We start from the raw sequence: 57,671 nt of genomic DNA on the forward strand, positions 1-57,671 counted from the left end.
GGACCGTGAAACGACTCCACGCCGATGATAGTGCGGATCACCCGTGTGAAAGTAGGTAATCGTCAGGCTCCTCATGCTGAAAACAAAAACCCCACCCCGAAAAGGTGGGGTTTTTGCGTTGGGGCATGCAGTCTCGAAGCGAGAGTGCATACATAGACACTGCTCCTTCTCCGAATGTGCGAATTCTGTCGACCACTCAACCGTACATCGGCGGGCGATCCCTTCGGATATGCGCATACGCAATCTGCGCTTTCCGACGCGTAGTGTCGACTATACTTTTCAGGCGGTCAGCCCGACTGTGCTCACCGCTCGCAGATCAATCGATCGGGCGGGCAGCGTGAAACCGGGCGATATCAATCTGCGGCCTGCCTTCTCGTAAGCGCTGATCCCTCTGCGCAAATGCCGCCTTGTCTTCTTTTCTCTTTGCCTCTTTATGCACGCATAGAAAACGGTGCGCGTCGTGTCGCACGCACGTCTCGTAGTGGACGCCGTCGCGGTGCGCGCGTCGTCCCTCAATTTTGCTTGAGGAGGACAACATGGCCACTTACATCATGCTGCTCAACTGGACGGATCAGGGCGTGCGAACCGCGAAGGATACGATCAACCGGGCGCGCGCATTCCGCGAAACCGGCAAGGCGATGGGCGTGACGGTCGGCGCGATGTATTGGACGCTCGGCGGATACGACCTGGTCGTCTCGATCGATTCGCCCGACGACGAAACCGCAACCCGCCTCGGCCTTGCGGCCGCCGCGCTCGGTAATGTCCGCACGACGACGATGCGCGCGTTCGGTGAAGAAGAGATGGAGCGTATCGTCGGCGGATTGAAGTAGGCGCGCGTTGCGAACGCTGGCCAGAAGCGGCCCGAGCGGGCAAGGCTCGCGCTACTGCCTACGTGCCTTGCAGCGCCGTCGCTCGTCCGCTCGAAGGGCATACGGGCGCCTCGAGGGCGCCCGCCGGACTAACCCGGCCTCGAGTCGCCGGTGAGAAAGAGCGAACGCCGCGGTTCGCACCGCGGCGTCCAATCTCTCACTTCGGCTCGTACCACGAATAGGTCGGAAGCGTCGTAAGCGGCGTACCGATCTGGAACGTGACGTCCCGCAGCGAAGTCAGCGGGATGTTGCGCGGGTCGCCCGTGTACCGCCGGACATCGCCGTTATCGTTGATATAGACCACCACGTTGCCCGTGATACCCGCGACATTCGTGCTCGAGAGCGGCTGACCCCAGACATCGAAGACCTGACCGAGCGTGAACGGTTTCACATTCGGCGTTTCGATATGGATGATGCCGGTGTTGTCGTGCGTATGCATCTCGTAGTTGCATTGAGGCAAGATGCCGACGTTCGACGGGAACGCGAGCCATTGACCGTCCTTGAAGATCGCGACATGCGCGTGCACATGGAACGTCTCAGCCATGCCCGCTGCGCAAACCAGACCGTCCACCGGCGATCCGGTACCGCCGCTCGGCGTGTTGCCGTTCGCAAAGAACGGTGTACCGACGACGCCGCCGAAGCTAAGCGTAGTAACCGTCGATGTAAAGGGCGGCGGGTCGGTCCACGCGTATGTCGCGATCTGGGCCGGCGGCGTTCCGACCACGAGCGTCACTTCGCCATGCTGCGGCAGCACGAGGCTCGCGAGATCGCCGGTGTACTTGGTGAGCGTGCCGCCGGTATTCACCCACGCGGTCACGGTTCCCGTGAGGCCCGCCACGTTGGTCGGGCTGAGTGGCTGCCCCCACACGGCGAAGAACTGGCCGAGCGTGTACGACGCGTTCGACGTCACGTCCATGCGGATCTTGCCCGACGCATCGACAGTGTGGACCGGATAGACGCAGCCCGTCTGCAGTGCCATGGTCGGTGCCACGCTGCCGATGTTCGTTGGCAACGCAAGCTGCTTGCCATTCTGATACACCGACAAATGTGCATAGCTGTACTTGCTGCCAGCGACCGTGCATTTGAGGTTGCCGACCGCCTGGCCAGTGCCGCCGGTGGACGTCGAGCCATCGCTCCATTGCGCCGTGCCGAGCGTCGTGCCGTCCACGACGGCTGTCGCTGCTGCGAGCGTTGGCGTGGTGTTGGTGGTCGCGGCGGGTGTGCTTGCGCCCGATGCGGGTGTGGCGCCCGATGCGGGCGTGGCGCTCGCTGCAGGCGAACTCGAATCGCTGCCCGATCCGCCGCCGCACGCGGCAACCAATAGGACTGCTGCCGCCGAGACTGCGGCGGTCATCCAGCGAGTGTGTCTCTGTGTCTCTTTGAGCATGTATGGACTCCGCCTGTTCGTCTGAAAAAATCTGAACGCGTCGCGCGCCACGTGCGATAGCACGATATGTGCCCGGGTCACATCCGGCATCCGAAGCGTCGCGAAAGCGACGGTCGATGCGAGGAAGCGCTAGCGCAAAGGCGATCCCGGCACGATTGAAGCAAGTGCTGTCGCTTATGAGCGCGACATTGATTGAATGACCGAATGCCTTCCGGTCAGGCGCGTGCCGATGAGTTTTCGTGAGTCATCGAAAGAGAGATCCGGCTGGGCCTCTTCGCCGGTCTGGGGAAATGTAGCGTCGATGATTATCTACCGCAAGTAGAACTATCGTATGAGTCGTGTTTCGCAGAGGAAATCTTGGCAGTGTGCGATTGCGCACATACGTCACACTGAATATTCGATCGACAATTCAATGTGTGATCGATGTGCGAATCAGCACGACCATGGAGAATGCGGAGTCCTCTCTGTAAAAGGTGCTCGCAGTGACGCCCGATGCTTTATTGAACAACTGAATACAGCGGAACCGTTATGATGTAACGATATCAAAATCGTACAGCATGCATCACGTCCTGATCTGCCGATAGTGGAGCAAACGAATGACTCTTTCAACGACGCTGATCCAAAGCGTAAGGGATTGGTTGCCCGACAACCTGTTTTTCAGTTTCCGTCATCGACGCACCATCGGACGATTTCCGAAGCTGCGCCATCCGACGACATTCAATGAAAAGATCATTCGACGCTGCCTCGACCCCGATCCCCGCTATGGCGATCTCAGCGACAAGTTGAAGGTGCGTGATTACATCGCCGGGAAGATCGGCAGCGAGTATCTCGTGCCGCTCGTCGCCGAGCCGTCGGACTTCACAGAGCGCGTTTTCGAAGCCCTTCCGCCGGCCTTCGTCATGAAGGCGAACCACGGCAGCGGCTTCGTTCATGTCGTCAAAGACAAAAGGGATACCTCGTTCGAAGAGCTCGATGCGCTAGCTCGACGCTGGTTATCGACCGACTTCTATACGATCGGGCGCGAGCGGCATTACCGCACGATCGAACGACGTATCTTCTTCGAGAAGCTTCTTGTCGCGCAAGACGGAAAGATCCCGCCCGATCTGAAGATCCATGTTTTCAACAAGCGATCGGGCGATCCCTCGATCTTCATCCTCGTCATCACAGACCGGTTCGGAGAACATACGCGCGGCGACATCTATGACGCGAACTGGAACATGCTCGACGTTTCGATGGGGCGCTACGCACGCAGCACGACTCCCGATCCGCGCCCGGACAACCTCGACGCGCTGCTGTCGGTTGCGCGAGCGCTGGCGAGCGATTTCGAGTTTGTACGCGTCGACCTATACGACATGGATGGAACCATATACTTCGGCGAACTGACGTTCACGCCCGGGGCTGGAATGTTTCCTCTGAAGCCGGATCGTGTGGACTATGAGTGGGGAAGTCTCATGTAAGCGCGGCAAGAGGGTGTCGAAAAGCCTGCAAGCGCTCGTGACCAAGGTGTCCGCGATGCGTTCGCGGGCAACCGCGCCCTCGATCGAATGAACAGCGCGACCCTCCGAAAACTTCAATTTCCGCGACTCCGATCGTCTTATCATTTGTGACGCGCCTCTGCGCGACCACCACGGTCGACCGGTTTTCAATCGCTTTTCCGCTGGTCGCCATCCAATGGTCGGAGTCCCGCGTAAGTGGGGATCGCCGTCCTGCCAAGCGCGGGTTCCAAGGCACGCGCCGATCGTCCAAAGTACGGGTCAGGCAGTGCTCCGATCCTTCGCGTATCGGGCGACATCAACTACAAGCTGTACTGCCTGCCGCCTCACTATTCTCGATTTCCTTTTTGCGAGCATGAGAGGTGCGTTCCCTTCGTCGGAGATGAATGCCAGTGCGCGCATCGGCACGATTGGAATGGCGGAATCTGAAGTAGATAACCGGTGATCACGGAGGCAGCAGCGATCATGGGGCAAGTGCAGCAGCAGAAACATGTGTTGGACCAATGCGCTTTTGTCTGGATAGACCTCACTAAAGAGCCATCCTTGTCCGTTGCGCATTCGATATCCGGCGTATTCGAATTCAGGACGGTGCGCGAGCCGCAGCATATTACGAGGACTATCGGCCTTCACACGCCGCCTTTTATCTGCGTGGAACTCGAGGAAGGCAGCGACGCCGATCCGAAGAGCATCGAAATGCTCACGCGCGTGCGGGAAGTCTATCCCGATCTGCCCACGCTCATCGTCGCGGGGCAATGCTCGTTTGTCGTTGCACTGTGGGCGGTGCGCCTGCATGTGTGGGATGTGATGATCAAGCCGGTGAGCGCATCGGATTTGTGCAGAACGATCGACGCGTTGACGTCGAGGCTTCAGCGACGCGCATTGCTGCAGGCCCCGCCCGCGCGAGTGGAAAGAACCGGGTCGCGTCAGGACGCGATGCGTACATCGTCCGCACTCTCGTACGTGGCGAGCCATTATGCGGACAGGATACTGATCAGCGAGGTCGCCGCGCAATGCCGGCTAAGCCCGTCGCAGTTTTGCAGAACCTTCAGAAATGAGCATCACGTGAGCTTCGGACGATACCTGCTTCGCTTTCGCATGGAGCGTGCGCGTGAGCGGCTTTGCTTGCCCGATATGCTCGTCAAGGAAGTGGCGTATGAAGTCGGCTTCAACGATCTCTCATACTTCACGCGCTCGTTCAGGCGCGAGTTCGGAATGTGTCCGAGCGAATTTCAAGCCGGTGCAATGACGCAACAGACATCGCCCATGGCTGCGTGACGACGCATCGCCGCGCCGTGAGGCGATGTCGCGGACAAGGCCGGCCCTGCCGGCCAGGTGTTGCACTTGCGCGCGCATACATGCGCTCACGCCCGAGGCGAGACACTGACATCGAGCTGGAACGTCGCGCAGGCCGAGACCTCTTTTTCCCATGCCCGAACGCACTTCAGCACGAGCCGCGCACTGCCTCGACCGCTCGCAACGAAGCGCCATATTGCGATGCCGCCCGCACCCGGCTGGGCTTTGGATGCGGTGAAGGTGGACCCGCGCGACGTCAGCACGCTGGCGGCATCCTGCGCGAGGCTCCAGCGAAAACCGGTGGCCGGCGTTTCGCCGAGCTCGACGATGAGTTCGTCGTCGAGCTCGAGCGCGACCGCGCCGCCCGAATCCGCTTGCCTGACGGTCATGCTTCGCATGGGCGCTCCCGCTTTGGCTCGCGAACCTTGTTATACGCGGTCGTGGGGCTCAGGCCGCGATGAGGCGCATCGTCCAGAAATCGGACGACAGGTCCGTATCCGTGAGATAAGCATAAGGCATCGTGCAGTAGCCCTTCATGCCCCATGCATCGCCCCACGAATTGCGGATGAGAAAGCGCTGCCGGGCATCGTCATAACCCACCGCGACCACGCAATGACCTCCGAGCAGTTGTTCCCGGGAACCCGGCATCGGAACGGTGCCGGTCTGCGCGACTTCGGCGCTCTCGAAGCTCTCGTAGACGCTGAACCCGAAGACGAACGGAAAGCCGTCGGCGAGACATCCCTTCATCTGGTTGAGGTTCTGCACCAGCCGCGAGTACTGGACGACCTTGTATTTCAGCGCTTCCGTGTAGCACTTCTTCGGCGGCTTATCCCTGAACTGACTGATGTCGTAGGGCCAGCTGGTTTCAGGGCAATCGCCTTGCTTCGCGACGGACTTGAATCCGTCGCGGATCATTGCGCCGCTGTCCGATTCGACCGTGTGCTCGATGACGCGCTCGTTGTAGTAGATGAAGAGCCGAGATGGATTGAACGCCGGCTGCAGATTCTGCTTCATCCGATCGAACTGCAACGCCGCGGCGATACCGTTGGCCGTGCAGCTGCCGAGGCTGCCCTGGTCATAGATCGGCGGACATTGCGAGGACAGATCCGCGCTGGCGGGCAACGCCGCGAGCCGCATGACGGGTGCGGCATAAAGGTGGTCCCGGTGATCGGGCAGATCGCGTACCCATCCGTAACGCTTGGTCGTGTATGGCATGTCAATCTCCATGGTTCGAGGTCTCGCTCGCGCGCGCGTCGACGTTTCCGAATGCGACGTTCATCGCGATCGTCGGACGGCTGCACGGCCAAGCATAGGGCGACCGCGGTATGCGGCGTTAGGACGATATTGCTGGCGCGCTAGGAGGATCGTGCTGTAAGCGTTTTGATGGCGTGATCGTCGATATGCCGGGATCGAGTCAAGCGGCGGATCTGGTGCACTCGCTTATCTCGAAAGCAAAATCGTCCTGACAAGCAGCACGATCGTTATAACGGGCGTCCAAGAGTCTCATCTACACTGCGCTTGAACGGGGCTGAGATGCGTGCGTCGCTGAAGCAAGTGGTGCTGCACCTTGAATTCGCCCGACAGGAGAAGCTGGTCACGAACATCGGAGCAAGGGAGAAGGGAAATGAAGCCTTTCGCATTGTTGAGTGCTGCGGTGCTCTTCGTTACGCTTTCCACCAGCACATTCGCCGACGACGCGGCTGACTGCAAAGCCGCGGGCGGCTCGATGCTGACCGGTCAGGTCGTGTCACCGCCCAAGTTCAAGAGCGGCATGTTTCGAAAGGGCGTCGAGCTTTCGCACACGCATCTGAACCTGAAAGGCAGTGACAACAAGACATACGATGTCGCGATCGACAACGTCTTCGCGTCGGGCTATCAGAAGAACAAGAAGGGCGTTCCCGCACCGCTGAACACGATCAAGGTGGGCGACACGCTGGAACTGTGCGGCGCACCGTTTCCGGGCGGCATTCACTGGGTACACAACAATTGCGGCGATACGCCGACGAAGTCGGACCCTGATGGCTGGATCAAGAAAGTGAGCGCGGACGGCCGCGTCGGAGAGAATCTGGAACTGAGCCAGAAGTATTGCTATCTCTGGCCGCATCACTGACGCGCGCGCGTTCGATCCCGCGTCCACGCAAGTACAATGGTTCGTCGCACTCCCCGCAGGGGAACGGAGACGCCATGGCCGGTCCGGCGAACAACCTCTACGAGCGCTGGCAGGAGCAGATCCAGCAGGATTTGAAGGCGCGCATCAAGGCGCACCAGCATGCCGTGCTGCAGGCGAAGGCGCTGCAAGCCCGGCAGGCCGGCGGGCCCAGGCCGCTCATCCTGCTCGGCGACGGCGACTCCTGGTTCGACTATCCGCTGCCGAACCCGGTTCACGCCTCGGATGTGCTGGAGGCGCTGAGGACCACCGGCACACCCGCTCCGCTGATCCTCAAGCTCGCGCATTACGGCGACGCGACCACGACGCTCCTCGGCGTGACCCAGCGCAACCGCCTCATCGCGCAGTTGCAGGATCCGGCCAACGGACCCGTCGACGCAATCCTCTTTTCCGGCGGCGGCAACGACGTGGTCGGCGACCAGTTCCGCTTCTGGCTCAACGATGCGAGCGCCGCCCGCAGCGATCCCGCGCGGGGCATCAACGTCCAGCGCCTCGGCTATATCTTCGGCGTGGTCGAGAGCGCCTATCTCGATCTGATCCGCATTCGCGACGAGTTCGCGCCTCATGCGCCGATCTTCGTGCACGGCTACGACTTTGCGCTTCCCACCGGCATCTCGGCCTGCCGTCTCGCCGGGCCGTGGCTGCGTCCTTCGCTCGTCGATCGTGGCTGGCCGGACTTCGCGCCCGGCAGCCTGATCGTGAAGACGATTCTCGTCCGCTTCCACGCGATGCTGCTGCGGCTCGCCAGCGACCCCGTCCACGACATGGTGCTGGTCGAAACGCAGGGCACGCTCGCGCCGGGGGATTGGGCCAACGAGCTGCATCCCACCGGCGCGGGCTTCGCGAAGATCGGCGCGCGTTTCAGGAGTGCGCTCGCCGCGCGGTTTCCGGATCGCATATGAGCGCCGCGTGCGCAATGTGCGAATCGCTTGCGATTCAGTAGCGCGCATCGCTTTCGCTTTTTGCTCTTCCGCTCAGGGGAGGGTCCCCGATCGGTATTGCCCCGATCGTTCCCAGTCGAGCCGATATGCGATCGATGTCATTCGAGTCCTCGATACTCGCCGGCGCTGAATGCGCTCCTTGCAGAATGCCTGAGCAACGCTGCAAGGCGTGACGCCGATTCCAACGACACGACGTCTTCGGAGCGACGCATGCACCTCGTCCGAGGCGAATGCCCCATGCCTGCGCTCGGCTTCGCCGTGTTCACGGTCACGTCGCGGATGTGCGCGCGGCAATAAAAACCGCTTTTCCTGCGCTCCCATTCGCCGATCCGGTAAGTCTTTACGGGCTGCGTCGCCGCCATCGCCTGAGCCGTACACGTCCCGATTGACTTTTACTTAAGCGCCCACAACGATGCGTTACGCCCACGCTCGCGTCGACGACGCCACGTGCGGCGTGAAGGTCGATCAGACAACGTTCCACATTGCCAGGAGAAGAGAAATGCCCGAAGCATTCCGCGGCCCTCGGTTCGTCAGGTTCGTCAACGGGGCGGCAGTCGCCGCAGCGCCGTTCGCAGCACTCGCACTCGTCGCGTGTAACGGGGGAGGAGACGACGACAATAACGGCCCGCCCGCACGCGCGGCGCTCAGTTGCGCGCAACTCGCGGGAATGAGCGTGCCCGCGAATGCGATCGGCTTGCCGACGACAGGCGCGACCGTCACGGCCGCCACGACGGTTCCGGCCTCGGGCACGGGTGTGAGCGCGAAGCCCGAATACTGTCTCGTGAGCGGCTCGATCGCGCCGGTCGATCAAAGCGCGCCGAAGATCAACTTCCAGATCGCCATGCCGACGCAGTGGAACAACAAGGTCATGATGCTCGGCGGCGGCGGCTACGACGGCACCGTGCCTGTCGTCACGGGCAACGTGCCAGCCGGCCCGACGACGCAGCCCGCGCCGCTCGCGCGCGGCTACGCGGTATTCGGGAGCGACTCCGGTCACCAGGCCGGCGCTCTCGGCAGCCGCGACGGCTCCTTTGGTCCCAACGACGAAGCCGTCGCGAACTTCTCCGGCGATGCGCTCAAGAAGACGCGCGACGCCGCGGTGTATCTGATCGACAAACGCTACGCGGTGGACAAGCCGACGCGTGCGTACTTCGCGGGCGGCTCGTCCGGCGGACGCGAGGCGCTTGCTGTCGTGCAGCGCTGGCCCGAGGACTGGGACGGCTCCATCGTGCTGTACCCGGCCTGGAACGCGGCAAGTCTGGATCTGCAGTTCGGCCGCATCACGCGCGCGCTCGCGCAGCCGGGCGCGTATCCGAATCAGGCGAAGCGCAAGCTGCTGCTCGATGCTTCGCTCGCCGCATGCGACACACTGGACGGTGTCGCCGATGGCCTCATCAGCGACGTCGCGGCGTGCAATGCGCGCTTCGATCCGGCGACCGCCGGGCTCAACGGCACGCCGTTGCGTTGCGCGAACGGCGCCGATACGGGCGATACGTGTCTGTCCGATGCGCAGATCGCAGCGCTCAAGGTCTATGCGACGCCGATCACGTTCAGCTATGCGCTCGCCAGCGGCGAGACGCAGTATCCGGGCTTCAACGTATGGGGCGCGGATCTGGGCATCGTGAACGCGTCGCTCGTGCAACCGACGGTGATCGCGCTTTCGCTGAATCTGCTGCAGCCTGCCAGTCCGATGCCGTCCACCGCGCCGTACTTCAGCGTGTTCTGGGATCAGTGGATACGCTACTTCGTCGCGCGCGATCCGAACGTCAACTCGCTCGCGGTCGATCCGCAGAATCCCGGTCCGTATCAGGCGCGCATCAGCGCGCTGACGGCCGAGCAGGACGTGAACAAGACGGACCTGTCCGCGTTCAATGCGAAGGGCGGCAAGATTCTGATGGCGCACGGCACCGCCGATGCACTGGTGAGCACGCAGTCCACCGAGCAGTACTACATGCGTCTGCGGCAGACGATGGGCGCGTCGACCGTCGGGAATTTCGTGCGTTACTACGAGATTCCCGGTTACGGGCACTCGACCAGCAGCATCTTCAATGCATCGTGGGACTCGCTGACGGCGCTGGAGAACTGGGTCGAGAAGGGCGTTGCGCCGCCGCCGCAGACCGTCGCGGATACGACAGGCGTGCCGGGACGCACGCGTCCGCTGTGCGAGTATCCCGCGTTCCCGCGCTATAACGGCTCGGGCGACGTGAATTCGGCGTCGAGCTTTACGTGTACCGCGCAATGAGTTGAGCGCGCGTTGTCCGTGCCGTGGCCTTCAGAGGTCACGGCACGGACGGGACGTCAGGACGAGTCGCCGGAGCGGACTGGCCGGCGCCGGTATCTGCACGGCATCGACGGGCCTAGCTTTCGTCGGCAGTCGTCTCGTTCGCGGTCGTGACCCGCTGCTCTCCGGGCAACTCGCAATAGCGTTGCCAGAAGCCGCGTCCTTTCGACTTCGCGGCATACATCGCGGCATCCGCATGCAGAAGCAGGTCGCGGGCGGAGGTGCCGTCCTGCGGAAACTCGCTGATGCCGACGCTTGCGCCCACGGTCACCTGTTTCCCGTCGACGGGAAGATCGTCATCGAGCGCGCGCACGATCCTTGCCGCGAGATCGGTCGCCGAGTCGGAGACATACGCGCCTTCCACCAGCACGACGAACTCGTCGCCGCCCAGTCGCGCCACCGTATGTCCTTTCGAAAGCACGTGTTGCAGACGGTGCGCCACGGCGACGAGAACGGTGTCGCCGAATGAATGACCGAACTGATCGTTGATCTGCTTGAAGCGGTCCAGATCGACGAACAGCACGGCGAGACGCTCGCCGTTTGCGGTCGCGTCGTGCAATGCCGCGTCGAGCCTTTGCATGAACAACATGCGGTTCGGCAGGCTCGTGAGCACGTCGTGATTGGCCAGATGCGCGAGCTGATGCTGCTTGTCGTGAAGCGCGTCCACCTGAGACCTGATTTCGCGCCGCATGCGATCGAAGCAGCGCGCAAGCATGCCGATCTCATCGTTGCGTTTGAGCGGCAATGCTTCGGACGCGCTTTCGGCAAAGAAATGCGTGGCCGCATGGGTGAGTATCTGCAGCGGCCTCGTCAGCGCGCGCGCAAACAGGATGGCGAGCAGGAGCGCGGCCACGCTCGAAAACAGCACCATGCGCACGATCTGATCGCCGAGAAGATTCGCCCCGGCCAGTACGTCGGAGAGCGGCTTGCCGAGTCCGAGCACGATGAAGCGATTGCCCGCGGACGCGCCGAACGGCCGTCTCACGAAGGCGAGCACCTCGTCGGGCGCCTGCTCCGGGTTCGTGAGCCCGTTGATCAGCACGCGGTTTTTCGCGCGATCGAAGAGCGGCTTCGTCGCGGCGAAGCTGTCCTGCATGAACACGCGGCGCCCTTTGTCGAAGCCGAACGCCTGCGAGGGATCGGGATGAACGAGGAAGTCGCCCCATTCGTTGGCGAGATACACGTCATAGTCGGGAGGCAGGTCGGTCCGCAGGAGTTTGAGCAGGACCGCGAGATCCACGTCGAGCACCACCACGCCTACGACGCCGCCCGCCGGCGTGGCGATGGGCGCGGCGAGGCGCAGGATCGGCTTGCCTTCGGCGTAGTGCGCGCCGCGTTCGCGATTGATGGTGATCGGCCCGATGTACACGTGGCCGGGCGCCAGTGCCAGCGTGTCGAACACGTAGGCGAACTGGCCTTTTTCCTGCAGGTCGCCACCCTGGACCTCGACGATGCCGTGTCCGTCGCGATCGAAGCGGATCCTTTCCAGCCCGAATCGATCGCGCGCAATGAGCCGTGCCTGCAGATAGCCGGGATGATGGAGCATGAAGCTCGAGAAGACCTGGGCGAGCCGTGCCCGGTCCGCGTTCGTTTTCAGGTCCTTCGATTGCGCAATGAGCGCCGACGACGGCATGGTGGCGAGCACGAGCGCGTCGGCGGCCATGTCGTCGATGGCAGCCGAGAAGCGCTGGCCGAGCAGCTCCGTCGCAGTGAGCAGATTGCGCCCCGCCTCGCCGACCAGCATCGCGCGGTTGGCGCGATACGCGTAGTAGCCGGTCGAGCCCGACGCCAGCACGCCGATCAAGGCAAGCAGCAACGACAACTTCACCGTCAGCCCGGGCCGCATCACGGAAAGCGCTCCGGCCGGTCGCCGGACACGATCCGGCTCCAGAGCGACTCGCGCTCCCCGATGTTTTCCACGGGCTGAATCCAGACGAGATGAGCGCTATCGCCACTCGATTCGGGTGGCGGGATCAATGTGTTCGCGAGACCCTGTCGCTGCGTGAGCAGTGCGCTCACGTCGGGTTCGAGCATGTAGTTGATCCAGGCGAGCGCGAGCGGCCGGTTCGTGGCCGCTCGCGTCATGGCCCAGCAATCGAGCCACGCGAGCGCACCCTCTTCGGGAATGACATAACCCACATCCGCACCGGCCTTGCGCAGCAAGGCCAGTTGCTGGGTGCCGTAATTGCCGAACATGAGCGCGGCTTTGTGCTGAATGAAGTACGCCGTGGCTTCCTCGGGCACGGTGTAATAGGTGAGCAGGTTACGGCGCAATTCGACCAGCTTTCGCGCGATCTTGCGCATCTGCGCGTTGGTGAGCTGGAACGGATGCGGGTAGCCGAGCGCCAGCGCCGCGAACGAGAAGTTATGCTGCGCGCTGTTGAAGTCGAGCACCTTGCCCTGATAGCGCGGGTTCCACAGCTCCCTCATCGAGCGGGGCGCAATGGGAATCTGCTTGCGATCGTAGATCAGTCCCATCGACGAATACGTGAACGGGATCGCGTAGACCCTGCCGTTCGCGGTGAGTCCGTTGATCGACGAGACCTCGCGAAAGCGCGGCAATTGCCGTTGCGTGTTGGGCAGCACACCCGGATCGAGCGGCGTGAGCAGATTCCCCTGCGCATAGCGGTGGATTTCCGCCGTGTTGGCCGCCAGTACGTCGAACTGCGGGCTTTCGCCTGCGTGCATCTTGTCCCATAACGCTTCGTCGGAGTCCACGAAGGTCACTTCGACGCGCGCGTTGAAGCGAGACTCGAACGTCTTCACGACGTCGCTGTCGGCATAGCCGGGCCACGCGAGCACGCGCAGCACGTTTTCATGGGCGAACGCCGGCAAGCCGCACGACGCGAGTGTGAAGAAAGCGAGCGCGGCGGCGGGCGCGCGAGACGAAAAACGGACGCATCGAAATACGCGCTTCGCAATCGCGCTTGTCCAGAGGGGCAGGTCGCTTATCCGATTGGGCGGTGAGGGACCGAGGCCCATTTGTCCGTCCTTTTTCCGTCGCATGTAAGAACAACAAAGACGCTTTCCAGGATGGAACGAGCTGACGTGGCTGTTCCTCTCCGATCCGCTCGTCGCGCGCTCGACGCGTGATTGCGCTGCCGTGGTGCCGGTCGGCGATGTCCAGGCGGCTGCACCGTCGAACGACGACCGGAGGCGTCGTTCATGGCACCCGGTCTGGCTCGATCCGACTGGGCGAATAGGGGCGCTGCCCGAAATCCTGAAGCGACTCCATTTCGTTTACGGCTTCTCGCCGACGAACTTTAGCGTCGTAGGATCATGTTCGCGCGGCGCTGCCCGATGCGCGTGCGGTCCTGCGGTATGTGTTCGGAGATTGACCGTTGAGTCAGCGGCGTCACACCTGCAACGGTTTCGAGGTGCCGCGTGACCGGGATCGTCGTGCGGGTCTGCAAAGAAGACTGGATAAAGCCCGCAGTGGACGGCAATTTACGGCGCGCCGCGCGAGATGTTGACGCTGGCGCCAGCGCACGAAGGTGACCTCCGCGTTCGGTGCGAGTTGTGCCGCGCATAAGTCCATGAACAGGCCGTGCGAGCCGTGCGTCGCGCACGGCTCGCGGCACCGCAATTACACTGCGCCGAAACCGCCACCGCCCGGCGTTTCCACCACGAACACGTCGCCCGCGGCCATCTCGACGCTGGCGATATGCCCCAGTGCGACGATCTCGCCGTCCGCGCGCTCGACGCGATTGCTGCCGCGTCTTCCCGCGCGTCCGCCCGCCGCGCCGAAAGGCGCGTGAATGCGGTTGTTCGAGAGAATCGATGTGGTCATCGGCGCGAGGAAGCGGATGCGCCGGATCGCGCCGTTGCCGCCGCGCCAGCGTCCCGCGCCGCCCGACTCCGCGCGGATCAGGTGCGACTCGAGCCGCACGGGATAGCGCCATTCGAGCACTTCGGGATCGGTCAGGCGCGAGTTGGTCATGTGCGTCTGCACCGCATCGACGCCGCTGAAGCCTTCGCCCGCGCCGCTGCCGCCCGCGATCGTCTCGTAGTACTGGTAGCGCGCGTCGCCGAACGTGAAGTTGTTCATCGTGCCCTGACTCGACGCCACGATGCCGAGCGCGCCATACAGCGCATTGGTGATCGCCGACGATGTCTCCACGTTGCCCGAGACCACCGCTGCCGGATAGACCGGATTGAGCATCGAACGGTCGGGGACGATCACCGAAAGCGGTTTGAGGCATCCCGCGTTGAGCGGTATGTCGTCGCCGACGAGCGTGCGGAACACATAGAGCACGGCCGCCATGCAGACCGCCTTCGGCGCGTTGAAGTTGTTCGGCAGTTGCGCGGACGTGCCGCTGAAATCGACCGTCGCGCTGCGCGTCGCGGCATCGACGCGAATGGCGACGTCGATCACCGCGCCGTTATCCAGTTCGTAGCGATAGCGGCCGTCCTTCAGCGCGCCGATCACGCGGCGCACCGCCTCTTCGGCGTTGTCCTGCACGTGCTGCATGAAGGCGAGCACCACCTCGCGACCGAACTGCGCGACCATGCGGCGCAGCTCGTCCACGCCCTTCTGGTTCGCGGCGATCTGCGCGCGCAGGTCGGCCATGTTCTGCGCGATGTTGCGCGCCGGATAGCGGCCCGAGGCAAGCAGCGCGCGCGTTTCGGCATCGCGCAGCACGCCCGCCGAGACGAGCTGCCAGTTGTCGATCAGCACGCCTTCTTCTTCGATGTGCGACGAGGCCGCCGGCATCGATCCGGGCGTGATGCCGCCGATATCCGCGTGGTGGCCGCGCGAGCCGACGTAGAAGAGCGGCTCGGCCGAGCCGTCGGCGAACACGGGCGTAATCACGGTCACATCGGGCAAATGCGTGCCGCCGTGATACGGGTCGTTGAGCATGAACACATCGCCGTCGCGCATCGCGCCGCGATTGCGCTCGATGACGGTCTTGATGCTTTCGCCCATCGAGCCGAGATGCACCGGCATGTGCGGCGCGTTGGCAATCAGATTGCCGGCGGCATCGAAGATCGCGCACGAGAAGTCGAGGCGCTCCTTGATGTTCACCGAATACGCCGTGTTTTGCAGACGCAATCCCATCTGCTCGGCGATCGACATGAACAGGTTGTTGAAGATTTCGAGGCGCACGGGGTCGGCCTCGGTGCCGATCGAGCGGCGCGTCGGCAGCGGCTGCACGCGCGTCATCACCACGTTGCCCTGAACGGTCAGCACCGCCTGCCATCCCGGTTCGACCACGGTCGTGCCGTTCTTTTCGGCGATGATCGCCGGGCCGTCGAGCGTGTCGCCTGCGCACAGCGTTTCGCGTTGATACAGCGATGCGTCGTGCCAGCGGCCGCCCGAATACATGCGCACGACCGTCTGTGCGCGCAGCGCGTCGCCTGCCGTGCGCTGCGGCAGGTTGTCGGCCTCGACCGGCGCATCGGAATGTCCGATCGCTTCGACGGAAGCGAGTTCGGCGATGAGCGGTGTATCCGCCATCAAGAACGCATAGCGTTGACGATATGCGGCTTCGAACGCGGCGCGCATCGCATCGACGCTGCCCGCCGGCACCGCAATCGCCGAATCGGTGCCTTGATAGCGCAGATGGATGCGCCGCTCGGCCGTGATACGCGCGGCGTCGACGCCCTGTTCCAGCAGTGCACGGGTCGCATCGTCCGCGAGCGCATCGAGGGCGTCGTTCAGCGTCGCGAGCGAAGACGCGTCGAGCGTGATTTCAAGCGCTCGCTCGCGCATCGCCGTCTGATCGGCGAGGCCCATGCCATATGCCGAGAGCACGCCCGCAAGCGGATGCGCGAACACGCGCGTCATGCCGAGCGCATCGGCCACGCCGCACGCATGCTGGCCGCCCGCGCCGCCGAACGTCGTCAGCACGTACTGCGAGACGTCGTGGCCGCGCTGAACGGAAATCTTCTTGATCGCGTTCGCCATGCTGCCGATGGCGATCTCCAGGTAACCCTCCGCGAGTTCCTCGGACGTGCGACGCTGAGCGGTAGCCGCGAAGATTTCATCGGCGAGTGCCTGAAAGCGTGCGGCGACGATCTCGCGATCGAGCGGCTCGTTCGCGTGAGGACCGAAGACGCGCGGGAAATAGTCGGGCTGAATCTTGCCGAGCATCACGTTGCAGTCGGTGACCGCGAGCGGGCCGCCGCGCCGGTACGCCGCCGGGCCCGGATTCGCGCCCGCCGAATCGGGGCCGACACGCAGCCGCGCGCCGTCGAAGCCGAGCACCGATCCGCCGCCTGCGGCCACGGTATGGATGCTCATCATCGGCGCGCGCATGCGCACGCCTGCCACCTGCGTTTCGAATACGCGCTCGAACTCGCCGTTGAAGTGCGAGACGTCCGTCGACGTGCCGCCCATGTCGAAGCCGATCACGCGTTCGAAGCCCGCTGCCTGCGCCGCGCGCACCATGCCGACGATACCGCCGGCCGGGCCGGAGAGAATCGCGTCCTTGCCCTGAAAGACGTCGGCGCGCGTCAGTCCGCCGCTGCTCTGCATGAACTGCAGGTTCACGCCCGGCATCTCGCTCGCGACCTGATCCACATAACGGCGCAGTATCGGCGACAGGTATGCATCCACCACGGTCGTATCGCCGCGCGAGACCATCTTCATCAGCGGCGAGACTTCGTGAGATACCGACACCTGCGTGAAGCCGATGCGGCGTGCCAGATCCGCAAGCTCGCGTTCATGCGCCGTATGCCGATACCCGTGGATCAGCACGATGGCGAGCGCGCGGATGCCCTTGTCGTAGACCTCGTGCAGTGCGCGTTCCGCGGCTGCGTGATCGAGCGTCGCGACCACTTCGCCGTGTGCGCTCATGCGTTCGTCGATTTCCACCACGCTCTCATAGAGCGCTTCCGGTAACGCGATGTCGAGATCGAACAGGCGCGGACGGTTCTGATACGCGATGCGCAGCACATCGCGAAAGCCGCGCGTGGTGACGAGCGCGACACGCTCGCCCTTGCGTTCGAGCAATGCGTTGGTTGCGACCGTCGTGCCCATCTTGACCATGTCGACATCGCGCGGCGTGATGGCTTCGCCGGCTTGCAAGCCGAGCAGGTAGCGAATCCCGGCGACGGCCGCATCGCGATATTGCTCCGGGTTTTCGGAAAGCAGCTTGTGCGTGGTGAGCGTGCCGTCCGGGCGGCGCGCGACGATATCGGTGAACGTGCCGCCGCGGTCGATCCAGAACTGCCAGCGGGACGGCGTGCAAACATCGGAGGCGTGATCGTGCTTCATCGTGTCGTGTTCTCGATGCGAAGAGGTGAGGGAATTCGAAGGTTGCGATTCAGGCGGATTCGAGCTCGCGGCCGCGCGTCTCGGGCAGCGTGAGCGCGGCGATGATGAGCACGCCATACGCCGCCACCGCGAACATGCCGATGCTCGTGCCCAGTCCGAAGTGGCTGGACAGCGCCCCGATCAGCACCGGAAACAGTGCGCCGATCGCGCGGCCGACGTTGTAGCAAAACCCCTGGCCCGAGCCGCGTACACGCGTCGGAAAGAGTTCGGTGAGGAATGCGCCCATGCCGGAGAAGATGCCCGACGCGAAAAAGCCGAGCGGAAAGCCGAGCCACAGCATCGATGCATTCGTGAGCGGCAGCGAGGTGTATGCGAAGGCGATCGCCATCGAGCCGAGCGCGAAGAGAATGAAGTTCGGCTTGCGCCCGATGCGGTCGGTGAGCCATGCGCTGCACAGATAGCCCGCATACGAGCCCGCGATGATCATCGCCAGATAGCCGCCCGTGCCCATCACCGTGAGGTGACGTTCGGTCTTGAGGAAAGTCGGCAGCCAGGTCGTGATCGCATAGTAGCCGCCCTGTGCGCCCGTCGTGAGAAGTGCGGCGCGCAGTGTCGTCGAAAGCAGTCTCGGCGCGAAGATTTCGGTGAAGCGCGGCGTGTCTTGCGTGTCCTGCTGCCGGACCTTCGCTTGTTCGAATACTTCCGGTTCCTTGACGTATCGACGGATGAAGAGCACGAGCACGGCGGGTACGAGCCCGATCAGGAACAAGGCGCGCCACGCGAGTTCAGGCGCCATCACGGAGAACAGCACCGCGTAGAGCAGCGCGGCCAGGCCCCAGCCGAGCGCCCAGCCCGACTGCACGAGGCCGACCGCCTTGCCGCGATCGCGCGCGCGGATCACTTCGCCGATCAGCACCGCGCCCGCCGTCCATTCGCCGCCGAAACCGAAGCCCATCAGCGCGCGGGCCGCGAGCAGCTGGCCGTAGTTCTGCGCGAGACCGCACAGGCCCGTGAATAACGCGAACCACAGCACGGTGATCTGCAACGTGCGCACGCGGCCGATGCGATCGGACAGTATCCCCGCAACCCAGCCGCCGAGTGCTGAGGACAAGAGCGTTATCGTGCCGATGAAGCCGGCGTCCGCGAGCGTGATGCCCCATGTGGCGACGATCGTCGGGATGACGAAGGAAAGCATCTGCGTGTCCATGCCGTCGAGCATGTAGCCGACCTTGCAGCTCCAGAACGCGCGCTGCGCCCGCGGACCGGCTTCGGCATACCAGGAAAGCTGCGGGCTTGCGGGCAGTGCCTTCATGTCGGCGGCATCGTCGGCGCTCGCGGTGAGTGTCTTGCTGTCCATCTGTTGCTCCCATGAATAGACGCATGCGTAACGAAGCCACGCGCGAGCGTAGGGATGCGTCATTCCCTCCGGGCCGCGTGGCCGGATGGCTTCGATGTGCTGTGAATCGCTCGTCGTGCGGCGGCGCGGTGCGCGACGCCGGAACGGTCAGAAAATGGCCAGCGACGCGTTGGTGATATCCGTCATCAGCATGTGGCCCGGCGCGTGCGCGATCGCGAGCGGCAGCTTTGCGGCCATCAGCGCGGTTTGCGGCGTCACGCCGCAAGCCCAATAGACAGGCAGTTCGCCCGCGTGGATCGTCACTGCGTCGCCGAACTCGGGATGCGCGAGATCGACGATGCCCAGCTCCGCCGGATCACCGATATGCACGGGCGCGCCATGCACGCCGGGAAAGCGGCTCGTGATCTGCACGGCGCGGATCGCGTCGGCGCCGCGCAGGGGGCGCATCGACACGACGAGCTCGCCGCCGAACACGCCCGCGCGCCGGTTTGGAATGTTGGTGCGATACATCGGCACGTTGCGGCCTTCTTCGACGTGACGCAGTCCGATGCCTTCCTGCGCGAGCATGTGCTCGAACGAGAACGAGCAGCCGATCGCGAACACCACGAAATCGACCTGCCAGAGCGCTTCGATCGATTCGACATGCTCGCTCAGCTTGCCGTCGCGGTAGACGTTGTACGCGGGCACGTCGGTGCGGATGTCGATGTCGCGCCCGAGCATCGGCACGCGGAAGTCGCCGGGCTCGCCCACGCCGAGCAGCGGGCAGGGCTTCGGATTCGCATGGCAAAAGCGCAGGAAATCGTGCGCGTGCGCGGCGGGCAGGATCGCGAGATTGGCTTGCGCGTACTCGCCGCAATGCCCGGCTGTCGGGCCACGGAAGTCTCCGTGGCGTACGGCCTGGCGGAATTCGAATGGGGTCATGGTGTCGGCGTGCTCTTGCGGGTTGCGTTGGTTCGTCTGCGGCGGGCGACTCGTTTTGCCTACCGTCAGGCCAAGCATAGAAAAGAAGAAAATTTGACGCCAACTAGTTTTATTTGCGGTCCGTGAATAGAATTTCTTAACGAAATCGCGGGTTTTCCCGAGTCACGTCGAGATTTTCGGAACGGGTTGTCCCGCTTGTTTCACTGAGCTTTGGACTATGAATACGCGCTTTCTCGAAACCTTCGTCACGCTCGCCAAGCTGCGCAGCTTCCGGACGACCGCGACCGCGCTGCACGCCACGCCTGCCGCCATCTCGCAACGCCTGAAGGCGCTGGAAGACGAATTGCAGACCGTGCTCGTCGATCGCGAGAGCCGCGAATTCCGGCTCACGCCGAACGGCGAATATCTGCTGGGTTATGCAAAAGCCGTGGTCGAGGCGACGCGCCAGTTGCAGGCCGCCGCGTCGCATGAAGGCGCGATGCGCGGCAAGCTGCGGCTCGGCGTGATCGAAACGGTCGTGCATAGCTGGCTCGCCGATTACATGCGACGACTCTCGAACGACTTTCCACAGCTCGAAGTAGAACTCGCGGTGGACGTGAGCGTCGTGTTGCAGCGGCGTCTGATGTCAGGCGAACTCGATCTCATCATTCGCGTGGAAGGCAGCGACGAGGAATCGGTCGTGTGCGATGCGCTCGCGAACTATCCGGTGCACTGGATAGCGCGCGCGGGGTTGCTGCCGCTTGCGCGCAGCGGACTGGCGAAACGCGTGCTGCGTCATCCGATCCTGACATTCGGGCGCGGGACGGCGCCGCATCGCGCGCTGGAGGACATCGTCGGCAAGCTCGCGCTCGCCAACGGCGTGCCACTGGCGGATACGCGCATCACCGGTTCGCCGTCGATTTCGGTCATCGTGCAACTCGTGCGCGATGGCTTCGGCGTGGCGGCGATTCCGCGTCTGTTCGTCGATGATCTGATCGCGCGTGGCGAAGTGGTGGAGCTGCCGCTGCAGCCCTCGCCGCCGTCCATCGTGGTGTCGATGTCCCGGCGCGCGGATGCGCCGCTCTTCGTGCATGGCGCGGCGAACGCGGCGCGTGCGGCGTGTCATGAATATTGCGAGCAGTCGGACCGGCGCCTGATCGAGCGGCTGTGACGCCCGGCTCGTGTGCGACACGTCGAGCCAGCCCACGGCGCGTCCGATACCAAGCCAGGCGGAATCCTTGCGAGCGAAACTTGGATATCCGGCTGCGCGACCTATACTGAAAGTGAGCCGCGCGGAAGCCGGCCCTGATGCTGAAGCGAACGAGAGTTCGTTTATTAGGGCGCGGTAGCGGGGCCACGGAAACGCCTGCGTTCAGCGCGGGCGTTTTCATTTTCGGTCCAGACTCAGCCTCTCGCTATCAACGAGGATTGAGCGCTTCCGTTACGGTGTCATCGGCGTCCGCATCGCGTGCGCGAGTCGGTGAGCCGACATCTTTCGGTTCCTGCGCGCTCGTGTCATAGAGGCGGTCCGGAATGAAGAACGCGCACACGCCGCTCAGGAAGAACACTGCACCGACCAGCAGGAAGCTCACGCCGAACGAGAACTGCGTGGCGATGAACCCGATCGCGACAGGCGCGGCGCCCGAGCAGAAGCGCCCGACGTTATACGACCCGCCGACAGCCGTGCCGCGAATGCGTGTGGCGAAGCTTTCGGACATGAACGCGCCCATCGTGCCGAGCGGCACGCCATAGAGAAAGCCAAAGAGCAGCATCAGCCAGACGATGTTCTCGCGCGTGTGAAAAAAGACGATGACCGGCAGAAACAAGGCCGCGCCGATGCAGCCGAGCACGTACACCCCGCGCCGGCTCCACAGGTCGCCGACCCAGCCCGCGACGATCTTGCCCACGAAGGCGACGACGTAGGTGCCGATCATGTAGCCCGCCATCGAGCCGAAGCGCACATGCAGTTCTTTCTCCAGATAAGTCGGCAGCCAGTTGTTCAGTCCGTAGAAGCCCGATAGCGCGAACACGGATGCGAGCGCCCACAGGATGAACATCTTGCGCGCCTCACGATCCGAGAAGATCAGGTAATAACGGTTCTCGCGCCATGTGCGGCGCACGCGCGGCGCGTCTCGCCGCATCGCCACGCTCGCGCGCCAGCCGGGCGGCTCGGGCACGAACCAGTGAATCGCCAGCGCCAGCACGACGGGAATCGTCGCGACATAGAAGAGCATGCGCCAGCCGTAGTGCGGCAGGATCCAGTTGGCGAGCGAGATCACGACGATATAGCCCGCCGATATCCCGGTCTGCAAGATGCCGAGGATCAGCGAGCGCCGCTCTGTCGGCACATATTCGGCGACGAGCGTGCTCACGAGCACCATGCAGCCGATCCCGAGCGAGCTGATGAAGCGCACGAGCGCGAACTGGGCGAACGTATGAGTGAGTCCGAGCAGGCCCGCGCCGAGCGAGAACAGCGCGAGCGCCCACACGACGACACGCACGCGCCCGAGCGTGTCGCTCGCCCAGCCGCCGAGAATGCCGCCCACCGCCATGCCGACGAGCGTCAGACTGCCCAGCGCGCCCGCCTCGACATTGGTGAGCCCGAATTCGCTCTTGATGCGCGTGAGCGTGAGGCCGTACATCATGACGTCGGCGCCGTCGACGAGCAGCGCGAGATAGCCCAGCGCGAAGACGATCAGCCAGCGCCCGGTTTCAGGAGCGGCGCGGTTCATGGACGCGGCTCCTCACCTGCGTAAGACGGCATGCGTGAGACCAGCGCGGGCGCGAGAAACGAGCCGAGCAGCACGCCGGCGTCTTCGTGCTCGCGCGTGTACCAGTGCTCGATATGCGTGAGATTCATCGTGCCGATGCATTCGCCGTCATAGGCGATCGGAATGTTGAGGATCGAGCCCAAACCCATGTTCGCCATCGTCGCGTGATCGTCGAACGCATTGCGGATGTCGTGTGCGGTCTCGCCGCGAAACGGCCGCAATTCATGGAGGATTTGCGTCGCCCACGCGGTGCCGCGCTTCTTCTTGCGGCCGCCGGTCGGGTACACGTCGGGCATGTTGGTGAAGACGCGCTCCACTTCTTGATTGCGCGCGTCGTACGCCATGATGGTGAAAAGCCGGAAGCCGATGGTCACCGCGGCGACAGCGGCGACCGCGTCGAACAGCGTCGCCGGTTGCGCGGGCTCGCGCATTGCGCGCGCGAGGCGTTGAAGGTCGCTCAGTTGCAATGGGCGCGTCGGGGTTTGCATATCTCGCATGACGGTGAAAAGGTCTAGCCGCGCAGGTTGTGGGCAGCGAGGCGGTCGCGTCCATCGCTTCCGGTCGCGCCGTTGATTTCGATGTCTTCGAGCGAGCGATTGCGCGTCTCGATGCCCAAGAAGAACACGACGCACGCGCCCGCGAGCAGCACGGCGGTCGTCATCGCGAATACGCCGAAGAAGCCGAACGACGGATACACGATGCCGACGAGAATCGGCGCGCTCACCGAGCCGATGCGCCCGAACGAGGACGACGATCCCGTGCCCGTGGTGCGCACGGAGGTCGGGAAAATCTCCGGCGTGTACGCATAGACGCCCGCGAACGCGCCGTTCATGAAGAACGACAGGCAGATGCCCGCCGCCATGATCTGCACGCCGGTATGCGAAAGCGACAGCATGATCGCCGCGATGCCGCCGAGCGTCATGTACGACGCCACCACGCCCTTGCGGCCGATCTTTTCGTTGAGCCATGCCGCCGAGAAATAGCCCGGAATCTGCGCGCCGTAAATGGCGATGGAAAAGCCGAAGCTCTTCGTGATCGTGAGGCCTTCCTTGACGAGCAGGCTCGGAATCCACGAGAAAAACGAGTAGTACGCGAACGCAACGGCGAACCACATCAGCCAGCTCACCGCCGTGGTGCCCGCGAGGCGCTTGCCCCACAGCGTCTTCACGTTGTGCCACGCGCTGCCGCTGCTCTTCGCTGCGGACGGAACCGCGCCCACGGTCGAGAGCGGTGCGAGCGCGATGCCGCGTTGCGCATACCACGCCTCGATACCGTCGACGATGCTCCCGGCTTCGGCGACGCGGCCCTGGCTTTCCATCCAGCGCGGCGATTCGGGCAAGGTGCGGCGCCACCACAGCAGCATCACGACCGGCAGCGAGGTGATGACCGCGAGATAGCGCCAGCCATCCGGGAAATTGCGCACGACGGTATAGCCGAGAATCGACGAGCTCAGATAGCCGAACGACATGAAGCCCACCAGTGCGCCGCAGAACATGCCGCGATAACGTCGCGGCACGAATTCCGCGAGGAACGGCGCGATCACGACGGTTTCCGCGCCCGAGCCGAAGCCCGCGACGATGCGCAGCGCGAAGAACGTATGCCAGTCGTTGGCGGTGGCGCTCGCGAGCGACGCGACGCAATAGATCGCGAGCGCGCTCATCATGATGCGGCGCCGTCCGATGATGTCCGCGAGCACGCCGGACAGGAACGCGCCGAAGAAATAGCCGATATACGTGCTGCTCGCGACGAGTCCGGTCTGCGCGCTCGTCAGGCCCCACAGCTTGCTGACGACCGGAAGCAGGAACGCGAGCGACGACGAATCGAGGCCGTCGAACATATAGCCCATTCCGCCGATGATGAGCAGTTTGCGATGAAAGCCGGATAGCGGCAGCCGTTCGAGGCGGGCGGCGACAGCGGACATGATCGATGTTCTCCGGTGGATTCGGTGTCAGCGCCCGATCGCGTAAGCCTGCATCTGGCGCGGCGTGGCGGCGCCGCGCATCAGGCCGTTGCGGATGCCCACGGCGCACACGCGTCCGAGCGACCACGGTTCGGCGACCGTGAGTTCGTGGCCGCGCGCGCGCAATGCATCGAGCGTCGCTTGCGGAAAGCTGGCCTCCGCCGACATCTTGCCGAGCTGAATGTCGCGCGGATAAAACGAGCCGGGAAAGTGCGCGGTCTGAAACGAGGGCGAATCGACGGCGGCCTGCAGGTTCATGCCGAAGTGCACATGCCGCAGCAGCAGTTGCAGCGACCACTGATCCTGCTGGTCGCCGCCCGGCGTGCCGAGCGCGGCATACGGCTTGCCGCCGCGCGTGACGAGCGTCGGAGAAAGCGTCGTGCGCGGGCGGCGACCGGGCCCGAGCGACGAGGGCAGGCCTTCTTCCATCCAGAACATCTGGCCGCGCGTGGTCACGTTGAAGCCCAGTCCCGGCACCGCGGGCGACGCCTGCAGCCAGCCGCCCGACGGCGTCGCCGACACCATGTTGCCCCAGCGGTCGACGACATCGAGATGCACGGTGTCGCCGCGCAACTCCGGCAGCGGCGCGAAGGTCGGTTCGCCCTGGCCGAAGCCGCCCGGCTGCTGGCGGCCCGCGTTGGCGAGAATTTTCGCGGCGCGCGTTTCACTGTCGAGCAGATTGCCCGGCCGGAACTCGAACGATGCGCGATGCGGATCGATCTGCTTGCGGCGCGCGTCGTTGTAGGCGTCGCTGAGCAGCGTGTCCATCGGCACGTCGGAGAAGTTCGGGTCGCCATAGAAGACGTCGCGGTCGGCGAACGCGAGCTTCGAGCATTCGATGACCGTGTGCACGAAGTCCGGCCCAAGCGGGTCCATGCCCGCGAGATCGAAACCCTTCAGCAACGCGAGCTGTTGCAGGAACATCGGGCCTTGTCCCCACGGCCCCGTTTTGTGGACCATGAAGCCTTCGTATTCGTAGGACACGGCGTCTTCGTAAGTCGGCTCCCAGCGCGCGAGATCCGATGCATCGAGCAGGCCGCGATTGCGCTGGCCCGATGTATCGAGCACGTCGGTCGAGCGGAAGTATTGATCGATCGCATCCGCGACGAAGCCGCGATAGAACGCAACGCGCGCGCGTTCGCACTGTTCCGCGCGATCGCCACGCGTTTTCGCCTCGCGCAGAACGCGCTTGTAAGTCTCCGCGATAGCCGGATTCGCGAAGAGATGATTGGGGCGCGGCGCAACGCCGTCGCGCAGCCATTGTTCGGCGGATGTGCGCCATTCGCGCTTGAAGAAATCCTGAATCGCCAGAATCGACGACGCCATGCGCGGCAGCACCGGATAGCCGTGTTCCGCATAGCCGATCGCATAGCTCAGCACGTCTTCGAGCGGCAGCTGGCCATAGTCGCGCAGCATCGCCATCCAGCCGCCGAACGCGCCGGGGACGACCGCGGGCAGCAAGCCGGTGCCGGGCATCACACTGAGGCCCATGTCCTTCATGCGTTCGATGGTCATGGCGGCCGGCGTCACGCCCTGGCCGCACAGCACCCGCACGCGATCTTCCTTCGCGCTATAGAACACCGCGGGCAGCTCCCCGCCCGGCCCGTTCAGATGCGGCTCGACGATCTGCAGCACGAAACCGGCTGCGGCTGCCGCGTCGAACGCGTTGCCGCCTTTTTCGAGCACCGCCATCGCGGACGCGCTGGCGAGCCAGTGTGTGGAAGCCACCATGCCGAAAGTGCCGATCAGTTCGGGTCGTGTCGTGAAACTCATTGCTAGTGTCCGTTTGACGAACCAATAGCGATTGGTTCGTTTTGAAAAATACAAAATATTGAGCCAGAGTACGCCATCAGAAAAAGTAAAGCAATCCGTCGCTGCCCGGGAATCTTTCTGTTAAAGTGAACCAATGTTTATTGGTTCGGATTTCGATGATGGAAAAGCCCGCGCTCGACAAACTGCTCGACTACGTCGCGCAGCACAACCTGAAGGACGGCGACGCGTTGCCGTCGGAACGCAGCCTCGCCGAAGCGCTCGGCGTGAGCCGGCGCGATCTGCGCGGTGCGCTGGCGTCGATGGAAGCGGCGGGGCGGGTATGGCGCGGCGTCGGACGCGGCACGTATCTGGGCGCGCGTCCGCTTAAGTTTTCGGCTTCGCTACGCAGCCTGCGCGCGGGGTCGAGCCCGGCGGATATCGCGGAAATGCGGCTCGTGCTCGAACCGGCGTTCGTCGAACTGGCGACGCGCAAGGCGAGTCCCGACGATCTCGCGGAACTGGAGAAATGCGCGAGGCGCAACGCCATGGCGAAAGACGACGACGAGTGGCAGCAGTGGGATCATCGCTTTCACTTGCTCATCGCGCAGGCGACGCGCAACCCCGCGATCATCGCGCTGATGGACGTGGTCAACGGCATGCGCATGAAGCCGAACGCACGCGAAAAGACCGCCGATCAGGATACGCGGCGGCATTTCGCGGAGCAGCATCAAGCCGTCGTGAAAGCGATGGTCGAGCGCGACGGAACGACGGCGGCTTCGCGTATGCGCGACCATCTGCTGAACGTGCAATGGCGGATACCGTCGCATCGGGAATGAACGTGTTCGATATCAGGATTCCGCGCGCTACGCCGTCGCTGTCATTTTGCCGAATCGCCCGCTGTTGAAATCCTCTACCGCTTCGCCGATTTCCTCGCTCGTGTTCATGACAAACGGGCCATAGGCGACGACGGGTTCGTCGATCGGCTCGCCGCTCAGCAGCAGGACGACCGAATTGCTGTCGGCGTCGAGCTGGACGTCGGTGTCTTCTTCTCCAAGCAGAACGAGTTGTCCGTCGCTGACTGCGCGCTCATCGCCATTGACCCGGAGCTGGCCACGCAGCACGATCAGTGCGAGCGTCCTGTTCTCCGGCAGCGTCAACGTCGCACCGCGCCCCGCATTGAGCCGCACATCCCAGACATCGATCGGCGTGAACGTGTGCGCGGGCCCAGGCGTACCTGCGTAGTCGCCCGCGATGACCCGCACCTGTCCTGCGCCCGCGGGCAGGTCGATCGATGGAATCTCGCCGGCGACGATGCTCTGATAGCCCGGCGCGGTCATCTTGTCCTTTGCAGGGAGATTCACCCAGAGTTGCACCATCTCGAGCGTTCCGCCTGTTTCGGCGAACCGGCGCGAATGGAACTCCTCATGCAGGATGCCGGCGCCGGCTGTCATCCATTGCACGTCGCCGGGACCGATCCTGCCACCGCTGCCCGTCGAGTCGAGATGCTCCAGCTCGCCCTGATACACGATGGTTACCGTCTCGAAGCCGCGATGAGGATGTTGCCCAACGCCGAGACGACGGGTCGTCGGCGCAAAGTGCATCGGTCCTGCGTAGTCGAGCATCAGGAACGGGCTCAGGTGCCTGCCCATCGTGTGATGCGAGAACAGTGTGCGCACGGGAAAGCCGTCGCCGACCCAATGCGAGTTGGGGTTGCTGTAAGTACCGAGAATCTTTTTCATCGTCGAATGTCCTTTGGAAGGCCGGTGGCCTGGTCATATGCGCGAAGGGTAGTGCAGGGACGACGACGGCGGTAGGTGATGGAATGACCCTCTGTGTCCCATGAATAGAACGATCGAACGGGCGCAAAGGCCGGGCGTGCTTCGCGATAAGAAGACTCATTCCGTCACCTTCGTGCGTCTCGTTCTGCTCTATCGGACGCCTTGTTCGGTGCGCGCTACTCACGGTCGATTCATGATTCGCCTATTCTTGGAAAGCAGGCTTGAACTGGCGCCTTTCGAATACCCTGTGCATGCGGATCGTTCTCATCGATAAATCTAGTGGTCAGGCGTCGGTTCATGAATTAAGAGGATGCTTCTCTTTTCAATAATTAGGCAACCGAACTAAAGAAATCCGTCGTCGACTTGGCGCCCCGGTAACAGCCTGCAAGCGAGGCTGACGCGAAGACCGGCCGCCTCAAATGGTGGTACCAACTGGTTGCACCTGACGCGACGCAGGCACCGGGAAAGAGCTGTTGAAGACCGACCTGGGCGGCGCGATCGACGGCGGCGTGATCACCTACGAGGTCAAGGGCAAGCAATACGTCGCCGCTGCCGCCGGCGACAACAACCTGACGTTCGGAGTCAAGGGCGATAACACGATCGTCGTGCTGAGCCTGCCATGAGTCTTATGCACCTCGAAAAAGCCAATCAGAAAAGGCGTGCATTTCTTCCCGGGTCTGTGAGCGCTTTACACATAACCGTGCTGGTTAACTTTACGTCTTCATGTCGAGAACTAAACTCGAGAGCAAGGCGAACTTGATCGAGTCACTATCATGAAGACGAAAAACTCAACGCGTCGCGCCGTGATTCTCAAGATTGCGTTTGCTGGCCTTTCGGTGTGCGCGGCACAACTTTCCAGCGCGGCGAATGTCACCATCGCGATTCTCAACGGTCCGGCCATGCTGGAACTCAAGAAGCTTTCCGCGAGCTTCGAGAAGGCGAACCCCGATATCAGGTTGAATTGGGTGATCCTTGAGGAAAACGTGCTTCGTCAGCGGGCGACGACCGATATCACCACGAACAGCGGTCAGTTCGACGTGGTTGCAATTGGCACGTACGAAGCGCCGCAGTGGGGCAAGCGCGGCTGGCTGGTGCCGATGACCCATCTGCCGGCCGATTACGATCTCGACGACGTGGTCAAGACGGCGCGCGACGGCCTTTCCTACGATGGCGAACTCTACGGTCTGCCGTTCTATGTCGAGAGCTCGATGACCTTTTATCGGAGGGACCTGTTTCAGGCAGCCGGACTCGTCATGCCGGATCAGCCGACTTACGACCAGATCAGGCAATTCGCCGACACGCTTACCGACAAAGCGAAGGGGCAGTATGGCATCTGTTTGCGCGGCAAGGCAGGTTGGGGTGAAAACATGGCGTATGTGTCGACCGTGGTGAACACCTACGGTGGACGCTGGTTCGATGAAAGCTGGAAAGCGCAGATCGATACCCCGGAGTGGCACAAGGCGATCAGCTTTTACGCAGATCTCCTGAGAAAGGACGGGCCGCCCGGAGCGAGCTCGAATGGCTTCAACGAGAACCTGACGCTGATGTCGTCCGGGAAGTGCGCGATGTGGATCGATGCGACGGCCGCCGCCGGCACGCTCTACAACAAGTCGCAGTCGAAAGTGGCGGACAAGATAGGCTTCGCTGCGGCGCCGGTTGCGGTGACGCCGAAGGGATCGCACTGGCTGTGGTCGTGGTCGCTGGCAATACCCAGGACCTCGAAGTCACAGGATGCCGCGAAGAAATTCATTACCTGGGCAACGTCGAAACAGTACATCGAGATGGTTGGAAAGGACGAGGGTTGGGCATCCGTTCCGCCGAATCGGAAGTCGACTTTTGAACGTCCCGAGTACAGGCAGGCCGTTCCGTTCGGGGACTTTGTATTGAAAGCGATCGATTCTGCCGATCCGAACGACGCGTCGCTCAAGAAGGTGCCGTACAGCGGCATTCAATTCGTCGGCATTCCGGAGTTCCAGTCTTTCGGGACCGTGGTGGGACAAGCGATTTCAGGTGTCGTCGCTGGGCAAACCAGTGTCGACGCGGCGCTGAAGGCGGGCAACGCCGCCGCCGATCGCGCCGTGAAGCAGGCGGGTTATCAGAAGTAAGTCCCGGGAGGCGTGCTCCGCGAGCACTCGGGCCGCTGATCCAACCTCTTTACCGGCGTCAGTCGACGATCGCTCCGATGGGTGAATGTTCATGGGCGGCAGCTATCGAGAGCCCGAGCACGTCCTCTGGCGCGACCGGTCGGCTCAATAGATAGCCCTGCACGAAATCACATTGCGCATGCCTCAGCAATTCCAGCTGCGCCGCTTCTTCGAGACCTTCCGCGGTCACGCTCAATCCCAGCGTGTGCGAGAGTTGGATGATGCCGCACACGATGCTGCGCGTCGCCTGATCGTGTTCGAGGCGCGTGATGAAGGAGCGGTCGATCTTGACGCTGTCCGGCGAGAAATCGGCCAGATAGCGCAGACTGGAATAGCCCGTGCCGAAGTCATCGATGGCGATACGCACGCCGAGCTTCTGCAACGCACGCAGCGTGCTCTGCGCGAGGTTGGGATCGTCCATCAACGCGCTCTCGGTCAATTCCAGTTCCAGAGACGAAGGAGGAAGCGCGTGCCGGCGTAATGCACTGTCCACGACCTCGACGATGGCCGTATCGCGCAACTGGCGTGCGGACACATTCACCGATATGCCGAGGGAGCGGGCGCCCGCCCGACGCCAATGCGCGAGTTGGCGAAGGGCATCGTCCATCACCCAGGCGCCGACCTCCGTGATGAATCCGCTCTCTTCGAGAATGGGGATGAACACGCCGGGCGGGATGAGTCCTCGCTTGGGATGCCGCCAGCGAATGAGGGCTTCGACTTTCCGCACCGTGAGCGCGCGCGGCTCGTAAATCGCCTGATAGTGGAGCTGGAACTGCTTCATCGCGAGTGCCGCGGGCAGATCGCGCTCCAGCTCGAAGTCGACGATGCGTTCGCTCGAGTCCTTGTCGGCAAAACGGTAGCCGTTACGCCCGGCTTTCTTGGCCGCGTACATGGCGAGGTCCGCGCTCGTCAGGAGCGTCTCGCGATTCGCGCCGTTCTCGGGAAACAGGGAAATGCCGATGGACGCCGTGATGGTGCCGGCGCGGCGCGCCTGATCCGCGTGGACGAGCGCGCGGAGTGTGCCTTGCGCGACGCCGGCGAGCTCGTCCTTGTCCTTGGCACCGTCGATCAACACGGCGAACTCGTCGCCGCCGAGACGCGCAAGGAAGGCGTCCGGCGGCAGTGCTGCGCCGATGATCTTGCTCAGCGACTTGAGGAGACGATCGGCCGCCGTATGACCGAGCGTGTCGTTGAGCACCTTGAACCGGTCGAGATCGATGAACATCAGGGCGAAGGGCGCCTTCCTGCGGCAGCGATCGTCGATCCTGCGCATGAGCGCGGCGCGATTCGCGAGCCCGGTCAGCGAATCGGTAAAGGCCAGGCGGTCCAGTTCCACGAGGCGGTCCTGCTCGGCCGTGATGTCCTCGCTGATGCCGACGATGCGCGCCACATTTCCGGCATCGTCCAGTACGGCCGACCCGGTGCTTTGAAGCCACCGTACGTCGCCGTTCGGCCGGCGGATGCGGTAGCGCGCCTTCTGGCTGCCCTTGGACTCGGCGATTCGATGCATGGCCGACCTGAGGTGCGGCAGATCCTCCGGCAGCACGAGATCCATCCACGCCTGCGGCGACGCGCGAAACGACTGGGCGTCCATGCCGAACACGGAAGCACAGCCCGCACTGATGTGATGAAGACCCGTGAAATCGGCGCTATAGGAGTAGAAGCACAGGCCGACGTGCGCCTCCATTTCGGACATCAACGTTTCCCTGGCACGCAGAGCGGTGGCCAGCTCTTCTTCCTGCGTCACGTCCAGCGACGCGCAAATGATGCCATCCACGCGACCGTTGCCGTCTTCGATCGGGATGAGGCGCGAATACCAGACCTTGGGGACGCCCGCAGTGGTCGGACAGCTACCCTTGAAGGCAGTGCGCGCCCCGTCTTTCGCCGCGCGGAACGCATCGTGCGCGGCAATCTCGTCCTCATTGGACCAGAAACCCAGCCAGTTCGAACCGGCGAGCTGCTCTGGACCGTTTGCCTGCATGAGCTGTGCGCCATATTCGGAGATGCGCAGCATGCGGCCATCGACGTCGAGCAACTTCAGGCATTCGCGATTGGCCTCCAGAAGTGCCCTGGCAAGCGCAGTGGTGGCGTTTGCGCGAGAGGCGGACCGGCGCGCGCGATGCAAGCACGCCACGAACACGATTGCGCCGACCGCGACGCCGGAGCAGAAGGCGATGCCCCTGGACGCGAACGACAGTGCCAGGCAGGTCAGTGCACAGGCGCCCCAGGCCGCGAGACCGATCTGCACGAGGATCGACGGGGAGAGCGTCGCACCCTTCGACCGGGTCGACAGAAAGAACGAAAGAAATTCCTGATTCTGAGCGGACTTGGCTCCCTGTCGTGAATCGTCGCCACTAGCGATGGTGCTGGACGATTCGGGATTGGGGGACTGGCTCATTACGTTGACGACGCGGACTCTTGATGAACATGCAGCGAACTCTGCTTCGTGTGTGGCGAGGGCCACAGCTTGTTTACGTCACCGCGCGTTCAATGCTTTAGCCGGCCGAGGGGACATAAGGCATGCGGCGAACGTGCAGAAGGTAATTTTGTCCAGTCGGGTGCGCCGCAGCGTCATCCTGTTCGCGACGACTCTCGTTGCGCGGATGAACCCTTGCCTTGGTGTGGACCCGGCCAGCTACTAAAGTTCATCTATCGATCCGCCGGACCCGCCACGGGTGTAAGCGGATGGCGCAGAAATGGCCTTGATCGAGCGAGGGGAGCGCCCATGCGCGTACTTGTATCAGGAGCGGGCATTGCCGGACTTACCCTTGCATATTGGCTGCGCCGTTTCGGATATGTTCCGACGCTGGTGGAGCGGGCGCCGTCATTGCCGACCGGTGGCTACAAGATCGATGTGCGGGGAACAGCGCTCGAGATTCTGAAGCGCATGGACGTGTATGAAGCCGTCGTGGCTGGCGCTGCCGACATGCAGGAGGCTCTGCTGGTCGATCGCGATGGGCATGTCATCAATCGGATGAGCGGCGACCAGCACGGCCATCGCGTCGGCGAGGATGTAGAAATCGTCCGCGGCACCTTATGCCGAATACTGATGGATCGGGTTGCGGGCGCGGAGTTTATTTTTGGGGACGAGATTCAGGCGGTCAGCCAATCCGGCGATTCGGTGCAGGTGCAGTTTGCGAAGAACGGTGCGCGCGAATTCGCGCTGGTGATAGGTGCCGACGGCATCCACTCGAATCTGCGGCAACTGGCATTCGGTGACGAGTCGCGCTTCCTGCGCGACCTGGGCTTGTACCTGTGTGTCTATTCGATTCCGAATTATCTGGATCTGGACCGGCTGGAAATTCAATACACGGAACTGGGCCGCATGGCGGCGATCTGGCATTCCAGAAAGGATTCGGATCTCAAGGCATGCTTCGCCTTTGCTCGCTCGTCCGCCGGGATCGACTTGCGGGACAGGGCGCAGCAGCAGCAGGCACTGCGCGCCGTGTATGCGGACATTGGCTGGGAGGTGCCCCGCCTGCTGGACCGGATGGAGCAGGCCACTGACTGGTATTTCGATACCGCAGCCCAGATTTGCATGGAAAGCTGGTCGCAGGGGCGAATCGCGTTGCTGGGTGATGCCGCTTTCTGCGCATCGCCTATGTCCGGTCAGGGTACGAGCCTTGCGTTGATCGGTGCTTACGTGCTGGCCGGAGAACTCGCTGCGGCATCCGGTAATCATCGAAAGGCGTTTGCCGAATATGAACGCGAGATGCGGCCGTTCGTGGAAGCGAATCAGGCGCTTGGGATGAGAGCCGCGAATTTGATGCGGTCGAACCAGAAGAAGACGCTCGGCGCGTGGCTGCTCGTGCAGTTGATGCGGCTGATCCCGGGCCGCATGACGGAGTTTTTCATCGGGCGTTCGACACAGCGCATCGCCAACGTGGCCAACGCAATGGCGCTCAAGGATTACTAGAGTCGGGTCTTCAGCAACCGGCCAAATCGGGACATTCGACGTCTGGCGGTATGATTCGGCTCGCTTCGATTTTCACCCTGCGTTGCGTGTCCTTTGGCGCGCGATTGTTCGCCTGACCCGGATTGTCAATTCGACGCGCCGGCCTTTTTCATCGTCGCTCATCCCCATAAAGTGCTTCATTCGTGCGCTGGCCGTTCGATGTCGAATGCGCCGCGCCCAGCTTTGCGACTCTCGAAGGCGAGGCCACGGCTTCGCCCACCTCTTCCCGTTTCCATCGATATGCACATTGACACCCCCACGATCTCCGGAGCATCGGACGGCCTTCCAACAACGACGCTACGCGAGTGGCTCGCCGTGCTCGCGGTCGCGGTCAGTGCGTTCGCATTCGTGACGGCGGAATTTCTGCCGGTCGGCCTGCTGCCTCAGATCGCTCACGACCTGGGCGTGAGCCCCGGCATCGCGGGTCTGATGGTGACGACGCCCGGCGTCATGGCGGCCATCTTCGCACCGACGCTGATCATCGGCGCGGGCCGCATGGACCGTCGATATGTGTTCCTGCTGCTCACCGCTGTCCTGTTCGTTTCCAACGTGGTGTGCGCGATGGCGCCCAGCTTCGCGACGATGCTCATCGGACGCGCCCTGCTCGGCGCGGCGCTCGGCGGCTTCTGGACGCTCGCGACGGCAGCCGCGCCGCGACTCGTGCAAGGCAAGGACGCCGCGAAGGCGACGGCGACCATCCTGACGGGCGTGACGTTTGCAACGGTCATCGGCGTGCCGCTCGGGATTTTCATCGCATCGTTCGCGTCGTGGCGGCTCTCGTTTGCAGCGACGGCGGGCCTCGTCGCCGTCGCGCTGATCGCGCAGGCGCTGCTCGTGCCGCGGCTGCCGTCCGCGTCGGGCTTGCGCATCCACGACTTCAGGGCGCTGCTTGCCAGGCCGCATGCGCGACTGAGCATGTTGATGGTCGCGTTCGCTTTCGGCGCGCACTTCTCGACCTACACGTACATCGCGCCCTTGCTGGAGCAGGATTTCTCGCTGAACGCGATCACGTTGCTGTTGCTCGGCTTTGGCGTCATCGGCTTCTTCTCGAATGCCCTGATGTCGATGCTCGTCGCGAAGCATCTCGTCAAGTCCGTCGCCGTCATTATTCTGCTGCTGCTCGGCGCGATCTTGTCGATGCTGCTGCTCGGACACTCGCACATCGGCGAGACTGCCGCGATGCTGATCTGGGGCGTCGCTTTCGGCGCGCTGCCGCTGTGCTTCAGCGTCTGGATTCAGCGCGGCACGGCGGACTATCCGGAAGCCGGCTCGGCCATGTTCGTCAGCATCATTCAGGTGGCGATAGCAATGGGTTCCGCGGTCGGCGGCGCGATCGTCGACCGCGCGGGCGTGGAAACCGACTTCATGCTCGGCGCGGGACTCGCCGTGCTCGGTCTCGCGACCTTGCAGCGCGTGACTTCGTTGGGACGGCCGGGCATGACGCCCGCGGCGGAGAACCGTTGCGAGCCGTCGCTCGACTGAGGCTTTCCGGAACGCGCGTGGACCGCGGCTCGTTAGATGGGCGGCGCGGAGACTATTTGCGCAACGGCCTCAAACCCGCGCGCACTTCCTCGGCGAACAGGTCCGGCTGCTCCCAGGACGCAAAATGTCCGCCTTTGTCGAGCCGGTTGTACCAGATGAGGTTGTGATACGCGCGCTCCGTCCAGCTTCGCGGCGCCTGATAGTTCTCGCGCGGAAACACGCTCACGGCAGCGGGGACGGAGACATCGGCGGCGGCGAGGAAGTTGAAATGCGACTCCCAGTAGAAGCGCGCGGAGGACACGCCGGTGTTCGTCAGCCAGTAGAGCGTGATGTCGTCTAGCACGTCGTCGCGCGTCATGGCGCCCGACGATTCGCCATTGACCGTGCGCCCGAACACGGCAGACGTCAGCGCGGCCGCCGGCTGCACGTAACCGTCGCCGTGATCGAGCAGCCAGCTCGCGAGCCCGATCGGCGAATCGGCGATGCCGTACAGCGTCTGCGGGCGCGTGCCCATCTCCAGCGCATACGCGCGCCGCTTCTTTGCGGCACTGCTGAGCTGGTCGTACGCGTGCTTCTCGTCATCGGAGAGTTCCGCCGGCGCAGGCTCGCCCGCCTGCAGCGCTTTGGCAATGTCGGCGGGAACCGTCGCCGGAAAGTTGACGTGGATGCCCAGCAACGCCGGCGGCGCCTGCTTGCCCATCACGTTCGCGACCACGCCGCCCAGGTCGCCGCCCTGGGCGGCGAACCTGTCGTAGCCCAGCCGCTTCATGAGCGTCACCCAGGCGCGCGCGGTGCGCTCCGGGCCCCAGCCGGTTTCGCCCGGTTTTCCCGACAATCCATAGCCCGGCAGCGACGGAATGACCAGATGAAACGCGTCCGACGCACTGGCGCCGTGCGCGGTGGGATTCGTCAGCGGATCGATGATCTTGAACTGCTCGATGACCGAACCGGGCCATCCATGCGTGACGATGAGCGGCATCGCGTTCTCATGCTTCGAGCGAACATGGATGAAGTGGATATCCAGCCCGTCGATCTCGGTCACGAAACTCGGGTACGTGTTGAGTCGCGCTTCGCACCTGCGCCAGTCGTAATCCGTGGACCAGTGGCGCGCGAGCTCCTGCATCATCGCGAGCGGCACGCCCTGCGAATCGTCGGTGACGGTCTCCCGCTCGGGCCATCGCGTCGCCCTCACGCGCCGGCGCAAATCGACGAGCTGTGCCTCCGGAACGTGCACGCGCAGCGGACGAATCGCGTCCTTGCTTGCGCTCGATGGCTTCGTGATCGACACGATCGATTGATTCGTATCGGCGAGGGCGAACTGACTCAACGAGGCAGCAGCGACGCCCGCCGCCGCCGTGCCGACGAACCGGCGCCGCGATGGCGAGTGGGGAATATCGTTGGACATGGGAACTCCTGATGGAAATGAAGGCATTAGCGATGCGCGGCGTCACGCACGCGTGAATTCGGCGGCGTGTTGCCTCACGAACTCGCGCATGCTGATCGGCGTCTTGCCGGTGAGCCTGGAGAGGTCGTCCGTCATGCGGTCGTACCTTCCCTGCGCGTGAAGCTCGCCCATCGCCGCGAGATGTCTGACGAGATGCTCGGGCACGCCCATTTGTCGAAGCGACTCCGCCCACGATGAGAGCGGCACGTCGCGATAGCGGATCGTGCGCCCGAGCGCCTCGGAAAACACGCCTGCAAAGTGCTCGAGATCGGCCGATTCGGGTCCGGTCAGGTGATAGACCTTGCCGATGTGCGGAGCGGGATCGTCGAGTATCGCGGCTACGGCGCGCGCCACATCCACCGCCGAAACAGGCGATGTTCTTCCGCTGCCGAGCGGCACGGCCAGTTCATCCCGCTCGCGTACGCCTTCGGCGGCCAGAAGCCGGAAGAAGCCTTCCAGGAAGACCGTGGGCCGCACCGTGACGACCGGCAGCCCCGACCACGCCAGCGTCTGTTCGGCGAGCCAGTGCAGCTTGTGCTGCGGACTATCGGTGGTTTCGGTGATGCGCATCTGCGCGACCGTCATCTGCGACATGTTCACGAAGGCTTCGATGCCGTGATGACGTGCGATCGCCGCCACGTTGACCGTCGCTTCCAGATACTGCGCGGACACGGACATGCCGAAGTACATGCGCGATACGCCTTCGATCGCGCGATGCATCGATGCAAGATCGGTCAGATCACCCTGCACGACTTCCGCGCCGAGGCGGCGCAGATCACGCGCGCGCTCATCCTCGTTGCGCACCAGCGCACGCACGGTGTGTCCCTTTGCGAGCAGCATTTTCGTGAGGTTGCGGCCGATGCCGCCCACCGCGCCCGCGGCGCCTGTTACCAGAATAGGCCTGTCGTGCAGGGGTTTCGTCGTCATATCGGTTATTTCCAAAGCGATTGATGTGTATATGCACTGTTTGGGCGCCGGGCTATTCGTCACTCCGGTCGACGCCGGAGATCTCGTGCGCCGCACGATCACGCACGTGCATGCATGGCGTGCGGCCGATCAGGAGACTCAGACGTATTGAAGCGGGTTGATGTATCTGGACTGTGTCGTGAAGCGCGGGATTTGTAAGCGCGTGTATCGCGGTGAGGGGCGTCTTCGGGACGGTTGCCTGATTCGACGGCGTGACCCCTTCAGGTTCTGAGCGGTCGACGCCATCCCTCCGTCATGACGATGCGGTATTGCGCTTCGCCTCCTCGATTGCAGGCGAGGGAACGAATCGTGCAGGCTGCCGGTTGCCCTGCCAGACGCGCCTGACCATCGCAGGGCTGAGCAGCGATGACGGCGGCATCGTCAGGTTGACCACCTTCAGAAACGCGGTCGCGAGCGTGCTGTCGCGTCTCGCGGCAAGATGAAGCTTGCCGATGTACCAGTTGATGAAACGCCGCATCGGCGGACGTTCACCGTTGACGCGTGGATTGCGGAGGTCGTTTCCAACGGCGATATCCCACGGAATATCGACGATCTTTGCGGCCGCTCCGAAGAACCGGCGCGCAAGATCGATCGAGCCTGCGCGCAGGCACCGGTGCAGCGTCAGCGCCTCCTCTGCCGCGACCGTCATGCCCTGCCCGTAGACAGGATTGAAGCTGCAGATAGCGTCACCGAAAACCAGATAATTCTCGGGGAAACGCGCGAGCCTCTCGTACCGCCGGCGCAGACTGGAAACGTGGCGGTAGCGTCTGTAATCGCTTAGCGGCTCCGCTCTCGCGACCACGTCATGAATCTCCATGGTCGGCAGCGTCGCCAGATACGCGAGAAAGCCGTGGTCGTTGTCCGGTGCGTCGTCGCCGAAATAACCGCCGGCACTGACGATCCAGCTGTCGTTTTCCTGCGCGAGCATGACGCCGTTGCGCCAGTGCGGCGCACTACCGGCGACGACGATACCGTGCTTGCCGCCGAGATCGGCAGGCCCGCGCCGATACGTGCGGGTCATGTAGCCGATGCCGATCTCGACCTTCTCATCGGCGGGAGGGGCGTAGCCGAGTTCTTCGAGCCACGCGGCGCTGCATGAGCCACGGCCCGTCGCATCCACGACGAGATCCGCGGCGATGGTCTCTTCCGGCTGGCCCTCGACACATGCGCGCACACCCGTCACGCGTTTGCGAGCGGGGCAGGTGGCAAGCCCCCGCACGGCGCAATGTGCCATGGCATGCACGTGGGGCAACCCCAGGAGCCGCCGGCGCAGATGGCCTTCGAGCACCGGACGGCTCGCAAGCAGGCCGATGAGCTCGCTCGGGCCGTTAGCGAGCCTGACGTTGTGACCGATCCAGATCACATCGTTGGCGACATCGCCGATCAGCCCGCCGCTCTGCGCGACGACCTCGTCGTTATATCCCGGGAAGAATTCCTCGAATACGGCACTGCCTCGCGCAAGCAGCCCATGGGTATGACGACCCTGTGGCACGCCTTTGCGCGGCGTGTCCGCTGCCGGAAACGCATCGCGTTCGAGCACCGTGACGAGGGTATAGAACTCCGACAGGACGCGGGCGGCCAGGAGCCCACCGATGCTGGCCCCGATCACGATCGCATGCTCGCCCAGTTTCTTCATGGCAATCCTCCAGTTCAGTCTGTAGCGATGAGCCGGGCGGCCATCGTCTGCAGGCAATGCTAGGATTGCTTCGTCCCCTGAGCGTCCCCCGGACGCCATTCTCGAAGGTCACCTCGTCATGGCTTCGTTCAGCGTGCGAACGCTTGGATTTCCTGAGATTCGTCGGGACGGCCGGCTGTGCCAACTGGCCTTGCGCAAGGGTCTGGCACTGGTGGTCTACCTCGCCGAAGCGAAGACGTCGGTCGGGCGCGACGCCATCGCCACGATGTTGTGGCCGGAAGACCGCGAAGAAGTCGTGCGGGCGCGGCTGCGGCGTCTGTTGCATCGCGTCCAGCTCACGCTCGGCGACGACGTTCTGACCATCGACCGCGCAACAGTTCGATGGTCGGCGGAGATCGACCTGCAAGTGGATTCGCAGCTATTCGAGCAAGCTTGCGACCGCGGCGAGTTCGAGCGGGCGTGCCGCGCGTATTCCGGCGACTTTCTCGAAGGTTTTTCGCCCGGCGACTGCCCGGAGTTCGACGAGTGGGCCTACTTTCGCCGGGAGGCCTTGCGGGGCCGCGCGATCCAGGCGCTCGAGCGAGTGGTGCAGGACAGGAATGCGGCCGGCGACTACGCGACGGCGGCCGCCCACGCCGGCCGTCTTGTCGAGTTCGATCCGCTGAGCGAAGTGTATGGCCGTCATTTCATCCGCAACCTTCTGCTCGCCGGGGACCGGGCCGCTGCCCGGCGGCACCTGGAGGTCCTGACGCAGCGTCTTCGCGACGAGCTGAATGTGGCGCCCGAACCGGAGACGCGGGCGCTGCTGAACGCCGGCGCAACGTTGACCATCGCGGACCCGCCGCCGACGCGTTACGTCAGCGGCGGCGGTGTTCATCTCGCATTCCAGACCTACGGCGCCGGCCGGATCGATGTGCTCGTGCTGCCCGGTTTCGTCTCTCACGTCGAACGGGTGTGGGAGGAGCCACGGTGCAGGGCGTTCCTGTCCTCGCTCGCGGGGATGGGCCGTCTCATTCTGCTGGATCGTCGCGGTGTCGGGCTTTCCGACCGGGTCGGATTCAATCCCGGTGTCGACGCGACGGCGCAGGATATCGGCACCGTGCTCGACGCCGCCGGCAGCCGCCGGGTCGTGTTGTTCGGTGCGTCGGAGGGCGGACCGGCGTGCATCAAGTTTGCCGCCGATCATCGCGATCGAGTCGCTGGCCTCATTCTGTTCGGCTCGCTGGCGAAAGGAAGCGCAACGCCTGACTATCCGTACGCGCTCGGTGCCGGCCAATATGACGCCTGGCTGCGGCAGCTCATCGCGGGCTGGGGCGGCCCCGCCGGCATCGAAACATTCGCACCGGGGCTGTCCGGCGATCCGCACGTCAGAGTCTGGTGGGCGGGCCTGCTCCGGGCCGCGTCGAGCCCCGGCGCCATCAAGGGCGTGCTCGAGGCGTTGCGCGATATGGATGTGCGGCACGTTCTGGGCCGGGTTTCCGTTCCGACGCTGGTGCTGCACCGTCGCGGCGACCGCGCCGTTCGCATCGATGCGGGCCGGCATCTCGCCAGCCATATCGCGCATGCCCGGTTCGTCGAGCTCGATGGGGCAGATCACTGGGCCTTCGCAGGAGATCAACGGCCCGTCCTGGACAACATCAGGGCGTTTGTCGATAGTCTCGCCGCGTAAGCTTCACACGGGTGTGCGTGGAGACGTCGCATCTTCCCGGCTCAACGCCGCGGCGATTTCCGCCGCCGCTTTCTGCAACTCCGGCACATAGCGGCGCGTGGCATCCGCGAGGCTCACCGCGCGCGACAGGAAGACGACATTGAGGCTCGCGAGCACGCGCTCGTCCGCGCCGATCGCGACCGCCACCGCACCGATCTTCGCCTGCGCGGTCCAGTCGCCGTGATTCGATCCGAAACCATCCTCGCGCACGCGCCGGATCAGCTTGCGCACGAGCGCATCGTTCTTCGCGAACGCCTGCTGCTCCTCACCGCCCGCGCCGGAGCGCAGCAGTTCCAGAATGTCCTCGCGCTCCTCGTCGGGGCACATGGCGAAGTAGGCGCGGCCCGCCGCCGTCAGCAGGATCGGCAAACGCCGCCCGACCATCGCGCGATGAAACGACAACTGGCTGAAGCGATGCGTCGTCTCGCGGATGATCATCGCGTCGCCGTCGGGCGTGGTCAGATCGGACGGCCACGCGACGCGCTGCAAAAGCTGCCCCATGATCGGCGGCGCCACGGTCGCGATGCGCTCGGTATCGGTGAAGCCCTCGCTCAACGAGCGCACGGCGAGCGTCAGACGGAAGCTGTCGTCCGACGTGCTGCGGCGCACGAACCCTTCCTCCATCAACGTTTCGAGCAGACGGCGCACCGTGGTGCGATGCAGGCCGGTCAGATCGGCGATCTGCTGACTCGTCGCGCGTCCGCCTTCCATCGCGTTCAGCGCCCGCAACACCTGAAGGCCGCGCGCCAGTCCGCGCACGTTCGTGTAGGTCGTCACGCCAGAAAATCCTTTTAATTCAACATTGTGCATTCTATGCACATTTCGGAGATTTTGTTGAGGGCGTTTTCTGCCCCCCATAGACTGCACTCACAATTTGAACGAACGAGAGCGATGCAAGAGGCAGGCGCCGTTCGTTCAGCACATCGGACAAGCCCATTCAGGAGACAAGCATGCGCCCCGCCTTTGACCCGGCGGCCGGCAACGGCCGCGCTCATCCTCACGAAACGACACATCGTTCCATCGATGCCGATGTCGCCATCATCGGCGCGGGCCCGGTCGGGCTGATGATCGCGAACATCCTCGGCCTCCAGGGCGTGCGCGTCGTCGTGATCGAGAAGCTCGCGCAGATCATCGACTATCCGCGCGCCATCGGCCTGGACGACGAAGCGCTGCGCGTCTTCCAGTCGGTCGGCCTCGTCGACGAGCTGCTTCCGCACACGACGCCGAATCACTGGATGCGCTTCACGCTGAAAGGCAAGTGCTTCGCGTCGATCGAGCCGCGCACCGACGAGTTCGGCTGGCCGCGCCGCAATGCCTTCATTCAGCCGCTCGCCGATCAGATTCTGTATCGCGGTCTCGCGCGCTTCGCGCATGTATCGACGCTGCTCGGCCACAGCGTCGACAGCTTCGCGCACGACGAGCGCGGCGTGACGATCGAAGCGACCGACGCGCACGGCGCCAAGGCGACGATCCGCGCCGCGTACATGGTCGGCGCGGACGGCGGCAACAGCTTCGTGCGCCGCACGCTCGACGTGCCGTTCGAAGGCCGCACGAAGCCGAATCAATGGATCGTGATCGACGTGCGCAACGATCCGATCGGCTCGCCGCATGTCTATCTGCATTGCGACGCGCGGCGTCCCTATGTTTCGGCGGCGCTGCCGCACGGCATCCGGCGCTTCGAATTCATGGTGATGCCCGGCGAGACGGAGGAAGAACTCTCGAAGCCGGAGAACATGGCGGCGCTGGTGCGCGGCGTGGTCGCCGATCCGGACAAGGTCGACTACATCCGTCAGCGGGTCTATACGCACAACGCGCGGCTCGCGAGCACGTTCCGCGTGAAGCGCATCCTGCTCGCGGGGGACGCCGCGCACATCATGCCGGTGTGGCAGGGGCAGGGCTATAACAGCGGCATTCGCGACGCGAGCAATCTCGGCTGGAAGCTCGCGATGGTCGTGAAAGGCACGGCGCGCGACGCGCTGCTCGATACCTACACGATGGAACGGCGCGCCCACGCGCGCTCGATGATCCACCTCTCGGAAGTCGCGGGCGATATCTTCGCGCCGACGAGCTTCTTCGGATCGAAAGTGCGCGACGCGTTCGTGCGCAGCTTCGACGTGCTGCCGTCCATGAAGCGCTATTTCGTCGAGATGCGCTTCAAGCCGATGCCGCGCTATGAAGAAGGCGTCGTGCTTCTCACGCGCCGGGAGCGGCGCGACGGCCTGCTCGCACGCATGATCGCGAAGCGCGGGCACGCCGCGTTCGGGCGGCTCGTCGGCCTCATGAGCGAGAAGCGCGAATCGCTGATCGGACGCGTGGTGCATGGCCGCGATGCGCAGGCGGGCACGCCCGTGGGCCGCATGTTCATCCAGCCGCGCGTGCGTCTCGCGGATGGCGGCATCGTCCGGCTCGACGACGCGATCGGCAACCGCTTCGCGATCGTCGGCTGGGGCGCGGACCCGACCTTCGGCCTGACGCCCGAGGCGCGCCGCATCTGGCGCGCGCTCGGCGGATGCTTCGTGATCGCGAAGCCCGACCCGCAGCTCGCATTCCACGATGACGTGCCCGAAGACGTGATCGCCATCGGCGATGTCGATTCACGCCTGCGCGAATGGTTCGCGCGCGTGCCGGAATCGGTCGTGCTGTTGCGGCCCGACCGCTTCGTGGCCGGCATGTGCGCGCCGCAATGCGTATCGGATTGCGTTTCGCAGCTCGCGCAAAAGCTGGCGCTGGCGATGACACCGGACGCGACGACGACCAGCGACGCGACGCTCGCGCGCGCCGCCGGCCTGGTGGGAGCCTGACATGCCGATCCATCTCGAATGCATGTCGCACACGCCCTTGCACGGGTATTTCGATCCCGCGCCGGACGTCGTCGCGGAAGTGGAGCGGGTGCAGCGCGCGGCGCGCGAGCGCGTCGAGGCGTTCGATCCGGAGCTGGTGATCGTCTTCGCGCCGGATCACTACAACGGTTTCTTCTACGACGTGATGCCGCAGTTCTGCATCGGCGTGAGCGCGACGGCCATCGGCGATTTCAACAGCGCGGCCGGTCCGTTGCCTGTCGCGCGTGATGTGGCGCTCGCGCTCGCCGATGCCGCGCTCGCGAGCGATATCGATGTCGCCGTGTCGTATCGCATGCAGGTCGATCACGGCTGCGCGCAGGCGCTCGACGTGCTCACGGGCGGCATCGGCCGCTATCCGGTGGTGCCCGTCTTCATCAACTCGGTGGCGCCGCCGATGGCGTCGTGCCGCCGCGCCCGATTGCTCGGCGATGCGATCGGCCGTGCCGCCGTGCGCATGAACCGGCGCGTGCTGCTGATCGGCTCGGGCGGCATGTCGCATGAGCCGCCGGTGCCGGAAATCGCGGGCGCGGACGACATCGTCGCGGAACGCCTGATCGCGGGGCGCAACCCGTCGCCGGAATCGCGCGATGCGCGGCAGTCGCGCACCATCGCCGCGGCGAAAGCGTTCGCGGCGGGCGACAGCCGCCTGCATCCGCTCAATCCCGCGTGGGACCGCATGTTTCTCGAACTCCTCGAACGCGGCGAACTCACCGCCGCCGATGGCCTCACGAACGAAGCGATCACGCGCGATGCAGGCAAATCCGCGCACGAGATCCGCACGTGGGTCGCGGCATTCGGCGCGCTCGCGGCGAGCGGCCCGTACGCGGCATCGATCGATTACTACCGCGCGATTCCCGAATGGATCGCGGGCTTCGGCGCGATGCACGCGCACGAACGAACCCTTTCCAGGAGATAGAACCATGTCGGATGACAACCGCATTCAGTTAATGGCCGCGCGCCTGCGTGAAGCGCAGTCCTCGCGTCAGACGATCGCGCCGCTGCGCGAAACGTGTCCCGAAGGCGACGCGACGCTCGCCTATGCGATTCAGCAGGTCAACAACGACTTGCGCGCGGTGAACGGCGAGCGCGTCGTCGGCAGAAAGATCGGCCTGACTTCGCCGGCGGTGCAGAAGCAGCTCGGCGTCGATCAGCCGGACTTCGGTGCGCTGTTCGCGTCGATGGCTTACGGCGACAGCCAGCCGATGCCGCTTGCCTCGCTGATCCAGCCGAAGGTCGAAGCGGAGATCGCGCTCGTGCTCGAACGCGATCTGACCGCCGAGAAACACACCTTTGCGGATCTGATCGGCGCGACCGCGTATGCGGTGGCCGCGATCGAGGTCGTCGACAGCCGCATCCGCGACTGGGACATCCGCTTTTTCGACACCGTCGCGGACAACGCATCGAGCGCGCTGTTCGTGCTCGGCAGCCGCCCGACTCTGCTGCGCGACATCGACCTCACCGCCTGCGCGATGACGCTCACGCAGGACGGCGAAATCCTGTCGCGCGGCAATGGCGCGGCGTGCCTCGGCAATCCGCTCAACGCGGCTGCATGGCTCGCGGACCGCATGGTTCGACTCGGCACGCCGCTGCGCGCGGGCGACATCGTGCTGACGGGCGCGCTCGGCCCGATGGCCGCGGTGAAAGCAGCGGGCACATATACGGCGCACATCGAAGGGCTCGGCAGCGTGCGCGCCAGTTTCAGCGAATGACAGACGGAGACATCCCCATGGCAACAGACAGCACCAAATGCAAGGCCGCGATCATCGGGTCCGGCAACATCGGCACGGACCTGATGATCAAGATCATGCGCCGCAGCCGGCATCTCGAAGTCGCGGCGATGGTCGGCATCGATCCGGCATCCGACGGCCTCGCGCGCGCCGCGAAGCTCGGCGTGGCGACGACGCATGAAGGCGTGGAAGGCCTCACGCGCCTGCCCGTGTTCGACGAGATCGACTTCGTGTTCGATGCGACGTCCGCCGGCGCGCATGTGAAGAACGACGCGTTCCTGCGCACGCTCAAGCCCGGCATCCGCGTGATCGATCTGACGCCCGCCGCGATCGGCCCGTACTGCGTGCCGGTGGTGAACCTCGACGCGCATCTCGATGCGCCGAACGTGAACATGGTCACGTGCGGCGGACAGGCGACGATCCCGATGGTCGCCGCCGTGTCGCGGGTCGCGAAGGTGCATTACGCGGAGATCGTCGCGTCGATCAGCAGCAAGTCGGCGGGACCGGGCACGCGCGCCAACATCGACGAATTCACGGAGACGACGTCGAAGGCCATCGAAGCGGTCGGCGGTGCAGGCAAGGGCAAGGCGATCATCGTGCTCAATCCGGCCGAGCCGCCGCTCATGATGCGCGACACGGTCTATGTGCTGTCCGAAGCGGCGGACCGCGCGCAGATCGAAGCGTCGGTCGAACGGATGGCGGCGGCGGTGCAGGCCTACGTGCCCGGCTATCGGCTGAAGCAGTCCGTGCAGTTCGACGACATCCCCGCCGATGCGCCGCTGCACATTCCCGGCCTCGGCCGTTTCAGCGGGCTCAAGACCTCGGTCTTCATCGAAGTGGAAGGCGCGGCGCACTATCTGCCGGCCTACGCGGGCAATCTCGACATCATGACGTCCGCCGCGCTGGCGACGGCCGAGCGCATGGCCGCGTCGCTCGTGAACGCCTGAAGCAAGGAACATTCGATCATGGACAAGAAACTCTATATCTCCGATGTGACGCTGCGCGACGGCATGCACGCGATCCGTCATCAGTATTCGATTCAGAACGTGCAGGACATCGCCCGCGCGCTGGACGAAGCGAAGGTCGACAGCATCGAGGTCGCGCATGGCGACGGCCTGCAGGGCTCGAGCTTCAACTACGGCTTCGGCGCGCACAGCGATCTCGAATGGATCGAGGCGGTCGCCGATGTGGTGAAGCACGCGAAGATCGCGACGCTGCTGCTGCCCGGCATCGGCACGATTCACGATCTGAAGGCCGCATACGACGCGGGCGCGCGTGTCGTGCGTGTCGCGACGCATTGCACGGAAGCGGACATCTCGAAGCAGCACATCGACTATGCGCGCAGCCTCGGCATGGACACCGTCGGCTTTCTGATGATGAGCCACATGACGACGCCCGAGAACCTCGCCGTCGAAGCGAAGAAGATGGAAAGCTACGGCGCGACGTGCGTGTACGTGGTCGATTCCGGCGGCGCGATGAACATGAGCGACATCTGCGCGCGCTTCAGGGCGCTCAAGGCGACGCTGAACCCTGAAACGCAGACCGGCATGCACGCGCATCACAACCTGAGCCTCGGCGTTGCCAACTCGATCGTCGCGGTGGAAGAGGGCTGTGATCGCATCGATGCGAGTCTCGCGGGCATGGGCGCGGGCGCGGGCAATGCGCCGCTCGAAGTGTTCATCGCGGCGGCCGAGCGCATGGGCTGGCATCACGGCACGGATCTGTATCGCCTGCTCGATGCGGCGGACGATATCGTGCGCCCGCTGCAGGACCGGCCGGTGCGCGTGGACCGCGAGACGCTCGCGCTCGGTTATGCGGGCGTCTATTCGAGCTTCCTGCGGCATTCGGAAATCGCGGCGAAGAAGTACGGCCTGAAAGCCGTCGACATTCTCGTCGAGCTGGGCAAGCGGCGCATGGTGGGCGGTCAGGAAGACATGATCGTCGACGTCGCGCTCGATCTGAAGAAGCGCGAAGCGCACGCCTGAACCATCCGATACGCGAAGCGCCATCGAGAGCGCCGCATCGTTCAACCTGGAGACATCAATGAAAACGTCAACGGCTTCATCCACGCGCGCCGGCGGTGCGCTCACCATCGGCCTGTGCCTCGCGGTCGCGCTGCTCGAAGGGCTCGATCTGCAATCCACCGGCGTCGCCGCGCCGCGCATGGCGCGCGAGTTTCATCTCGCGGTCGCGCAACTCGGCTGGGCATTCGGCATCGGTGCGCTCGGTCTGTTGCCGGGCGCGGCGATCGGCGGCAGGCTCGCGGATCGCATCGGCCGCAAGCGCGTGCTGATGATGTCGGTCGCGCTGTTCGGGATATTTTCGATCGCAACGACCCAGGTGTGGGATCTGCAGAGCCTGCTCGTCGTGCGCTTCCTCACGGGCCTCGGTCTCGGCGCGGCGATGCCGAACCTGATCGCGCTGTGCGCGGAAGCGGCGCCGCCCGGACAGCGCGGCACGGCGGTCGGCGCGATGTACTGCGGCATGCCCTTCGGCGCGGCGCTCGCGGCGGTGATCGGCATTCTCAGCCCGGGCGATGAAGGCTGGCGGCATATCTTCTATGTCGGCGGCATCGGGCCGCTCTTGACCTTGCCGCTGCTCGCGCTCTTCCTGAAGGAGTCGACGCACTTCATCGCGGCGAGCCAGCATGCGACGCGCGAGACGAAGGACGGCATCGTGCGCGCGCTCTTCAGCGACGGCCGCGCGGGCACGACCGTCGCGCTGTGGATCAGTTATCTGGGCACGCTGATCGTGCTGTACTTCCTGATGAACTGGCTGCCGTCGATGGTGCTCTCGCGCGGCCTCACGCCCGTGCAGGCGAGCATCGTGCAGATGATGTTCAACATCGGCGGCGGCATCGGTGCGATCGTGATCGCGGGGCTGATGGATCGCATCGGCAAGCGGCCGGTCGTGGTCGGCATGTATGCGGGTATCGCGGCTGCGCTGCTTGCGCTCGCCAGCGCGACGGGCAGCGTGTCGATGGCGTGCGGCGGCCTGCTGGCGGGTCTCTTTCTCGTTGGCGCGCAGTCGGTGCTGTATGCGCTCGCCGGCGGCGCGTATCCGACGCAGGTGCGCGGCACGGGCGTCGGCGCGGCGGTGGCCGTGGGCCGCGTCGGCTCGATGGTCGGCCCGCTGATCGCCGGGCAATTGCTGGCGCTCGGCCAGAGCGCGTCGATGCTCGTGATATCGAGCATCCCGCTCATCGTGATCGCGGCGCTCGGCGCGCTCGCGCTGGTCGCGAAATTTCCGCGCGAGTCGGCCGACGGCTCGCGCACGCTTGGAACCGAATCGATCTGACGAAGGATATCGACATGACTGACATTGTGACTCATACCGAAGCCGCGACCAGCAAGTTCGTGAACGTGATGGAAGGCGGCGCGGAACTGCGCGTGCACTACAACGACACCAGTGCGGGCAAGGAAACCCTCGTGCTGCTGCACGGCTCCGGTCCGGGCGCGAGCGGCTGGGCCAACTTCTATCGCAATGTGGATGCGTTCGCGAACGCGGGTTATCGCGTGATCCTCGTCGACTGTCCCGGCTGGGGCAAGAGCAATTCGATCGTCTGCACCGGTTCGCGCTCCGACCTCAACGCGCGCGTGCTGAAGGGCGTGCTCGATACGCTCGGCATCGAGCGCGCGCATCTCGTCGGCAACTCGATGGGCGGGCATAGCGCGGTGGCCTTCGCGCTGTCGTATCCGGAGCGCGTCGGCAAGCTGGTGCTGATGGGCGGCGGCACGGGCGGTCCGAGCCAGTTCGTGCCGATGCCGACCGAAGGCATCAAGCTGCTGCAAGGGCTGTATCGCGACCCGACGCTCGAGAACCTGAAGAAGATGCTCAATGTGTTCGTCTACGATGCGAGCACGATGACGGAAGAGCTGATGCAGACGCGGCTCGATAACATGCTCGCGCGGCGCGATCATCTCGAGAACTTCGTGAAGAGTCTGGCGGCCAATCCGAAGCAGTTTCCGGATTACGGTCACCGGCTGAACGAGATCAAGGCGCCCGCACTCGTGATCTGGGGACGCGATGACCGTTTCGTGCCGATGGATGTGGGCCTGCGGCTCGTGTGGGGCATGCCGAATGCCGATCTGCATGTGTTCGGACGCTGCGGGCACTGGGCGCAATGGGAGCACGCGGAGCGATTCAACCAGATGGTGCTGGACTTTCTGCTGCAGTATGGGCCGACTCGGAACCGTGAAGGGTCCTCGCTATAATCGGGGTGTCATTCAACGAGGACCCACGCATGAAAACTGTCGTCGCTTTGCTCGCCGCTTCGGCCATCGCATCTACCGCATTCGCTGCCAATACCATCGAAAAGCTGCCCTCGGGCGTCGTGGTCGAGCACATCAAGCAAGGCACCGGCCCGCAGCCGACGGCCGATGATGTGGTGCGCGTCAACTATCGCGGCACGCTCGCGAACGGAACGGAATTCGATAACTCGGAGAAGCACGGTGGCCCCGCGACTTTCCCGCTGGGCCGCGTGATTCCGTGCTGGACGCAAGGCGTCGCGAAGATGAAAGTGGGAGGCAAGGCGAAGCTGACGTGTCCGGCGGCCACCGCTTACGGCGATCGTGGTGTCGGCTCGATTCCGCCGAACAGCGATCTCACGTTCGAAGTGGAACTGCTCGGCATCGGCAAGTGATCGTCTCGTGATGAAAGCCCGCCGTTCGAGGCGGGCTTCCCGAGGTTCGCGCATCTCAGTGGATCGACACGCTGATCGTATCGTTACCCAGGTGCGTTTCGTTATAGCTCTCGATGGTGGCCTGGACCACCGGGCTGGCGACGGCGATTCCGATCGTGTCGAACGTTACGGTACATTCATTGTCGTCGTAGTTGGGCCCGGCCCAGGCACCGCCCACTGCGGCGGACCAGGCTTCGATCCACTTCCTCGTCATGAGCGGGCTCGGCAGCTTCTGCTTGCTGATGGCCTTGATTTTGACTATTGGCATGGCGGATTGACCTCCTTCATGTGACTGAAGCGACATGGGGACGAATCTTCGCGGGATACTGCATCGAGATTCGCCAATGTATCGATCTAGAATGGTTAGCAGGCTCGTCTGGGTTGTAATCAGTATGACGAACTATCCTGCATCTTTACGATAGACGAAACTGCTTCTATTGCAAGCAAAACCGTATCAGGGGCGATGCGCTTTCTGTCGGTTCGGCATCCAAAATTCGATTGCCGCTTTTAACGTGTATCCGGCATACACCCGCCACGATGGACTCACATTCCGCCTTGCTGGTCAATACGCAAAGAGTGGCATACCTATAGCGCCTTAAAAATCCTAAGTTAAATACGCAACCCTGCGCTTCTTCAGCAAGTGATGGCGCTCGATACGCCTATAACGCGCGTGTATCCGACCGTCGGAATAATCAAACTGAGTCAGCGTGCGCTATCGGCATGTCGAGCTGACTTTGTGGGAGTTCTGAAAGCGAGATCACTTGAAAAGGGTACTTCTTCATCGCTATCGCACGACTTCTCTGGCAAAGCCAGTGGAGCAGCAAAGCGTTCACACTGGTAAAGTGCATAGGATCGACAACCTACCAGGAGAACGTCTATGTCAATTGCAGGTTATTCGAACACGCATCTGTTCATCGACGGTGAATGGTGCGACGCCAAATCCGGCGAAACGATCGACGTCGTGAATCCGGCAACGGGCGACGTCATCGGCAAGGTGGCGAAAGCAGGCAACGTCGATCTCGAGCGCGTCGTCGCGGCGTCGCGACGCGGCTTCGCGACGTGGCGCAACATGACCGCGCTCGAACGCGCGACGATCATGCGCAAGGCCGCCACGCTCATACGCGAACGTGCCGATTCCATCGCGCGCCTGATGACGCAGGAGCAGGGCAAGCCGCTCACGGAGGCGCGCATCGAGGTGCTGTCGGCCGCGGACATCATCGAGTGGTTCGCGGATGAAGGGCGGCGCGTATATGGCCGCATCGTGCCGCCGCGCAACATCAACGCGCAGCAGACGGTGGTGAAGGAGCCGGTCGGCCCGGTGGCCGCGTTCACGCCGTGGAACTTTCCCGTCAACCAGGTCGTGCGCAAGCTGTGCGCGTCGCTTGCGACGGGCTGTTCGTTCATCGTGAAAGCACCGGAAGAGACTCCGGCATCGCCCGCGGAGCTGATCCGCGCTTTCGCCGATGCAGGCGTGCCGAAAGGCGTCGTGCAGTTGGTGTTCGGCGATCCGCCGCAGATTTCACAGTTCCTCATCGCGCATCCGGATATCCGCAAGGTGACCTTCACCGGATCGACGGCCGTCGGTAAGCAGCTCGCCGCACTCGCGCGCCAGCACATGAAGCGCGCGACGATGGAGCTCGGCGGCCATGCGCCGGTGATCGTCGCGGAAGACGCGGACGTCGAGCTCGCCGTGAAGGCGTCGGGCGCAGCGAAGTTTCGCAATGCCGGGCAGGTCTGCATCTCGCCCACGCGCTTTCTCGTGCACAACAGCGTGAAGCAGGATTTCATCGCGGCGCTCGTGAAGCATGCGGAAAGCCTGAAGGTCGGCGACGGCCTTGCGGACGGCACGACGCTCGGGCCGCTCGCAAACGCCCGCCGCATCACCGCGATGAAGAGCGTGATCGACAATGCGCGCAAGACGGGCGCGACGATCGCGACGGGCGGCGAACGCATCGGCACGGCGGGTAACTTCTTCGCGCCGACGGTCATTACCGACGTGTCGCTCGAAGCCGATGTGTTCAATGCGGAGCCGTTCGGCCCGGTGGCGGCGGTGCGCGGCTTCGATTCTCTCGACGAGGCGATCACCGAGGCGAACCGCCTGCCATTCGGTCTTGCGGGCTACGCGTTCACGCGCTCGTTCAAGAACGTGCACCTGCTCACGAATCGTCTGGAAGTCGGCATGCTGTGGATCAACCAGCCGGCCACGCCCTGGCCCGAAATGCCGTTCGGCGGCGTGAAGGATTCGGGATACGGCTCGGAAGGCGGGCCTGAAGCGCTCGAGCCGTACCTGGTGACGAAGTCGGTGACCGTGATGGCGATTTAAGAAGGGGTGGGCCGCAAGCTTCGTTCAGGAAAGAGGGGCGGCCGACACTTTATCCATAGAAAATGGTTCGTGGCACAAGGGATGATGGCGATACATCGTCCCTTGTTCATTGTGTCCAGGCGCTCGATCGCACACGCCGACGTCGCGTCTGACCGTGCACGCGTTCGGGCAGCCGCATTGCCTTGTCCTTCTCTCCGACCTCACGCGGCGTGCAGTGTCGTATCGATGCGTGTGCCGCGCTTGATGAACAGCGTCACCGGAGTCTTTTCGCAGATTTCGGCAAGCCGCGCGCATTGCGCATCGTCCAGCATTCCGCCGATGGCGACGCTGCGGCGGATATACTGCGTCCTCTCCTGATCGACATGCAGACTCACGTCGACGACAATCTCGGCGTCGGGCCACGCCTTGCGCTGCATGTACATGCGCAATGTCGCGGCCGTGCAGGCCGCGAGTCCCGACAGCACGAATGCGAACGGCGCGGGACCGCGATCCGCGCCGCCTTCATGCGGGCCTTCGTCGCCGGTCAGCGCGTGGCGGCCCGCTTCGATGGCAACCACGTAATTGGCTGCATCGGCCGCAAGGCGGGCTTTGGCAGAGGTGAGCGGCATGAAATATTCCTCGGGCGGGTCGATCTTTCGGGACTGACGGCATCGGACTGACGCCAGCGAATGGATTGCTCTTCAGATGCGTTACGCTACTTATTCCGAGCGCGCTCGCGCGCTATTCATCGACTCGCTCTGGTGGACGGTCATCCTTCTGCTGGTCCCGCTCGGGCCTTCCCTCGAAGACTTGCCGCTGTCACCCGATGCGTTCGCCGCGACCGTCCTTCTCTGGATGATGGCTGCGCAATGCATTCCAATACTCATAACCGGTGTTCTGTGGATCGTGTGGGGCACGTCGCCGGGGAAGCGCGTGATCGGACTGCGGATCGTCGATGCCGACAGCCACGCGCCGATGACGGCGAGGCAAGCCGTACTGCGCACAGCCGGCTATCTGCTCACGTTCGCTACCTGCGGAGCGGGCTTCCTCTGGGTCATGTTCAATCCGCGTCAGCAGGCGCTTCATGACCGCATCGCGAATACTATTGTCGTATCTGAAAAGGGGCAACCCGGCAGGACTTGAGTACGAGAAAGAAATCGGGCCGCGTTTCAGACCAACGGCCCGTTGAAGAAGCTGCCTGCGGCTCACTCAATCGTGAGCGTTCAGCCATTACGCGGGCACGTGTCCGGGCGCCCCGCCGAGAATGCGCAACTTCTCGCTAACATCCGAGACATCATGGCCGGCAGCGCGGAGCGATTCGACGAGTCGATGGGCCGACAATCGGCAGTTGGCGAGGGTCTCGTGAAGGCGCGGGTCGGTTTGCATGCAGGTAACGGCCCTTTCGAACTCAACGGACGGTTCGCTCAAAAGCGCCGGCACGATTTCATCGGACGGTATCGACGAACCCTGGCTGAATAGCTGAGCGGTCCAGTCGGACTCGACCAGCATTGCACGGCGTTCGGCCTTTTGAACTTCTTCCTGGTCGAGCGCGGTGAGGCTCTGACGGTTCTTTTGAATGGCGCCGCGCCATGCGCCAAGAACATCTCCGCGAACTTCGGCGATCGCGTGGCCCACGTCATTGCTTGCACCGCCCGCAGTGAGCCGGCGCTCTTCGAGCGAGTCGAGTCGCTCGCGAAGTCCCTCCAGATATGAGCGCCAGTTCAACGGAAGGTCGTTAGCCGAATAGAACTCGCGGGCCAGATCGCTGAGGTCCTGCTTGATGTCTCGTATTGAACGGTTGTCTGCAACGCGGGCCTCATGCACGTCGTTCGCCGTGACCATCTGCCGGTGCAGTGGGAAGAGCGGATTGTCATGGCGACGTCGCAGATGACGTTCGGATGCACCGGCTTGCACACTCCACTTCCAGTTGGGAAGCGAGGCGGCATTGAATTCGACAGCCTCGATCATGGGGCGAAACACCGAGAGGGCCTGCACCGTGGCGTGACGGAAGCAGGCGGCCAGCTTATAGTCGTCGCCTTGCATGTCGGACGCCTGCTCTCCCGCGTAGGGTGAATTCGGGGCGAGCTGGAAGTAGGCCGAGGCGAGGAAGAACTCCATCGGCAACTGCACCGTCAATCCTTCCTGCTCGAACGAGCGCTGTTCCGCGGAGATGGTCTCGAAGGCGTGAGCAAGGCGATTCTCGAGGTCCAGGAGCTGGTCGACGGAATCACCATTTCCGGGGTGCGCGGCATCCGCGAGCAAGCAATAACTGTCCCGAGCCATTCTGGCCGCTAGCGCGCCGTGTTTTTCCGCGAAGAGCCAGAACCAAAGCGCCAGCTGATAGCCGCGTGCACCCGCCTGGGCGACGCCCCGGACGTCCGACGAGAACTCGATTCCAGGCGCGGCCCAGCTCGAGAACGGAAGCGCGTCGGCGCGCTCGTAGAGGTCCAACAGGTGTCGGAGAGCCGCGTGAGTGTCGACTGGCCAGTTCGCCGTCGGCTCGCCAGGATGCTTTTCTGGTTTCCAGAACTTCCAATCCATATGCCAGTCCTCGAGCACAGATATCGGGCCGGCCAGGGCTTGCCTGGTCGCGGGCTGGAGGCATGGTTGCACACTGTGCCGGGGGCGTAAATGGGCGAAAGCGGGCACGCGCGCAGGTCATTGATTTAACAAGCCTGACAATGTTCTGATGAATGTGGAGGCGATCCTGAAGCAGTGCTCGTTGCGCCGTGCGAGCGGCAGCAATACTATCCATTGCATCAGGCGTGAGGCGCCTGCCTGAACCTGCGCTACTGGCAGAGCAGCAATGAGCAAGATGCGATTTCTCGCGGCGTTAGCCTCACCGTTCGTAGCGGGTGGCTTACTTCACCTCGTATATCCGCTCGTACAGTCAGCGGGATACCACCAGTTCGCCGATACACGCCTCATCGGTGGCGTGCCTAACGGCGCGAATGTGCTCTCCAGTCTTGCCATTCTTGCTGCGGGCCTCGTGAATCTGCTTTGGTGCTGGCGACATCGCGGCTCGAATGCTCTCCAGATGCCGGGCATGCTCACCGCCTCGCTGGGTTTGATCATCACCGTAGCGGGTTCGGCGGCCTATCACTTCAGTCCGACCGATTCGACCCTGGTCTGGGACCGCTTGCCGATGACGATCGTCTTCGCGGGCATCCTGGGCATGCTCTACACCTCAGTGACGGGACGAAGATTGCTCTGGTGGCAAGTACCGTCGATGGTGACGGCGGCCATGCTGACGGTGCTCGTCTGGGTCTGGTCCGGAGCGTTGTGGCCTTACACGCTTTTGCAGTACGGAGGACTGGCCGCAATCGTCGGATTCACTTGCTGGCGGAAGGTTGCCAATCCGGGCGGCTGGTGGGGGGTGATTTGCTGGTATGGCGTAGCGAAGATATTCGAAACGTTGGATGCATCGGTATGGTTCGCCACGCACCATATCGTGGCGGGTCACACGCTGAAACACATCGCGTGCGGAGCGGCCGGCTTCGCGCTTCTGAGCATCGCCAAAGAGCGCACGTCGAATGAGTTGATGCCCCACAGGGAAGATCCTTTGCCCTATAAGGTATGACCGGCTTCTGTCCGGACACATGCTCGTCGCCACCGTGGCCGGCGCGCATCCGCCACTGAATGTGTATTCTCTCAAAGTCGTTCCTCGAGAGGAGCACCCGTGAAATACCCGCTGATTCTGGGCTTCGGTATTGTCGCTGTGGACGTGGTCGTGTGGCGTGCGAGACTGCCCAGGAACGACCTGACGCGGCTCTTCATCCGGCTCGGCCTTTTCTTTGCGTTGAGTTGGGTACTCTTTTCGTCCGGGTTGAGTCCTTTCACGCGAGCGCCCTACGACAACGTAGTCGAACTGCACTGGCTTGGGCAGGTCCTCGAAATCATCTGGTGGTTGATGGGGGCGCGCCTCTTCACCCTCTCGCTCGACACGCTGCTGCTTCCGCGTGCCTGGAGAAAGCAGCGGCTGTTCTCGGACGTGTTCGGCGCGGTGGTCTTTCTCGCTGCAGCAGTGGCCGCGCTCGGGTTCGTGCTCGAACTGCCCGTGCGCGGACTCGTCGCGACATCCGGCGCGCTCGCGATCGTGCTGGGTCTCGCTATTCAGAGCACGCTCAGCGACGTTTTCGCTGGCATTGTCATCAACACGACGGAGCCGTATGCGATAGGTGACTGGGTGACGATCGATGACGTCGAGGGCAAGGTCGTCGAGATGAACTGGCGCGCGACGCATTTGCAGACGGGACAGGGGAATCTGCTTATCGTGCCTAACGCTGTCGCGGCGAAGGCAAAAATCACCAACAACAGCAGGCCGGGCGATGTTCACGGGTTATCGCTCGTCATCGAGATCGAACCCGAGGCGCGGCCGAGGACTGTGTTGGATGCTTTAGAGCGTGCGCTCACAGGCTGCAACGGCATTCTCGCAACGCCGGCTCCCTACGCCCGTATGAAGCGCACCACCATGAACTCAGTGCAGTACGAAGTGGTTGCCTTCGTCGACGAGATGAACAAGAAGCTCGCCATATCCAACGAACTCTTTGATCTCTGCTACCGTCATCTCGCTGCTGCAGGCGTCGCGTTACGCACGCTAGGCGTGCCCGCTCCGGCC

45 protein-coding genes and 1 pseudogene (1 of these 46 running past the window's edge) are annotated in these 57,671 nt (G+C 63.7%); 25 read left to right on the forward strand and 21 right to left on the reverse strand.

The window, feature by feature from the left end; translation table 11 throughout:
- Positions 1-536 precede the first annotated feature (536 nt).
- Positions 537-830, forward strand: coding sequence for a GYD domain-containing protein (locus AWB78_RS11865; RefSeq protein ID WP_062604777.1), 294 nt, complete (start codon positions 537-539; stop codon positions 828-830).
- A 196-nt stretch (positions 831-1,026) separates the two neighbouring features.
- Here AWB78_RS11865 and AWB78_RS11870 read toward each other — a convergent pair whose 3' ends face one another.
- On the reverse strand, positions 1,027-2,223 hold the full coding sequence (locus AWB78_RS11870) for a hypothetical protein (RefSeq protein ID WP_198399254.1): 1,197 nt from the start codon (positions 2,221-2,223) through the stop codon (positions 1,027-1,029).
- A gap of 629 nt (positions 2,224-2,852) precedes the next feature.
- Between AWB78_RS11870 and AWB78_RS11875 the strand changes: the two genes are divergently transcribed.
- Positions 2,853-3,713, forward strand: coding sequence for an ATP-grasp fold amidoligase family protein (locus AWB78_RS11875; protein WP_062604778.1), 861 nt, complete (start codon positions 2,853-2,855; stop codon positions 3,711-3,713).
- Between the two features lie 579 nt (positions 3,714-4,292).
- The gene (locus AWB78_RS11880) at positions 4,293-5,024 is read left to right on the forward strand and encodes a helix-turn-helix transcriptional regulator (RefSeq protein WP_157697486.1); all 732 of its coding nucleotides are present in this window, start codon (positions 4,293-4,295) and stop codon (positions 5,022-5,024) included.
- Between the two features lie 86 nt (positions 5,025-5,110).
- On the opposite strand, the gene AWB78_RS11885 is transcribed toward AWB78_RS11880, so the two are convergent.
- Both AWB78_RS11885 and AWB78_RS11890 read right to left on the reverse strand, forming a co-directional pair.
- Positions 5,111-5,440, reverse strand: coding sequence for a protease inhibitor I42 family protein (locus tag AWB78_RS11885; RefSeq protein ID WP_082883293.1), 330 nt, complete (start codon positions 5,438-5,440; stop codon positions 5,111-5,113).
- Between the two features lie 49 nt (positions 5,441-5,489).
- Positions 5,490-6,257 (reverse strand): C1 family peptidase, encoded by a 768-nt coding sequence (locus tag AWB78_RS11890; RefSeq protein ID WP_062604781.1) that lies wholly within the window; start codon positions 6,255-6,257, stop codon positions 5,490-5,492.
- A 409-nt stretch (positions 6,258-6,666) separates the two neighbouring features.
- Between AWB78_RS11890 and AWB78_RS11895 the strand changes: the two genes are divergently transcribed.
- The 3 genes from AWB78_RS11895 to AWB78_RS11905 all read left to right on the forward strand — a co-directional run bounded on the left by AWB78_RS11895 (position 6,667) and on the right by AWB78_RS11905 (position 10,392).
- A complete protein-coding gene (locus AWB78_RS11895; protein WP_062604782.1) occupies positions 6,667-7,152 on the forward strand; it encodes a hypothetical protein in 486 nt (161 codons plus the stop codon).
- A 74-nt stretch (positions 7,153-7,226) separates the two neighbouring features.
- Positions 7,227-8,111 carry a hypothetical protein gene (locus AWB78_RS11900; protein ID WP_062604783.1) on the forward strand — a complete coding sequence of 295 codons (885 nt, stop codon included), beginning with the start codon at positions 7,227-7,229 and terminating at the stop codon, positions 8,109-8,111.
- A 538-nt stretch (positions 8,112-8,649) separates the two neighbouring features.
- The gene (locus tag AWB78_RS11905; protein ID WP_062604784.1) at positions 8,650-10,392 is read left to right on the forward strand and encodes a tannase/feruloyl esterase family alpha/beta hydrolase; all 1,743 of its coding nucleotides are present in this window, start codon (positions 8,650-8,652) and stop codon (positions 10,390-10,392) included.
- Between the two features lie 115 nt (positions 10,393-10,507).
- On the opposite strand, the gene AWB78_RS11910 is transcribed toward AWB78_RS11905, so the two are convergent.
- From AWB78_RS11910 to AWB78_RS11930, 5 genes and pseudogenes are all read right to left on the reverse strand, one after another.
- The gene (locus AWB78_RS11910) at positions 10,508-12,280 is read right to left on the reverse strand and encodes a GGDEF domain-containing protein (RefSeq protein WP_062604785.1); all 1,773 of its coding nucleotides are present in this window, start codon (positions 12,278-12,280) and stop codon (positions 10,508-10,510) included.
- Positions 12,277-13,413, reverse strand: a complete 1,137-nt coding sequence (locus tag AWB78_RS11915) for an extracellular solute-binding protein (RefSeq protein WP_082883294.1) — start codon at positions 13,411-13,413, stop codon at positions 12,277-12,279. The genes AWB78_RS11910 and AWB78_RS11915 overlap by 4 nt, the downstream gene beginning before the upstream one ends.
- A 604-nt stretch (positions 13,414-14,017) precedes the next feature.
- Positions 14,018-17,650, reverse strand: coding sequence for a hydantoinase B/oxoprolinase family protein (locus AWB78_RS11920; protein WP_062604786.1), 3,633 nt, complete (start codon positions 17,648-17,650; stop codon positions 14,018-14,020).
- 49 nt (positions 17,651-17,699) lie between these two features.
- Positions 17,700-19,007: an MFS transporter gene (locus AWB78_RS11925; RefSeq protein WP_062604916.1), complete on the reverse strand. Its 1,308-nt coding sequence runs from the start codon at positions 19,005-19,007 to the stop codon at positions 17,700-17,702.
- A gap of 147 nt (positions 19,008-19,154) precedes the next feature.
- Positions 19,155-19,934 (reverse strand): annotated as a pseudogene (locus AWB78_RS11930) (putative hydro-lyase); the annotation flags it as partial.
- A 211-nt stretch (positions 19,935-20,145) separates the two neighbouring features.
- Between AWB78_RS11930 and AWB78_RS11935 the strand changes: the two are divergent.
- Complete coding sequence (locus AWB78_RS11935; RefSeq protein WP_062604787.1) at positions 20,146-21,078, forward strand: LysR family transcriptional regulator; 933 nt, start codon at positions 20,146-20,148, stop codon at positions 21,076-21,078.
- 247 nt (positions 21,079-21,325) lie between these two features.
- Here the strand turns inward: AWB78_RS11935 and AWB78_RS11940 are convergent, their stop codons facing one another.
- Genes AWB78_RS11940 through AWB78_RS11955 form a run of 4 tightly spaced genes read right to left on the reverse strand, consistent with a single transcriptional unit; the run spans position 21,326 to position 26,411 of the window.
- Positions 21,326-22,639 (reverse strand): MFS transporter, encoded by a 1,314-nt coding sequence (locus tag AWB78_RS11940; RefSeq protein ID WP_062604788.1) that lies wholly within the window; start codon positions 22,637-22,639, stop codon positions 21,326-21,328.
- Entirely contained in the window at positions 22,636-23,166 is a 531-nt protein-coding gene (locus tag AWB78_RS11945; RefSeq protein WP_374729461.1) for a GAF domain-containing protein, read from the reverse strand. Before AWB78_RS11945 ends, AWB78_RS11940 begins: the two co-directional genes overlap by 4 nt.
- A gap of 23 nt (positions 23,167-23,189) precedes the next feature.
- Positions 23,190-24,599, reverse strand: a complete 1,410-nt coding sequence (locus AWB78_RS11950) for an MFS transporter (RefSeq protein WP_062604790.1) — start codon at positions 24,597-24,599, stop codon at positions 23,190-23,192.
- 27 nt (positions 24,600-24,626) lie between these two features.
- The gene (locus tag AWB78_RS11955) at positions 24,627-26,411 is read right to left on the reverse strand and encodes a gamma-glutamyltransferase family protein (protein ID WP_062604791.1); all 1,785 of its coding nucleotides are present in this window, start codon (positions 26,409-26,411) and stop codon (positions 24,627-24,629) included.
- 158 nt (positions 26,412-26,569) lie between these two features.
- Here AWB78_RS11955 and AWB78_RS11960 point away from each other — a divergent pair, with 158 nt between their 5' ends.
- A complete protein-coding gene (locus tag AWB78_RS11960; protein ID WP_062604792.1) occupies positions 26,570-27,226 on the forward strand; it encodes a FadR/GntR family transcriptional regulator in 657 nt (218 codons plus the stop codon).
- 27 nt (positions 27,227-27,253) lie between these two features.
- On the opposite strand, the gene AWB78_RS11965 is transcribed toward AWB78_RS11960, so the two are convergent.
- Positions 27,254-28,129 carry a pirin family protein gene (locus AWB78_RS11965; protein ID WP_062604793.1) on the reverse strand — a complete coding sequence of 292 codons (876 nt, stop codon included), beginning with the start codon at positions 28,127-28,129 and terminating at the stop codon, positions 27,254-27,256.
- A 512-nt stretch (positions 28,130-28,641) separates the two neighbouring features.
- Here AWB78_RS11965 and AWB78_RS46490 point away from each other — a divergent pair.
- Both AWB78_RS46490 and AWB78_RS11970 read left to right on the forward strand, forming a co-directional pair.
- Positions 28,642-28,791, forward strand: coding sequence for a hypothetical protein (locus AWB78_RS46490; RefSeq protein WP_157697488.1), 150 nt, complete (start codon positions 28,642-28,644; stop codon positions 28,789-28,791).
- A gap of 150 nt (positions 28,792-28,941) precedes the next feature.
- The gene (locus AWB78_RS11970; protein WP_062604794.1) at positions 28,942-30,273 is read left to right on the forward strand and encodes an ABC transporter substrate-binding protein; all 1,332 of its coding nucleotides are present in this window, start codon (positions 28,942-28,944) and stop codon (positions 30,271-30,273) included.
- A 58-nt stretch (positions 30,274-30,331) separates the two neighbouring features.
- On the opposite strand, the gene AWB78_RS11975 is transcribed toward AWB78_RS11970, so the two are convergent.
- Complete coding sequence (locus tag AWB78_RS11975) at positions 30,332-32,710, reverse strand: putative bifunctional diguanylate cyclase/phosphodiesterase (protein WP_062604795.1); 2,379 nt, start codon at positions 32,708-32,710, stop codon at positions 30,332-30,334.
- 327 nt (positions 32,711-33,037) lie between these two features.
- Between AWB78_RS11975 and AWB78_RS11980 the strand changes: the two genes are divergently transcribed.
- Positions 33,038-34,228: an FAD-dependent monooxygenase gene (locus AWB78_RS11980; RefSeq protein ID WP_062604796.1), complete on the forward strand. Its 1,191-nt coding sequence runs from the start codon at positions 33,038-33,040 to the stop codon at positions 34,226-34,228.
- A 279-nt stretch (positions 34,229-34,507) separates the two neighbouring features.
- Positions 34,508-35,749 carry an MFS transporter gene (locus AWB78_RS11985; protein WP_062604797.1) on the forward strand — a complete coding sequence of 414 codons (1,242 nt, stop codon included), beginning with the start codon at positions 34,508-34,510 and terminating at the stop codon, positions 35,747-35,749.
- A 52-nt stretch (positions 35,750-35,801) separates the two neighbouring features.
- Here AWB78_RS11985 and AWB78_RS11990 read toward each other — a convergent pair whose 3' ends face one another.
- The 3 genes from AWB78_RS11990 to AWB78_RS12000 form a co-directional block, all read right to left on the reverse strand.
- The gene (locus tag AWB78_RS11990) at positions 35,802-37,154 is read right to left on the reverse strand and encodes an epoxide hydrolase family protein (protein ID WP_062604798.1); all 1,353 of its coding nucleotides are present in this window, start codon (positions 37,152-37,154) and stop codon (positions 35,802-35,804) included.
- Positions 37,155-37,196: 42 nt separating this feature from the next.
- Positions 37,197-38,120, reverse strand: coding sequence for an SDR family NAD(P)-dependent oxidoreductase (locus AWB78_RS11995; protein ID WP_062604799.1), 924 nt, complete (start codon positions 38,118-38,120; stop codon positions 37,197-37,199).
- A 292-nt stretch (positions 38,121-38,412) separates the two neighbouring features.
- On the reverse strand, positions 38,413-39,894 hold the full coding sequence (locus AWB78_RS12000; protein WP_232477671.1) for an NAD(P)/FAD-dependent oxidoreductase: 1,482 nt from the start codon (positions 39,892-39,894) through the stop codon (positions 38,413-38,415).
- A gap of 19 nt (positions 39,895-39,913) precedes the next feature.
- Between AWB78_RS12000 and AWB78_RS12005 the strand changes: the two genes are divergently transcribed.
- Positions 39,914-41,464, forward strand: a complete 1,551-nt coding sequence (locus AWB78_RS12005; protein ID WP_062604801.1) for a bifunctional AfsR/SARP family transcriptional regulator/alpha/beta hydrolase — start codon at positions 39,914-39,916, stop codon at positions 41,462-41,464.
- Positions 41,465-41,467: 3 nt separating this feature from the next.
- On the opposite strand, the gene AWB78_RS12010 is transcribed toward AWB78_RS12005, so the two are convergent.
- Positions 41,468-42,280, reverse strand: coding sequence for a DNA-binding transcriptional regulator (locus AWB78_RS12010; RefSeq protein ID WP_062604802.1), 813 nt, complete (start codon positions 42,278-42,280; stop codon positions 41,468-41,470).
- 173 nt (positions 42,281-42,453) lie between these two features.
- Between AWB78_RS12010 and AWB78_RS12015 the strand changes: the two genes are divergently transcribed.
- The 8 genes from AWB78_RS12015 to AWB78_RS12050 are packed head-to-tail and all read left to right on the forward strand — an operon-like array spanning position 42,454 to position 50,712.
- Positions 42,454-44,304 carry a bifunctional 3-(3-hydroxy-phenyl)propionate/3-hydroxycinnamic acid hydroxylase gene (locus AWB78_RS12015; protein ID WP_062604803.1) on the forward strand — a complete coding sequence of 617 codons (1,851 nt, stop codon included), beginning with the start codon at positions 42,454-42,456 and terminating at the stop codon, positions 44,302-44,304.
- Between the two features lies 1 nt (position 44,305).
- Positions 44,306-45,259, forward strand: coding sequence for a 3-carboxyethylcatechol 2,3-dioxygenase (locus tag AWB78_RS12020; protein ID WP_062604804.1), 954 nt, complete (start codon positions 44,306-44,308; stop codon positions 45,257-45,259).
- Positions 45,260-45,263: 4 nt separating this feature from the next.
- The gene (mhpD, locus tag AWB78_RS12025) at positions 45,264-46,052 is read left to right on the forward strand and encodes a 2-keto-4-pentenoate hydratase (RefSeq protein WP_062604805.1); all 789 of its coding nucleotides are present in this window, start codon (positions 45,264-45,266) and stop codon (positions 46,050-46,052) included.
- Between the two features lie 17 nt (positions 46,053-46,069).
- Entirely contained in the window at positions 46,070-47,017 is a 948-nt protein-coding gene (locus AWB78_RS12030) for an acetaldehyde dehydrogenase (acetylating) (RefSeq protein ID WP_062604806.1), read from the forward strand.
- A gap of 15 nt (positions 47,018-47,032) precedes the next feature.
- Positions 47,033-48,055: a 4-hydroxy-2-oxovalerate aldolase gene (dmpG, locus tag AWB78_RS12035; RefSeq protein ID WP_332460098.1), complete on the forward strand. Its 1,023-nt coding sequence runs from the start codon at positions 47,033-47,035 to the stop codon at positions 48,053-48,055.
- 58 nt (positions 48,056-48,113) lie between these two features.
- Positions 48,114-49,367, forward strand: coding sequence for a 3-(3-hydroxy-phenyl)propionate transporter MhpT (gene mhpT / locus AWB78_RS12040; RefSeq protein ID WP_062604808.1), 1,254 nt, complete (start codon positions 48,114-48,116; stop codon positions 49,365-49,367).
- Positions 49,368-49,381: 14 nt separating this feature from the next.
- Positions 49,382-50,284, forward strand: a complete 903-nt coding sequence (locus AWB78_RS12045; protein WP_062604809.1) for an alpha/beta fold hydrolase — start codon at positions 49,382-49,384, stop codon at positions 50,282-50,284.
- Positions 50,285-50,313: 29 nt separating this feature from the next.
- Positions 50,314-50,712, forward strand: a complete 399-nt coding sequence (locus AWB78_RS12050) for an FKBP-type peptidyl-prolyl cis-trans isomerase (protein WP_062604810.1) — start codon at positions 50,314-50,316, stop codon at positions 50,710-50,712.
- A 55-nt stretch (positions 50,713-50,767) separates the two neighbouring features.
- Here AWB78_RS12050 and AWB78_RS12055 read toward each other — a convergent pair whose 3' ends face one another.
- A complete protein-coding gene (locus tag AWB78_RS12055; RefSeq protein ID WP_062604811.1) occupies positions 50,768-51,019 on the reverse strand; it encodes a hypothetical protein in 252 nt (83 codons plus the stop codon).
- 609 nt (positions 51,020-51,628) lie between these two features.
- Here AWB78_RS12055 and AWB78_RS12060 point away from each other — a divergent pair.
- Positions 51,629-53,074, forward strand: a complete 1,446-nt coding sequence (locus tag AWB78_RS12060) for an NAD-dependent succinate-semialdehyde dehydrogenase (RefSeq protein WP_062604812.1) — start codon at positions 51,629-51,631, stop codon at positions 53,072-53,074.
- 200 nt (positions 53,075-53,274) lie between these two features.
- On the opposite strand, the gene AWB78_RS12065 is transcribed toward AWB78_RS12060, so the two are convergent.
- A complete protein-coding gene (locus AWB78_RS12065; RefSeq protein ID WP_062604813.1) occupies positions 53,275-53,682 on the reverse strand; it encodes an OsmC family protein in 408 nt (135 codons plus the stop codon).
- A 76-nt stretch (positions 53,683-53,758) separates the two neighbouring features.
- Here AWB78_RS12065 and AWB78_RS12070 point away from each other — a divergent pair, with 76 nt between their 5' ends.
- Positions 53,759-54,196, forward strand: coding sequence for an RDD family protein (locus tag AWB78_RS12070; RefSeq protein ID WP_062604814.1), 438 nt, complete (start codon positions 53,759-53,761; stop codon positions 54,194-54,196).
- Positions 54,197-54,283: 87 nt separating this feature from the next.
- On the opposite strand, the gene AWB78_RS12075 is transcribed toward AWB78_RS12070, so the two are convergent.
- Positions 54,284-55,594, reverse strand: a complete 1,311-nt coding sequence (locus tag AWB78_RS12075; RefSeq protein WP_062604815.1) for a hypothetical protein — start codon at positions 55,592-55,594, stop codon at positions 54,284-54,286.
- 265 nt (positions 55,595-55,859) lie between these two features.
- On the opposite strand from AWB78_RS12075, the gene AWB78_RS12080 reads away from it, so the two are divergent.
- Both AWB78_RS12080 and AWB78_RS12085 read left to right on the forward strand, forming a co-directional pair.
- The gene (locus AWB78_RS12080) at positions 55,860-56,633 is read left to right on the forward strand and encodes a hypothetical protein (protein ID WP_062604816.1); all 774 of its coding nucleotides are present in this window, start codon (positions 55,860-55,862) and stop codon (positions 56,631-56,633) included.
- A 99-nt stretch (positions 56,634-56,732) separates the two neighbouring features.
- Positions 56,733-57,671 carry the 5' portion of a mechanosensitive ion channel family protein gene (locus AWB78_RS12085; RefSeq protein ID WP_062604817.1) on the forward strand. 534 nt of this gene lie beyond the right edge of the window, so 939 of the gene's 1,473 nt are visible here — the first part of the coding sequence; its start codon is at positions 56,733-56,735; the stop codon falls past the right edge of the window.

This window comes from Caballeronia calidae, from assembly GCF_900044055.2.
Taxonomy (GTDB): Bacteria; Pseudomonadota; Gammaproteobacteria; order Burkholderiales; family Burkholderiaceae; genus Caballeronia; species Caballeronia calidae.

Bases quoted from the DNA above. Each gene is read 5' to 3' on its own strand.
- AWB78_RS11865 (WP_062604777.1), top strand. From the start codon at position 537: ATGGCCACTTACATCATGCTGCTCAACTGGACGGATCAGGGCGTGCGA.
- AWB78_RS11870 (WP_198399254.1), bottom strand. From the start codon at position 2,223: ATGACCGCCGCAGTCTCGGCGGCAGCAGTCCTATTGGTTGCCGCGTGC.
- AWB78_RS11875 (WP_062604778.1), top strand. From the start codon at position 2,853: ATGACTCTTTCAACGACGCTGATCCAAAGCGTAAGGGATTGGTTGCCC.
- AWB78_RS11885 (WP_082883293.1), bottom strand. From the start codon at position 5,440: ATGCGAAGCATGACCGTCAGGCAAGCGGATTCGGGCGGCGCGGTCGCG.
- AWB78_RS11890 (WP_062604781.1), bottom strand. From the start codon at position 6,257: ATGCCATACACGACCAAGCGTTACGGATGGGTACGCGATCTGCCCGAT.
- AWB78_RS11895 (WP_062604782.1), top strand. From the start codon at position 6,667: ATGAAGCCTTTCGCATTGTTGAGTGCTGCGGTGCTCTTCGTTACGCTT.
- AWB78_RS11900 (WP_062604783.1), top strand. From the start codon at position 7,227: ATGGCCGGTCCGGCGAACAACCTCTACGAGCGCTGGCAGGAGCAGATC.
- AWB78_RS11905 (WP_062604784.1), top strand. From the start codon at position 8,650: ATGCCCGAAGCATTCCGCGGCCCTCGGTTCGTCAGGTTCGTCAACGGG.
- AWB78_RS11915 (WP_082883294.1), bottom strand. From the start codon at position 13,413: ATGGGCCTCGGTCCCTCACCGCCCAATCGGATAAGCGACCTGCCCCTC.
- AWB78_RS11920 (WP_062604786.1), bottom strand. From the start codon at position 17,650: ATGAAGCACGATCACGCCTCCGATGTTTGCACGCCGTCCCGCTGGCAG.
- AWB78_RS11925 (WP_062604916.1), bottom strand. From the start codon at position 19,007: ATGGACAGCAAGACACTCACCGCGAGCGCCGACGATGCCGCCGACATG.
- AWB78_RS11935 (WP_062604787.1), top strand. From the start codon at position 20,146: ATGAATACGCGCTTTCTCGAAACCTTCGTCACGCTCGCCAAGCTGCGC.
- AWB78_RS11940 (WP_062604788.1), bottom strand. From the start codon at position 22,639: ATGAACCGCGCCGCTCCTGAAACCGGGCGCTGGCTGATCGTCTTCGCG.
- AWB78_RS11945 (WP_374729461.1), bottom strand. From the start codon at position 23,166: ATGCAAACCCCGACGCGCCCATTGCAACTGAGCGACCTTCAACGCCTC.
- AWB78_RS11950 (WP_062604790.1), bottom strand. From the start codon at position 24,599: ATGTCCGCTGTCGCCGCCCGCCTCGAACGGCTGCCGCTATCCGGCTTT.
- AWB78_RS11955 (WP_062604791.1), bottom strand. From the start codon at position 26,411: ATGAGTTTCACGACACGACCCGAACTGATCGGCACTTTCGGCATGGTG.
- AWB78_RS11960 (WP_062604792.1), top strand. From the start codon at position 26,570: ATGGAAAAGCCCGCGCTCGACAAACTGCTCGACTACGTCGCGCAGCAC.
- AWB78_RS11965 (WP_062604793.1), bottom strand. From the start codon at position 28,129: ATGAAAAAGATTCTCGGTACTTACAGCAACCCCAACTCGCATTGGGTC.
- AWB78_RS11970 (WP_062604794.1), top strand. From the start codon at position 28,942: ATGAAGACGAAAAACTCAACGCGTCGCGCCGTGATTCTCAAGATTGCG.
- AWB78_RS11975 (WP_062604795.1), bottom strand. From the start codon at position 32,710: ATGAGCCAGTCCCCCAATCCCGAATCGTCCAGCACCATCGCTAGTGGC.
- AWB78_RS11980 (WP_062604796.1), top strand. From the start codon at position 33,038: ATGCGCGTACTTGTATCAGGAGCGGGCATTGCCGGACTTACCCTTGCA.
- AWB78_RS11985 (WP_062604797.1), top strand. From the start codon at position 34,508: ATGCACATTGACACCCCCACGATCTCCGGAGCATCGGACGGCCTTCCA.
- AWB78_RS11990 (WP_062604798.1), bottom strand. From the start codon at position 37,154: ATGTCCAACGATATTCCCCACTCGCCATCGCGGCGCCGGTTCGTCGGC.
- AWB78_RS11995 (WP_062604799.1), bottom strand. From the start codon at position 38,120: ATGACGACGAAACCCCTGCACGACAGGCCTATTCTGGTAACAGGCGCC.
- AWB78_RS12000 (WP_232477671.1), bottom strand. From the start codon at position 39,894: ATGGCGTCCGGGGGACGCTCAGGGGACGAAGCAATCCTAGCATTGCCT.
- AWB78_RS12005 (WP_062604801.1), top strand. From the start codon at position 39,914: ATGGCTTCGTTCAGCGTGCGAACGCTTGGATTTCCTGAGATTCGTCGG.
- AWB78_RS12015 (WP_062604803.1), top strand. From the start codon at position 42,454: ATGCGCCCCGCCTTTGACCCGGCGGCCGGCAACGGCCGCGCTCATCCT.
- AWB78_RS12020 (WP_062604804.1), top strand. From the start codon at position 44,306: ATGCCGATCCATCTCGAATGCATGTCGCACACGCCCTTGCACGGGTAT.
- mhpD (WP_062604805.1), top strand. From the start codon at position 45,264: ATGTCGGATGACAACCGCATTCAGTTAATGGCCGCGCGCCTGCGTGAA.
- AWB78_RS12030 (WP_062604806.1), top strand. From the start codon at position 46,070: ATGGCAACAGACAGCACCAAATGCAAGGCCGCGATCATCGGGTCCGGC.
- mhpT (WP_062604808.1), top strand. From the start codon at position 48,114: ATGAAAACGTCAACGGCTTCATCCACGCGCGCCGGCGGTGCGCTCACC.
- AWB78_RS12045 (WP_062604809.1), top strand. From the start codon at position 49,382: ATGACTGACATTGTGACTCATACCGAAGCCGCGACCAGCAAGTTCGTG.
- AWB78_RS12050 (WP_062604810.1), top strand. From the start codon at position 50,314: ATGAAAACTGTCGTCGCTTTGCTCGCCGCTTCGGCCATCGCATCTACC.
- AWB78_RS12055 (WP_062604811.1), bottom strand. From the start codon at position 51,019: ATGCCAATAGTCAAAATCAAGGCCATCAGCAAGCAGAAGCTGCCGAGC.
- AWB78_RS12060 (WP_062604812.1), top strand. From the start codon at position 51,629: ATGTCAATTGCAGGTTATTCGAACACGCATCTGTTCATCGACGGTGAA.
- AWB78_RS12065 (WP_062604813.1), bottom strand. From the start codon at position 53,682: ATGCCGCTCACCTCTGCCAAAGCCCGCCTTGCGGCCGATGCAGCCAAT.
- AWB78_RS12070 (WP_062604814.1), top strand. From the start codon at position 53,759: ATGCGTTACGCTACTTATTCCGAGCGCGCTCGCGCGCTATTCATCGAC.
- AWB78_RS12075 (WP_062604815.1), bottom strand. From the start codon at position 55,594: ATGGATTGGAAGTTCTGGAAACCAGAAAAGCATCCTGGCGAGCCGACG.
- AWB78_RS12080 (WP_062604816.1), top strand. From the start codon at position 55,860: ATGAGCAAGATGCGATTTCTCGCGGCGTTAGCCTCACCGTTCGTAGCG.